The following is a 51,346-nucleotide window of genomic DNA, read 5'->3' as shown; positions in this document are numbered from 1 at the left end:
CGGGGCGCTTTTTTTTGTGGCCCGTGCCCGGCGCCGGAAACTGCGCTGCGCCCCTTCGCGGGCATGCCCGCTCCCACGGGGTTTTGTGCAGTACCTGTGGGAGCGGGCGCGCCCGCGAAGGGCCGCAAAGCGGCCCCAGTAACCGGTTCTGAAAGGTATTCCTCTGATCACTGCCTAGCAGGCCAACATGTCATCGAGCTCGTTCCGTCAGTCACTGCGTCGCCTGTGGGGCCAAGACAAGTTCAGCTATAGCATCCGGGTCACCATCGCCCTCACCGGCAGCCTGGCCCTGTGCTGGTACCAGAACGAGATGGCCCTGCTGATCCCGCTGTTCCTCGGCATCATCGCCAGCGCCCTGGCCGAAACCGACGACAGCTGGCAGGGCCGCCTCAGCGCCCTGGCCGTCACCCTGGTGTGTTTCGCCATTGCTGCGCTGGCGGTCGAACTGCTGTTCCCCTACCCCTGGTTCTTCGCCATCGCCCTGGCCCTGGCAGCGTTCAGCCTGACCATGCTCGGCGCACTGGGCGAGCGCTACGGGGCCATTGCCTCGGCAACCCTGATCACCGCGGTGTATACCATGATCGGCGTAGACCAGCGCGGCGGCCAGGTCACGGATTTCTGGCACGAGCCCATGCTGCTGGTGGCGGGCGCGGCCTGGTACGGGCTGTTATCGGTATTGTGGCAGGCGCTGTTCTCCAACCAGCCGGTCCAGCAGAGCCTGGCCAAGCTGTTCTTCGAGCTGGGCAGCTACCTGAAACTCAAGGCCAGCCTGTTCGAGCCGGTGCGCACCCTCGACGTCGAAGCCACACGCCTGGCCCTGGCCCAGCAGAATGGCAAGGTGGTGGCAGCCCTGAACGCGGCCAAGGAAATCATCCTGCACCGGGTCGGCAACAGCCAGCCAAACTCCAAGGTCAGCCGCTACCTGAAGCTGTATTTCCTGGCCCAGGACATCCACGAGCGGGTCAGTGCCTCGCATTACCCCTACAACGCCCTGACCGAAACGTTCTTCCACAGTGACGTGATGTTCCGCTGCCAGCGCCTGCTGCGCAAACAGGGCTCGTCCTGCCAGGAGCTGGCCCGCTCGATCCGCCTGCGCCAGCCTTTCGTGCTGGCCAGCGGTTATCCCGAGGCCCTCGAAGACCTTAACGCTGCGCTGGAGCACCTGCGCCTGCAAAACAATCCGGCCTGGCGCGGCCTGTTGCGCTCGCTGCGGGCCCTGGCTGCCAACCTGGCCACGCTCGACCGCCTGCTCAGTGCCGCGAGCAACCCCGACAGCCTGGCCGACGCCAGTGACAGCAGCCTGCTCGACCGCTCGCCACGCTCGCTCAAAGACGTGTGGACCCGCCTGCGTACCCAGCTGACACCCACGTCGCTGCTGTTCCGGCATGCCTTGCGCCTGCCCTTGGCGCTGTCGATCGGCTACGGCATGGTGCACCTGATCCACCCCACCCAGGGCTACTGGATCATCCTCACCACCCTGTTCGTCTGCCAGCCCAACTACGGTGCGACCCGGCGCAAGCTGGTGCAGCGCATTTTCGGCACGGCCATTGGCCTGACCGTTGGCTGGGCCTTGTTCGACCTGTTCCCCAACCCGCTTATCCAGTCGCTGTTCGCCGTAGTTGCCGGGGTGGTGTTCTTCGTCAACCGCACGACCCGCTACACCCTGGCCACGGCCGCGATCACGCTGATGGTACTGTTCTGCTTCAACCAGATCGGCGACGGCTACGGCCTGTTCCTGCCGCGCCTGTTCGATACCCTGGTGGGCAGCCTGATTGCCATCCTTGCGGTGTTCCTGTTCCTGCCTGACTGGCAGGGGCGGCGCCTGAACAAGGCGCTGGCCAATACCCTGGCCTGTGCCAGCGTGTACTTGCGCCAGATCATGCAGCAGTATGCCCACGGCAAGCGCGACGACCTGGCCTACCGCCTGGCCCGGCGCAATGCCCACAACGCCGACGCGGCGCTGTCCACCACCCTGGCCAACATGCTGATGGAGCCGGGGCATTTCCGAAAGGAGGCCGATGTCGGCTTCCGGTTCCTGGTGCTGTCGCACACCCTGCTCAGCTACCTCTCGGGGCTGGGCGCGCACCGCGATACGGCATTGCCGGCCCAGGCCCAGGAACAGTTGATCGAAGGTGCCGGGCAAAGCCTGGCCAGCAGCCTGGACGAAATCGCCAACGGCCTGGCAGCGCGGCTGCCCGTGGCCATTCACAGCGATGCCGAAGAAGCGCTGGCCAACGCCCTGGAGCAGATGCCAGATGAGCTGGATGAACATCAACGGCTGGTGCAGACACAACTGGCGCTGATCTGCCGGCAGTTGGGGCCATTGCGGACCTTGGCCGCGCACCTGATCAAGGAAGGCAACCCGGGCTGAGGCCTGACCCGGCCTTTATCCACGAAGAGGCCGGTAATGCCAGCCAAGCTCAAAAGCCATGCTGGCGCAGCAGCCGGGCATAGCTGCCATCGGCCTTCATCGCTGCGATCGCCTGCTCGAACCGCTCGACAATCCGCGCACGCTCCGGGTGCTTCAGGCTGACCAGGATATGCAGGGTGTTCTCCCCCAGCGGCGGCTCAACCAGCACCACCTCGTCACGCACCTGCTGCGGTTCACGCTGCAGGTTGTAGCGGGCAACGTACTCGTCTTCCACCGCCAGGTCTACTCGCCCTGCTGCGACCATGCGCAGTGCCGAGGAAAAGGTGCGCACCGCCACCTTGTGCAGGCGCGGATCGCCGTCGAACCCAGGGGAATAGGCGTAATCACGCACGACAGCGATGGTGTAGGGGTAAAGGTCCGACTGTTGCCGGTAGCGTATCGCCTGGCCTTTTCGCTGCAGCAAGCGGATGCGGTTGGTCAGGTATGGCGTGGAGAACTGCCCGATGCTGGCGCGCGCCTCGTTGTACCAGGCATCGATCAACACGTCGTAGCGCCCTTGCGCAACGCCCTGCAGCGCCCGCGCCCAGGGCGCCTCCTCATAGCTGCTGGCGTAGCCGGCACGGGCCAGCGCCGTGGTGACGATGCTGGTCGCCAGGCCACCGCCCGGCAGGTCTACATCGGTGAACGGGGGCCATTTGTCCGCCACCAGGCGCAGCTTGCCCTGGCCCAGGGCAGGTGTTGCCAGCAAGATTGCCAGTACTCCCAGCGCACAAAGCAGTGGCCGCATGCTTATGTCCTTTTGCCATGGAGGGCACACACTGCGGGTGAGATTACACAACCGCACTGCCGGGGGCAGCGGCCAATAGTGTCATTTTGCCTCTATTTTTGGCCTCAAGGGTAACCCAGCACGTCGCGGATCTGCCGCAGATGCTGGCTGATCCACTGTTTGTCGACCGCGCCCCAGTCACGAATTCGGTAATGCCCGGCGTGGTTGCGCGCGCCTTCCTGTTGCTCGAACTCGCAAACGATGTCCAGGTCGGCCAGCGCGGCGATGGTGTCCTGGGCGGTGCGCCGCGGCATACCGGTGGCTTCCACCAGGGCCGGCACGCTGGTCGCGGTGCGGCTGTCGATCAGCCAGGCTACGTACAGGCGCCGGTAGAAGCTGCTTTTGGTCTTGCTCACGTCCATGCTGCATGTTCCTCAGAGGTTGCCCGGCAGTTCCCGGTAGGTCAGGTAGACGCGCAGGTCGAATTCCAGTTGGTGATAATCGGGCTCCATGTGCTGGCAGAGCTGGTAGAACGCCTTGTTGTGGTCGCGCTCGCGCAAGTGCGCCAGCTCATGCACCACGATCATGCGCAAGAACTGCGGTGCGGCCTCCTTGAACAGCGAGGCGATACGGATTTCCTTCTTGGCCTTGAGCTTGCCGCCCTGCACCCGCGACACCGCGGTGTTCAGGCCGAGCGCGCGGTGGGTCAGGTCGAGCCGGCTATCGAACAACACCTTGTCCAGGCCCGGCGCACTGCGCAGGTACTGCTGGCGCAGCTCCTGGGCATAGCCGTACAGCGCCTTGTCGCTTTGCACATCATGGCGCCCGGGGTAGCGGCGCTGCAGGTACTCGCCCAGGCGGTCGCTGTCGATCATCTTGCGCACCTGCTCTTGCAGGTGCGGCGGGTAGGCTTGCAGGTAACGTAATACGGTCATGGCAGTGCATTCGGCGTAACGAATGCCGATTCTAGCCAATCATGGCGCTGGCCAGGAGAAAATCACCGGGAAGCGGGTAGCGTCCGAGGCGGTCATGGGGTGGGCCACCAGGAAACCCTGCACATACTCGCAACCATTGGCCTTGAGCCAGGCTGCCTGGGCCGGGGTTTCCACGCCCTCGGCAATGACCGTGATGCCGTAGTCGGCGCACAAGCTGATGACACTGCGCACCAAGGCGGTATCCACTGCCGTATCAGGCAAGCGTGCCACCAGGTGGCGATCCAGCTTCAGGGTATCGATCGGCAGGTCCCGCAGCATGCGCAGTGAACAGTCGCCGGCGCCAAAGTCATCCAGCGCCACCCGTACGCCCAGCTCGCGCAGGCGATGGATCTGTTTCACCGCCGCATCGATGTTGTACATCAATGAGGTCTCTGCAACCTCGACCTCCAGTTGCGCCGGGTCCAACTGGTAAAACTGGATCACCCGCTGCAGTTCTTCGACCAGCCCGGGCATGACGAACTGCGCACGGCTCAGGCTGATGCCCAGCACCAGGTCTGCGGGAAAGTGCTGGTACCAGGCATGGCGTTGGGCCGCGCCCTGGCGGTAGATCCAGCTGGCCAGCCGGTTGATCAGCCGGGCTTCCTCGAGCAGAGGAATGAACAGGCCTGGCGGCACATCGCCGACGCTCGGGTGCTGCCAGCGCAACAAGGCCTCGAAGCCGCGCAGGTGGCCATCGATGAAGCTGACCTGCGGCTGGTACACCAGAGTGAAGTCCTGTTGCTCGATGGCGGTGCGCACGCTGTCTTCGAGCATCAGCCGCGAACGCGCCCGCCCGTTGAGTTCCTGGTCGTAAAAGCGGTACTGCTGGCGCCCGGCCTGCTTGGCGGCATACATCGCCGCATCGGCTGCGCGCAGCAGGCCTTCGACATTGGCACCGCATTCCGGATAGGTGGCAATGCCGATGCTCACCCCAAGGCACACATCCAGGCCGTCCACTTCATGGCGGATGGACACCCGCTCCAGCAGCCGCTCGGCATAACGCCCAGCCTGCTCCGGGTAAGGCAGGCTGTCGAACAGCGCGGTGAATTCATCGCCGCCCATGCGCGCCAGCAAGGCCTCGCTGCCCAGGCAGTCCTTGAGTTGCTCGGCGACCCAGCGCAGCACCCGGTCACCGGCGTCATGGCCAAGGGTGTCGTTGATGCGCTTGAAGCCGTCCAGGTCCATGTACATCAGCGCCTGGGCCTTGTCCGAGCGCTCGTTGCGCAACAGAGCGCCCTCGGCCGCCTGGTAGAAACCGCGGCGGTTCAGCAGGCCGGTCAGCGGGTCGGTAACGGCCTGGTACTCCAGTTGCTGGTGCAGGTTGCGCACTGCCGACATGTCCAGCACGGTCACCACCATGGCCTGCTGGTCGGCTGGCAACGGCGCGCACGACAATGCCACCGGAACAAGCTCGCCGGCCAGCGTGCGCAGTTGCGCGTCGTGCACGCGGTAGATTTCTTGCCCCAGGTAAGCGCGGTAGAACTCCGATTCAAGCCACGGGCAGGCAGCGGGAAGCTGCACCAGGTCGAGCAGTTGGGCGCCCTGAATGTGCTGCACGGGAGCCGCCAGCAAGCGGGAAATGGCCGGGTTGGCAAAGCTGATCACGCCCTGTGCGTCCACCACCAGAATGCCTTCGGCGGCGTTCTCCAGAATCGACCCATTGAACGCCCTGGCGGCTTCCAGCTCCCGGGTCAGGCGCTGCAACATGCGCCGGTTGCGCTGCTGGTCGAGCAAGGCCTGGACTTTGGGCTTGAGAACCTTGGGGTCGAACGGTTTGAACATGTAGTCCACGGCGCCGCTGGCGTAGCCTTTGAGCACGGCCGCTTCGGACTGTTCGTTCGCGGTCAGGAAAATGATCGGTGTCAGCCGCGTACGTTGGCTGCCGCGCATCAGCCGGGCAACTTCAAAGCCGTCCATCTCCGGCATTTGCACGTCCAGCAGGACCAGGTCGACATCATGCTCCAGCAAGGTGCTGAGGGCTTCCATCCCCGAACCGGCTGTCAACACCTGCCAATCTTGCCGAGCCAGCAAAGCCCGCATGCTGATGAGGTTTTCGGGGTAATCGTCTACCACCAGAAGAACCGAACTGCCATCCAGTGGCTGAGGGTAAGCGCCATCCATGCTGCTTCTCTTGTATGTCCAACTACGACTTGCTATTGGCTCCGAGCTTAACTCTAGCTGTGGCTACGAAAGACGCAATGCAAGGCATGGCAATAAGCCATGGACGAAGAAATTAGTCGACTAACGGTAGCTGTGCAACATGACTGTGAGCCTGATGCCGGGGGCCGCCAAATCGCTCTCAAGGCCTGAATGCCAAGCAAAAAAAACCCGCATTTCTGCGGGTCTTTCTATAACGCTCAACGGTTCGATCAGTTGACCTTGGCCGCCAGCTCGCCTTTGGCATAGCGCTGGAACATGCCTTCCAGGGAGATCGGCTTGATCTTCGAGGCATTGCCTGCAGTGCCAAACGCTTCGTAACGGGCGATGCACACATCACGCATGGCCTTCACGGTTTCAGCGAAGAACTTGCGAGGGTCGAACTCGCTCGGGTGCATGGCCATGTGGCGGCGCATGGCACCGGTGGAAGCCAGGCGCAGGTCGGTGTCGATGTTGACCTTGCGCACGCCGTACTTGATGCCTTCAACGATTTCTTCAACCGGTACGCCGTAGGTTTCCTTGATCTCGCCACCGTACTGGTTGATGATCGCCAACCACTCCTGCGGTACCGACGAGGAGCCGTGCATCACCAGGTGGGTATTGGGGATGCGCTTGTGGATTTCCTTGATACGCTCGATGGCCAGGATGTCACCGGTTGGCGGCTTGGTGAACTTGTAGGCACCGTGGCTGGTACCAATGGCGATGGCCAATGCATCGACCTGGGTCTTCTTGACGAAGTCAGCGGCTTCTTCCGGGTCGGTCAGCATCTGGCTGTGGTCCAGAACACCTTCGGCACCGATACCGTCTTCTTCACCGGCCATGCCGGTTTCCAGCGAACCCAGGCAGCCCAGCTCGCCTTCTACCGAAACGCCACAGGCGTGCGCCATGGCCACGGTCTGCTGGGTGACACGCACGTTGTATTCGTAGTCGGTCGGGGTCTTGCCGTCTTCGCCCAGCGAGCCGTCCATCATGACCGAGCTGAAGCCCAGCTGGATCGAGCGCTGGCAGACATCAGGGCTGGTGCCATGGTCCTGGTGCATGCACACCGGAATGTGCGGGAATTCTTCGATGGCAGCCAGGATCAGGTGGCGCAGGAACGGGGCGCCGGCGTATTTGCGGGCACCGGCCGAGGCCTGCACGATCACCGGGGAGTCGGTCTTGTCGGCCGCTTCCATGATGGCGCGCATCTGCTCGAGGTTGTTGACGTTGAAAGCTGGTACGCCGTAACCGAACTCGGCGGCGTGGTCCAGCATCTGGCGCATGCTAATGAGTGCCATTGTGTATCTCTCTCCCGACAAGCGTCGTATGTTTCGTGCAAGCCTGCCGCAGGGGCGGTTGCTGTTCAAGTAGTGTGGGCCGCCATTGCGGCCCGGCCAGTCACGGTGCCTTGCAGCCCCGCCCAATCAGATCGTTGGTTGCCACCCAGTACACCAGGCCTTCTTCGCCCTTGGTGTGGAAGGCCAGCATGCCATCGCTGTACAGCGCGCCCGAGGCACCTGGTTCGGCCTTGAGCCGGTAGACCTGGTCACCGCCGCCCAGGCGCACGTCGACCTGGTCACGCTGGGCATCGGCGAAGCGCCACAGCACCTCGGCCTGGGTATCGCAGACCCAGCGGGTCCAGTTGTCTGCCGGGGCGGGTTGCGCCGGCTGCAGCAGTGAGCAGCCTGCCAATGTCGCCAGGACCGTCACGGCCAAAAGCGCTTTCATTCAGTTTCCTCGATTTGGGGCTGCTTTGCAGCCCTTCGTGGGCTTGCCCGCTCCCACAGGTCAAGCGCGGTACCTGTGGGAGCGGGCAAGCCCGCGAAGGGCGCACGGCGGCCCCTTTCCAAGACCACAAATCAGCCTTCAGGTTGCCTGTTACCCGATCAAGGGCAACCCGGCGCCTTGCGCTGGTGGTCTTCGTCGTACTTTTCCAGGCCTTCCGGGCCCACACGCTTGCTGATCACCGGCACGGTCTCGGCCTGCCACTCGGACTGGTAGCAGCCGCCCTTGGGCGGCTGCGCCGGGTCGTCAGGCGAAGCCGGGCTGCCGGAGCACGCGCTCAGCAGACCCGCCAGCACCATCACAGGCAATTGCTTGACCATCAGGCCACTCCCTTTGCCAGGCGCCGAAGTCATCAGGCCTTGGCCCGCTCTTCCAGGATTGCCACGGCTGGCAGGACCTTGCCCTCGACGAACTCGAGGAACGCGCCGCCACCGGTAGAAATGTAGGAGATTTCCTTGCTAACGCCATATTTGTCGATGGCCGCCAGGGTGTCACCGCCACCGGCGATGGAGAACGCGTCGCTGTCGGCGATGGCCTTGGCCAGCACCTGGGTACCCTTGCCGAACTGGTCGAACTCGAACACGCCGACCGGGCCGTTCCACAGGATGGTCTTCGACGACTTCAGCAACTCGGCGAACTGGGCTGCGGTTTGCGGGCCGATGTCCAGGATCATGTCGTCGGCGGCAACATCGGCGATGGCCTTGACGGTGGCTTCGGCATCTTCGGCGAACGCCTTGGCGACCACCACGTCAACCGGCAGCGGCACATTGACCTTGGCAGCGATGGCCTTGGCCGTGTCGACCAGGTCCGGCTCGTACAGCGACTTGCCGACAGGGTGGCCGGCAGCGGCCAGGAAGGTATTGGCAATGCCACCACCGACGATCAGCTGGTCGCAGACCGCGCTCAGGCTGTTCAGCACGTCCAGCTTGGTGGAAACCTTGGAGCCGGCGACGATAGCCGCCATCGGCTTGGCCGGCGCCTTCAGGGCTTTGCCCAGGGCATCCAGCTCGGCAGCCAGCAGCGGGCCTGCAGCTGCAACCTTGGCGAACTTGGCCACACCGTGGGTCGAGCCCTCGGCGCGGTGCGCGGTGCCGAACGCGTCCATGACAAACACGTCGCACAGCGCAGCGTACTGCTGGGCCAGCTCGTCGGCGTTCTTCTTCTCGCCCTTGTTGAAGCGCACGTTCTCGAACAGCACCAGCTCACCGGCCTGCACCGCGACGCCGCCCAGGTAGTCGGCAACCAGCGGCACCTCGCGGCCCAGGGCCTTGCACAGGTACTCGGCAACCGGCTTGAGGCTGTTTTCGGCAGAGAACTCGCCTTCGGTCGGGCGGCCCAGGTGCGAGCAGACCATTACCGCCGCGCCCTTCTCCAGGGCCAGCTTGATGGTCGGCAGCGCTGCCAGGATGCGCGCGTCGCTGGTTACCACACCGTCCTTCACAGGCACGTTGAGGTCTTCGCGGATCAGTACGCGCTTACCTTGCAGGTCGAGGTCGGTCATCTTCAACACGGTCATGAATGCAGTCCTTCAGGGCTGTTTATTGCGGGTTGGGTGAACGACGTGCAGATAGTGTTCGGCAACGTCGAGCATACGGTTGGCGAACCCCCATTCGTTATCGAACCAGGCCAGCAGGTTGACCAGGCGGGGCCCGGCAACACGCGTCTGGCTGGCATCGACGATCGCCGAATGCGGGTCATGGTTGAAATCACAGCTGGCATGCGGCAGCTCGGTGTAGGCCAGCAAGCCTTTCAGCGGGCCGGCCAGCGCGGCCTCGCGCAGCACCCGGTTGACCTCGGCGGCACTGGTGTCGCGGGCGGTCTGCAGGGTGATGTCCAGGCAAGACACGTTGACGGTCGGCACGCGTACCGCTTTGGCCTGGATTCGCCCGGCAAGTTCCGGAAGCAGGCGCTCGATACCGCGCGCCAGACCAGTGGACACCGGTATCACCGACTGGAAGGCCGAACGGGTGCGGCGCAAGTCTTCGTGGTGATAGGCGTCGATCACCGGCTGGTCGTTCATCGCCGAGTGGATGGTAGTGATCTGCACGTACTCGATGCCGAACGCCTGGTCCAGCACACGCAACAGGGGCACGCCGCAGTTGGTGGTGCAGGAGGCATTGGAAACCAGCCGCTCCTGGCCGGTCAGGCAAGCCTGGTTGATGCCATAGACCACGGTGGCATCGACATCGGCCTCGCTGGCCATGGGCTGGGAGAACAGCACGCGCGGGGCACCGGCATCGAGGAAGCGCTGGCCGTCGGCGCGGGTGTTGTAGGCACCGGAGCACTCCAGCACCAGGTCGATACCCAGGGCAGCCCAATCGATGCCTTCGGGGGTGGCGCTGCGCATGACTTTCACGCAGTCGCCATTGATATGCAGGCAGTCGCCGTCGACCTTCACCTGGCCAGGGAAGCGGCCGTGGGTGGAGTCGAAGCGAGTCAGGTACTCCAGGCTGGCCTGGTCGGCCAGGTCATTCAGCGCAACGATCTCGAAACCGGCCTTCGCCCCCCGCTCGAACAGCGCGCGCAGGACACAGCGGCCGATACGGCCATAACCGTTGAGTGCAACTTTGTAGGGACGCAGGTGGGGCATTCGTTGGCTCGCTAACGCATGATGGCGGTTGGGGCCGCGTGGCGGCCCATCGCGACGCAAGGCCGCTCCCACAGGGTGCGGCATGCGCAGTACCCTGTAGGAGCGGCCTTGTGTCGCGATGGAGGGCAGAGCCCTCCCCTTGCACGACCTGGAGGGCGTCACTGCCCTCCCGGGTTACATCAGTCTTCCAGCAGCTCTTCGGCAGTACCGAGGATGTTCTCCAGGGTGAAGCCGAACTCCTCGAACAGGGCCGAAGCCGGCGCCGACTCACCGTAGGTGGTCATGCCGATCACGCGGCCTTCCAGGCCGACGTACTTGTACCAGAAGTCGGCGTGGGCGGCTTCGATGGCGATGCGCGCGCCCACTTCCAGCGGCAGCACGGACTGCTTGTAGGCAGCATCCTGGGCATCGAACACGCTGGTGCACGGCATGGAAACCACGCGCACCTTGCGCCCCTGCTCGGTCAGCTTGTCAAAGGCCTGAACCGCCAGGCCCACTTCCGAACCGGTGGCGATCAGGATCAGCTCAGGCTCGCCTGCACAGTCCTTGAGCACATAGCCACCACGGCTGATGTCGGCGATCTGCTGCGCGCTGCGCGCCTGGTGCTGCAGGTTCTGGCGCGAGAAGATCAGCGCCGAAGGGCCGTCCTTGCGCTCCAGGGCGTTTTTCCAGGACACAGCGGATTCAACGGCGTCAGCCGGGCGCCAGGTGTCCAGGTTCGGCGTGCTGCGCAGGCTGGTCAGCTGCTCGATCGGCTGGTGGGTAGGGCCGTCTTCGCCCAGGCCGATGGAGTCGTGGGTATACACATGGATCACACGCTGCTTCATCAGCGCCGACATGCGCACGGCGTTGCGGGCGTATTCCATGAACATCAGGAAGGTCGCGCCGTAAGGCACCAGGCCGCCGTGCAGGGCAACACCGTTCATGATGGCGGTCATGCCGAACTCGCGTACGCCATAGAACACGTAGTTGCCGCTGGCGTCATTGGCCTCGACGCCCTTGCAGCCCTTCCACAGGGTCAGGTTGGAGCCGGCCAGGTCGGCCGAACCGCCGAGGAACTCGGGCAGCAGCGGGCCGAAGGCGTTCAGGGCGTTCTGGCTGGCCTTGCGGCTGGCAATGGTTTCACCCTTGGCAGCCACTTCTTCGATGTAGGCCTGGGCCTTGGCACTGAAGTCGGCCGGCAGTTCGCCGCGGGTACGGCGCTTGAACTCGGCAGCCAGCTCCGGGTAAGCCTTGGCGTAGGCGTCGAAGCGCTGGTTCCACTCGGCTTCGACCTGGGCACCGGCAGCCTTGGCATCCCACTCGGCATAGATGTCGGCCGGGATTTCGAACGGGCCGTAGTTCCAGTTCAGGGCCTGGCGGGTCAGGGCGATTTCGTCGTTGCCCAGCGGTGCGCCGTGGCAGTCTTCCTTGCCCTGCTTGTTCGGCGAACCGAAACCGATGGTGGTCTTGCAGCAGATCAGGGTCGGGCGTTCGCTCTTGCGGGCGGTCTCGATGGCGGTCTTGATCTCGTCGGCGTCATGGCCGTCGACGTTGCGGATCACCTGCCAGTTGTAGGCTTCGAAGCGCGCAGGGGTGTTGTCGGTGAACCAGCCGTGCACTTCGCCGTCGATGGAGATGCCGTTGTCGTCGTAGAAGGCGACCAGCTTGTTCAGGCCCAGGGTGCCGGCCAGCGAGGCGACTTCGTGGGAGATGCCTTCCATCATGCAGCCGTCGCCCAGGAACACATAAGTGTTGTGGTCGACGATGGTGTGGCCGTCACGGTTGAACTGGGCAGCCAGCACTTTTTCTGCCAGGGCGAAGCCCACGGCGTTGGCGATACCCTGGCCGAGCGGGCCGGTGGTGGTCTCCACGCCCGGGGTGTAGCCGTATTCCGGGTGGCCCGGGGTGCGGCTGTGCAACTGACGGAAGGCCTTGAGGTCGTCGATCGACAGGTCGTAGCCGGTCAGGTGCAGCAGCGAGTAGATCAGCATCGAGCCGTGGCCGTTGGACAGCACGAAGCGGTCGCGGTCGGCGAAGTGCGGGTTGCTCGGGTTGTGTTTCAGGTAGTCACGCCACAGTACTTCGGCGATATCCGCCATGCCCATGGGGGCACCTGGGTGGCCGCTATTAGCCTTTTGCACGGCATCCATGCTGAGGGCGCGAATGGCGTTGGCACGTTCACGACGGCTGGGCATCGCTGGTCTCCTGGGGGGCTTGTAGAGGTGGTGTCACGAAAAAGACGACCATTTTCGCCCACTGGGGGGCTTGGGGCAAACATTTAAGCGCCAAGCGGCCAGCTTTAAGCTTCAAGAAAGAAGCAGGGGCCGAGCCGGACTGCTCTGGAGCCTGTAGCCTGCAGTTTGAAGGCTGCAACTCATCGCCAATATCAAAACTTTTTGATATTGGCCTTGCTAGGGCACCAATGCCTGACTAGACTGCCCGCCCATGAACCTCCGTGTGCAATCGATCCCCGAGCAATGCGAAACATTGGCCGCCCTGTGCAAGGCCAGTGGCGACGCCTTGCGCCTGAACGTGCTGCGAGCCCTGGCCAACGACTCGTTCGGTGTACTGGAGCTGGCCCAGATCTTCGGCATCGGGCAGTCGGGCATGAGCCACCACCTCAAGGTGCTGGCCCAGGCAGAGCTGGTCGCCACCCGCCGTGAAGGCAATGCCATCTTCTACCGCCGCGCCCTGCCCGACAGCCTGCGCCTGGGTGGCCGGCTGCACGCGGCGCTGCTGGAAGAGGTGGATGCCCTGGCCCTGCCGGCCGATGTGCAGACGCGCATCGCGCAGGTCCAGCAACGCCGCGCGGTCACCAGCCAGGACTTCTTCCTGCGCGTGGAAGAAAAGTTCCGCGCCCAGCAAGACCTGATCGCCGGCCTGCCGCAGTACCGCGAGAGCCTGCTGGCGCTGCTCGACAAGCTGCATTTCGACCCGGCGGCCAGTGCCCTGGAAGTCGGCCCCGGCGACGGTGGTTTTCTACCCGACCTGGCCAGGCGCTTTGCCCACGTCACTGCACTGGACAACAGCGCGACCATGCTCGAACTGGCGCGCCAGGTGTGCCAGCGCGAGGGGCTCGACAATGTGACCCTGCAGTTGGCCGATGCACTGGGTGCCACGGATGTGGCCGCCGACTGCGTTGTGCTGAACATGGTACTGCACCATTTCAGCGACCCGGCCCTGGCCTTGCGCCAGCTGGCCAAACGGGTGAAGGCAGGCGGCAGCCTGCTGGTCACCGAGTTGTGCAGCCATGACCAGGGGTGGGCCCGCGAAGCCTGCGGCGACCTGTGGCTTGGCTTTGAACAGGACGACCTGGCCCGCTGGGCCAACGCGGCCGGGCTGGCCCATGCGGACAGCCTGTACGTGGGCTTGCGCAACGGCTTCCAGATCCAGGTCCGGCACTTCCAGCGCACGGCTGGCGACATACACCATCGGTAAATTTCAGGAACCTTCGAGATGAGCGAATACTCCCTTTTCACCTCCGAGTCCGTGTCCGAAGGGCATCCGGACAAGATCGCCGACCAGATTTCGGACGCAGTCCTCGATGCCATCATCGCCCAGGATAAATACGCCCGCGTAGCGTGTGAAACACTGGTCAAGACCGGTGTCGCCATCATCGCCGGCGAGGTCACCACCTCGGCCTGGGTCGACCTGGAAGACCTGGTGCGCAAAGTCATCATCGATATCGGCTACAACAGCTCCGACGTCGGCTTCGACGGCGCCACCTGCGCCGTGATGAACATCATCGGCAAGCAGTCGGTAGACATCGCCCAGGGCGTCGACCGCTCCAAGCCGGAAGACCAGGGCGCCGGCGACCAGGGCCTGATGTTCGGTTATGCCAGCAACGAAACCGAAGTGCTGATGCCGGCGCCTATCTGCTTCTCGCACCGCCTGGTCGAGCGCCAGGCCGAAGCACGCAAGTCCGGCCTGCTGCCATGGCTGCGCCCGGATGCCAAGTCGCAGGTCACCTGCCGCTATGAAAACGGCAAGGTCGTAGGCATCGACGCAGTGGTACTGTCGACCCAGCACAACCCTGAGGTTTCGCAGAAAGACCTGCAAGAAGCGGTGATGGAGCTGATCGTCAAGCACACCCTGCCTGCCGAACTGCTGCACAAAGGTACCCAGTACCACATCAACCCGACCGGCAACTTCATCATCGGTGGCCCGGTGGGCGACTGCGGCCTGACCGGCCGCAAGATCATCGTCGACTCCTACGGCGGCATGGCGCGTCACGGTGGTGGTGCGTTCTCCGGCAAGGACCCGTCCAAGGTCGACCGCTCCGCCGCCTACGCCGGCCGCTACGTGGCCAAGAACATCGTCGCCGCCGGCCTGGCCGAGCGTTGCGAGATCCAGGTGTCGTACGCCATTGGCGTGGCCCAGCCGACCTCCATCTCGATCAACACCTTCGGTACCGGCAAGGTCTCCGACGAGAAGATCATCCAGCTGGTGCGCGAGTGCTTCGACCTGCGCCCGTACGCGATCACCACCATGCTCGACCTGCTGCACCCGATGTACCAGGAAACCGCTGCCTACGGCCACTTCGGCCGTACCCCGCAGCAGAAGACTGTCGGCGACGACACCTTCACCACCTTCACCTGGGAGCGTACCGACCGCGCCCAGTCGCTGCGTGACGCTGCTGGCCTGTAAGTTTTCCTGCAGCGCTGGACGAAAGCCCCTGCCGAGCGATCGGCAGGGGCTTTTTCATGACATATCGACTCACAATCGCTTACCGGCAATGCCTGCCAGCTTGCCTACGCTGAGGGGCCAACCCGCCATGCAAGGATGCAGGCCATGCCGCTCATGCTGTTCATCACCCTGCTCGGGGTGCTCGCCGCGCCACTGGCGCACGCCAGCTCATGCCCCGGCTGGAACCCCCAGCAAGTCGCCAGCGAGGTTGCCCAACTGCGAAAAACCCTTGGCAGTTGGGACGACCACTACCATCGCCAAGGCATTGCCTTGGTACCTGATGAGCTTTATGACCAGAGCCGCCAACGCCTCGCGCAGTTGCAGCAGTGCTTCGGCCTGGCCGGTGGCCCTGCGCCCCTGGCCAACGCGGGCGGCCCGGTACCCCACCCCATTCCCCACACTGGCATCGACAAGCTGCACGACCGCCACGCTGTGCAGCGCTGGCTGGCCGGCAAGGCCGATGTCTGGGTCCAGCCCAAGGTCGATGGCGTGGCGGTGTCGCTCATTTACCGAGAGGGCCGCCTGGTGCAGCTGATCAGCCGGGGCAACGGCGCCCAAGGGCACGACTGGAGCCGCCACATCCCCCAGCTGGGTAGCATCACCCGCCAGCTGCCGCAGGCCATGGACCTGCAGTTGCAGGGTGAGCTGTACCTGCGCTTGAACGCTCATGTTCAGGCCCAGGCGGGCGGCGCCAAGGCGCGCGATACCGTGGCCGGGTTACTCGCCCGCAAGCGCCTGAGCAGCGAACAAGGCGAGGCGGTGGGCCTGTTCGTCTGGGACTGGCCGCAAGGCCCCGAGCAACAGGCCGAACGCCTCGCGCAGCTGGCACAGCTGGGCTTTGCCGACAGCCAGCGCTACAGCGTTGCCATCAATACGCTGGATGAGGCGGCCCAATGGCGTGAACACTGGTACCACGCTGCCCTGCCCTTCGCCAGCGATGGTGTGGTGCTGCGCCAGGGTAGCCGGCCACCCGCTGAACGGTGGCAGGCCAAGGCACCGTACTGGCTCGCCGCCTGGAAGTACCCGTACATGCAAGCATTGGCCGAAGTTCGCGACGTGCGCTTTCGGGTCGGTCGTACCGGGCGGGTCACGCCCGTGCTGCACCTGCTGCCGGTAACCCTCGACAACCGACGGGTCACGCAAGTGAGCATGGGTTCGCTGGCGCGCTGGCACAGCCTGGACATTCGCCCTGGGGACCAGGTGGCGGTGAGCCTGGCCGGGCTGACCATTCCGCGCCTGGAGCAGGTGGTACACCGCGCTGTCGAGCGCGTGCCGGTAGCGGTACCGGCAGCTGGCCAGTATCACGCCCACAGTTGCTGGCAGGCCAGCGTGGGCTGTGAAGAACAGTTCATTGCCCGCCTGGCGTGGCTGAGCGGCAAGCACGGCCTGGCCCTGCCGCGCACCGGGCCGGGCACCTGGCGCCGGCTGGTCGCAGCCGGGCTGGCAACCTCGCTCACTGACTGGCTGCAACTGGATGCCACACGCCTGAGCGAGGTTGCAGGAATCAGTGCGCGAACGGCAGCCCAGTTGCGCAGCAGTTTCGACGACGCCCGCACCCGGTCGTTTGACCAGTGGCTGCGGGGGCTGGGCGCTCCCCTACCCAATGGCATGCAGATTACTGGCGACTGGCAAGCACTGGCGGCCCGCACGGCTGACACTTGGCAGGTATTACCCGGCATTGGCGAAAAGCGCGCACGACAACTGATGGATTTTTTTGCAGCCGCCGAGGTTCGAGCCATAGCAACGCAGCTGGGCGAGCACGGTATCGAAGGCTTTGAGCGCCCTAAGCAATGATTTTTTACCAATTAGCCTGTAGGAAATTCCTGAGATTCAAGCGGAAATACCCGGCAAGGGTTTCTAAAAGGACAAAACCAAGGCAGGATTTCACCCTAATTTTTTGCTGCCCCGCCCCGTCCAGGAGGCTTTTCATGAAACGTATTTCCACCCTTTTCCTGCTCGCGACCATTGCGGCGGCCGCAGGCACCGCCCAGGCTGCCCAGCCGGATGCCGGCCTGACTGGCTGCGCCGCCAAGCGCAGCGCCATCGAGAACCAGCTGAAGATTGCCCGTGACCACGGCAACAGCGACCAGGTCGCAGACCTGGAAGCAGCGCTGCGCGGGGTCGACAACTGCACCGACGCCAGCCTGCGCAAGGAACGCGAGCAAAAGGTGCTCGACGCCCGTCATGAAGTGGCGCAGCGCGAAAAAGACCTGAAGAAGGCCGAGAAAAAGGGCGACGCCGAGAAGATCAACAAGCGCAAGGACAAACTCGCCGAGTCGCGCAAAGAGCTGCAGGAAGCAGTAGACGATCTCGACCGCTGAGGTATCTGACTTGCAAGTGCGGTCTTTGTGGGAGCGGCCTTGTGTCGCGCCCACAGAAGCATGTGCAAGCCTCAGGTTTGTGCAAACAGCACAGCCATCAATGATTGCGAAACTCGCTATGGCAGGCCTTGCAGGCCGCCTCGACCTTGTCCATCGGCGCTTTCAGTTGCGCAGGGTCCAGCGGCTGCGTGCGGGTCACATCGACCAGTTCGCCGGTCACGCCTTCCAGCTGCCGGGCCAGCTCATGGAAGCGCGCCTGGCGCTCCCACACTGCGGCACGGGCACTGCTGTCACCGCCATCGCGTACCTGCGGGAAGTGCTGCCACGGCTGGTGCGAGAGGTTGTCCAGTTGCAGCGCACCGCCGGCAAACTTCACCCCGTCGAACGGCAACCGGCCACGCAACATGCCGCCCAGGTCTTCGCTGGTCTTGAGCATGTCCTTGAAGATGACCTTGCGCTTGCCCAGCGGCGAGTTGGGGTCAACCCGCTCGCAACCACTCAAGGCTGCACCCAGGGCCACTGCTGCCAGCACTACAACGGTCAATCGCTTCAACATGACGCTCACTTCGGCCTGCGAAAAGGGGCGGCCAGTATCGCTGCCCCGCAGCCAAACACCAATAGCCACATAAAAAACAGGGGCGAATCTTCATGTTCACCCACCACAGGAATGCACACATGAAATCTGCCCTGCGCCACCTGGCCTGGACATTCCCGGTACTGGCCCTGCTGGCTGGCTGCAATGGCGGCGAGAGCGCCAAGCCCGAGCCGCATGCGGTAGCCACCTACGCCCCCGCCACCTGGAAAGACCTGCCCGCAGTCAGTGACGAAGACTTGCTGGCCGGGTTCTACGCCTGGCGCAGCGGTTGCGAAAAACTCAAGCGCGACCCGGTCTGGGCCGCGACCTGCGAAGCGGCGGGTAGCGCCCAGGCCAGTGCCGCGCAGGTGCGCACCTTCCTGGAGCAGAACCTGGAGGTCTACGGCCTGCGCTCGGCCGAGAACAACGCCAACGGCCTGATCACCGGCTACTACGAACCGGTCTACCCCGGCAGCCTGAGCCCATCGAAAACCAACCATGTGGCGGTTTACGGCGTGCCCGAGGACATGATTGTCGTCGACCTGGCCAGCGTGTACCCCGAACTCAAGGGCAAGCGCTTGCGTGGCCGCCTCGAGGGTCGGGTGCTCAAGCCTTACGACACCGCCGAGGTGATCAACCGTGACGGCGTGAAAGCCCCCGTGCTGGCCTGGCTGAGCGACCCGATGGACCTGCAGTTCCTGCAGATCCAGGGCTCAGGCCGAATCCAGCTGGAAGATGGCCGCCAGCTGCGCCTGGGCTATGCCGATCAGAACGGCCACCCCTACCGGCCGATCGGTCGCTGGCTGGTCGAGCAGGGCCAGTTGAAAAAGGACGAGGTGAGCATGGGCGCCATCCATGCCTGGGCCCAGGCGAACCCCCAGCGCGTCGCGGAGTTGCTTGCCAGCAACCCAAGCTACGTGTTCTTCAGCACCCGCCCGGACAGTAACGAGGGCCCGCGCGGTTCGCTGAACGTACCGCTGACCCCAGGCTACAGCGTGGCCATCGACCGCAAGGTGATCCCTCTGGGTAGCCTGTTGTGGTTGTCCACCACGCGCCCCGACGGCTCGCCGGTGGTGCGCCCGGTTGGCGCCCAGGACACGGGCGGCGCCATTGCTGGCGAAGTGCGTGCCGACCTGTTCTGGGGTACCGGGCCCGAGGCCGGCGAGTTGGCGGGGAACATGAAGCAGCAAGGGCAGATCTGGATGCTCTGGCCCAAGGGCCAGCCGCTGCCAGAGGTGCCCAAGGTTCCTTGACGTTGCGCGGGCCCTGCGAGGGCGGCTTCAGCCGCGCCACAGGGCCCACGCAGGCCTTCAGATGGAAACCACGAAGAACGCCACGATGATCGCCAGCCCGGCCAGCCATACCAGCGAGCGCAAGGCAGCCCAGTCGGCCAGGTAGCAAATGATGTAGAGCAGCCGGCTGGTGATGTACATCACCCCCAGAACATCCTGGGTCACCTGCTCGGCATTGCCGACAATGTCTGCCACCAGCACGGCTGCGGCGAACGCCGGAAATGCCTCGTAGCTGTTCTGCTGCGCAGCATGCGCGCGGCGTGGCAGCCCGGACAGCGTATCGAGGAAGGCACGCGGGTCATGGTTGTCCCGCATGCCAAAGCGGCCACTGCTGACCTTGGCGATCAAGGCACACAGCGGCGGCAGGAACAGCGCGATCAGGATGCACCACAAAGCGACGGTCATAGGCAGGACTCCTTGTTCAGTCTTCAGGTCAGAGCTTCATTACCAGCATGCCGGCCAGCACCAGCCCGCAAGCTAGGAGTCTTGGGCCGCCAAAAGGTTCTTTGAGGTAGCGCATACCCAGTAACACCACCAGCACCACGCTCAATTCCCGCAATGCCGCAGCCTCGGCCACAGAGCCCAGGTGCATGGCCCACAGCACCAGCGCGTAGCTGAACAGCACACAGAACCCTACCGCCAGCCCCAGGCGCCACTGGCTGCGCCAGAACGCTACGAAGGGCGCACGCCGCGCCACACTGGCCAGTAGCGGGAATGGCCAGGCACTGAGCAGGGTCAGCCACACCAGGTAATCCCACGGCTTGCCCCACAGGCGCACGGCCTGCCCGTCGAACCAGGTGTAGCAACCGATGCACAGGCCGATCAGGGCCACCACCGGTAGCATCGCCCAGGGCAGCCGGTCACCGCCGCCGCCCTGCCACAGCAGGCAGGCCATGCCGCACGGAATCAGCAGGATCCCGATGATCTGCTGCTGGCTCAGCGACTCCCCGGCAAACGCCAGGGTCAAGCCCAGCACCACCAGCGGCGACAACCCGCGCATCAGAGGGTAGACCAGGCCCAGGTCACCCACCCGGTAGGCCTGGATCAGCAGGTAGCGGTACAGCTGCTCGGCCAGCGCCGAAGCCAGCAGCCACGGCCAGATACTGGCCGGTGGCAGTTGCACGAACGGCAGCGCCAGCACGGCGAAGGCCAAGGCCACGGTGTCCATGCTGGCAATGACCAGCAGCCGCTCGCCGCTGAATTTGATCAGGGTGTTCCAGGTCGCGTGCAGCAGCGCGGCGACCAGCACCAAGGATGTTGCCAGCACGTCTTGTTTTCCTTATGGCTTTCGTGGCTGTGAATATAGAGCGTTAGCGGGCCATTGTGCGGCCAATCGCCGGCCCCAGAATGGGAACGTTCGCAACGAATTCGGTCAAAGGCTGTGTCCCGAACCCCTCGCCAGGTCATCAAAGAACTGCCCGAGCCATTCGGGTTACGACTTGGAAGCCACTGTTACAGGATTCGGGATGCTTGAATTAGTTGCCGCGTTTATCTGCCTGACCACCCTCCTCACCTATGTGAACTACCGTTTCATCGGCCTGCCGCCCGCCATCGGCGTGATGGTCACGGCGCTGTTGTTTTCCCTGATGCTGCAAGGCCTGAGCCTGATCGGCTTCCCTGGCCTGGAAGAGCGCGTCGAAGGCCTGATGAACCAGATCGACTTCAATGACCTGCTGATGCACTGGATGCTGGCATTTCTGCTGTTTGCCGGCGCCCTGCACGTCAACCTCACCGACCTGCGCAGCTACCGCTGGCCGATTGGGCTACTGGCGACCGTGGGCGTGCTGATTGCCACCGTGGTCATCGGCTACCTGTCGCATTGGGTCTTTGCCATGTTCGGCTGGCAGGTTCCGCTGATCTACTGCCTGCTGTTCGGTGCACTGATTTCACCGACCGACCCGATTGCCGTGCTCGGTGCGCTGCGTACCGCCAATGCGCCGAAACCCTTGAAGACCACCATCGTCGGCGAGTCGTTGTTCAACGACGGTACCGCCGTGGTGGTGTTCACCGTGTTGCTGGGCATCATCCAGCTGGGCGAAACCCCAAGCATCAGCGACACGGCGGTGCTGTTCGTCCGCGAGGCCATTGGCGGTGTGCTCTTCGGCGGCCTGATCGGCTACGCCACCTACCGCATGATCAAGAGCGTGGAGCAGTACCAGGTCGAGGTCATGCTGACCCTGGCACTGGTGATCGGCGGCTCGGCGATGTGCTACGAGCTGCACGTGTCGGCGCCGATCGCCATGGTGGTGGCGGGCCTGATCATCGGCAACCTGGGGCGCAACCTGGCCATGAACGACATGACCCGCCGCTACATGGACGGTTTCTGGGAGCTGATCGATGACATGCTCAATGCGCTGCTGTTCGCCCTGATCGGCCTGGAGCTGTTGCTGCTGCCGTTCAACTGGATGCACCTGGCCGCTGGCGGCGTGCTGGCGCTGGCGGTGCTGCTTTCGCGGTTGCTGACCGTGGCCCCGGCCATCGTGCTGTTGCGGCGCTGGCGGCCGGTGCCCAAAGGCACGGTGCGGGTACTGACCTGGGGGGGCTTGCGTGGCGGGGTCTCGGTGGCCCTGGCGCTGTCGCTGCCCTTGGGCGATGAGCGCGACCTGCTGCTGTCGATTACCTACATCGTGGTGCTGTCGTCGATCCTGGTGCAGGGCTTGAGCATCGGCCGGGTGGTGCGCAAGGTCAGCGCCCAGCCTTGAGAATGCCGGGGCCGCTCTGCGGCCCATCGCCGGCAAGCCGTCTTCACCCAGGTTGACGAAGACCATCTTGTCGACGGTCAGGATGCTCTTGCGGGTGATCTTGTTGCGTACCTCGCATTTGAGGGTGATCGAGGTGCGGCCGAACTCCGTCGCGGTGATGCCCAGCTCGATGATGTCGCCCTGGCGCGAGGCACTGACGAAATTGATTTCCGACATGTACTTGGTCACCACGCGCTGGTTGCCCAGCTGTACGATGGCGTAGATCGCCGCCTCTTCGTCGATCCAGCGCAACAGGCTGCCACCGAACAGGGTGCCATTGGGGTTGAGGTCTTCGGGTTTAACCCACTTGCGGGTGTGAAAGTTCATCAGTACTCCTGACCTGCTTGGCTAACGTGCGCCCATGATGGCAGAGCAGCTGCGATCGCTCCATTGCACATCGACTATCGTCGCGATTAATCGACAGAAAACCTTGGGCAACCCGGCAGGCACAGCTATAATCTGCGCCGCTTCACATGGTTGCCCACAGCGGTGCCATGCCCGCCACCTGTCCGAGGGGCGCTGCAGCAGGCTAGGCCTGTCAGGCTCGGATGGGGCGTTGCTCGCTCTCGCGGGCGCTTAACGCACAACGGCGCCCATTCGCACACTACGAATGGAGGCTCTCATGAGCGCTGCAAACATGCCTGCTGGTTTTACCGATTTCAAAGTCGCCGACATCTCCCTGGCCGCCTGGGGCCGTCGCGAAACCATCATCGCCGAATCGGAAATGCCTGCGCTGATGGGCCTGCGTCGCAAGTACCTGGCCGAGCAACCGCTCAAGGGTGCGAAGATTTTGGGCTGCATCCACATGACCATCCAGACCGCCGTGCTGATCGAAACCCTGGTAGCCCTGGGTGCCGAAGTGCGCTGGTCGTCCTGCAACATCTTCTCCACCCAGGACCAGGCCGCCGCCTCCATCGCCGCTGCCGGTATCCCGGTGTTCGCCTGGAAAGGTGAAACCGAAGAAGAGTACGAGTGGTGCCTGGAGCAGACCATCCTCAAGGATGGCCAGCCATGGGACGCCAACATGATCCTCGACGACGGTGGCGACCTGACCGAACTGCTGCACAAGAAGTACCCGCAGGTACTGGACCGCGTGCACGGCGTGACCGAAGAAACCACCACTGGCGTGCACCGCCTGCTGGACATGCTGGCCAAGGGCGAGCTGAAAGTCCCGGCAATCAACGTCAACGACTCGGTCACCAAGAGCAAGAACGACAACAAGTATGGCTGCCGTCACAGCCTGAACGACGCCATCAAGCGTGGTACCGACCACCTGCTGTCGGGCAAGCAGGCGCTGGTGATCGGCTACGGCGACGTGGGCAAGGGTTCGGCGCAGTCGCTGCGCCAGGAAGGCATGATCGTCAAGGTCACCGAAGTCGACCCGATCTGCGCCATGCAGGCCTGCATGGACGGCTTCGAGGTGGTATCGCCGTTCATCGACGGTATCAACGACGGCAGCGAAGCCAGCATCGATAAAGCCCTGCTGGGCAAGATCGACCTGATCGTGACCACCACCGGCAACGTCAATGTCTGCGATGCCAACATGCTCAAGGCCCTGAAGAAGCGTGCCGTGGTGTGCAACATCGGCCACTTCGACAACGAGATCGACACGGCCTTCATGCGCAAGAACTGGGCCTGGGAAGAGGTCAAGCCGCAGGTGCACAAGATCCACCGCACCGGTGCCGGCAGCTTCGACCCGCAAAACGACGACTACCTGATCCTGCTGGCCGAAGGCCGCCTGGTAAACCTGGGCAACGCCACCGGCCACCCAAGCCGCATCATGGACGGTTCGTTCGCCAACCAGGTCCTGGCGCAGATCTTCCTGTTCGAGCAGAAGTTCGCCGACCTGTCGGCCGAGAAGAAGGCCGAGCGCCTGACCGTGGAAGTGCTGCCGAAAAAGCTCGACGAAGAAGTGGCCCTGGAAATGGTCCGCGGCTTCGGCGGCGTGGTCACCCAACTGACCAAACAGCAAGCCGACTACATCGGCGTGACCGTCGAAGGCCCGTTCAAGCCGCACGCTTACCGCTACTAAGCGGCAGGGTTGGAGCTGCTAGCAGCGAGTTGCAAGTTGCAAGTTGCAAGTTGCAAGTTGCAAGCAGAAGCAGACCGTGTTGCTGCTGCTTGTAGCTCCAGCCTTTTAAAACCTTGAACGATGACCAGCCAGACCGGCCATCACCGATCTGGCTTTTACTTGCAGCTTGAAGCTTGCAGCTTGAAGCTTGCAGCTTGCCGCTTGCCGCTTGCCGCTTGCCGCTTGCCGCTTGCCGCTTGCTGCCAGAGGAACGCCTGATGTCAAAAGAACGCCGCTACAGTTTCGAGTTCTTCCCGACCAAGACCGATGCCGGTCATGAAAAGCTGATGGGTGTAGCCCGCCAGCTGGCTGCCTGCAACCCGGACTTCTTCTCCTGCACCTACGGTGCCGGTGGTTCGACCCGCGACCGTACGCTGAACACCGTGCTGCAGCTGGAAAGCGAAGTACAGGTACCGGCCGCCCCGCACCTGTCGTGCGTGGGCGACACCAAGGCTGAACTGCGCGCCCTGCTGGCCGAGTACAAGGCCGCCGGCATCAAGCGCATCGTGGCCTTGCGCGGCGACCTGCCGTCGGGCATGGGCATGGCCTCCGGCGAACTGCGCTACGCCAGCGACCTGGTCGAGTTCATCCGCGCGGAAACCGCCGATCACTTCCACCTGGAAGTGGCTGCCTACCCCGAAATGCACCCACAGGCGCGCAACTTCGAGGCCGACCTGGGCAACTTCGTGCACAAGGTCAAGGCCGGTGCTGACAGCGCCATCACCCAGTACTTCTTCAACGCCGACAGCTACTTCTACTTTGTCGAGCGCGCGCAGAAGCTGGGCGTGGATATCCCGGTGGTGCCGGGCATCATGCCAATCACCAACTACAGCAAACTGGCACGCTTCTCCGATGCCTGTGGCGCCGAGATTCCGCGCTGGATCCGCAAGCAGCTGGAAGCCTACGGTGATGACACCACAAGCATCCAGGCCTTCGGCGAAGAAGTCATCACCCGCATGTGCGAACAACTGCTGCAAGGCGGCGCACCGGGCCTGCACTTCTACACCCTGAACCAGGCCGAGGCGAGCCTGGCGCTGTGGAACAACCTCAAGCTCCCGCGCTGAAACTTTTTGGCAATGTCTGCTTAAGAAATGATTAAGGCTTTGGTCATAGACTAAGGCCTTGTTCTTTTTTGGGTTACACAGGTCTTGCCTGCCATGCAGCATCCCCAGCCATCTCGCCCACAGCTCGTCTACCTGGCTTTTGGCCCCGCGACCTATCATCAGGAAGCCTGTTTCAGCATCATCAGCGCCCTTGCCCAGCTCGGCGGCACCGCCAGCAGCGTCATGGACATCCAGGTCTACACCGACAACCCGCAACCCTATGCCGGGCTACCGGTCACCACTCATGTACTGGACGAGGCCACGCGCCAAGCCTGGAACGCCCCGCACGGCTACCACTTTCGCAGCAAGCATGTGCTGTTGCGCCAAGTACTGCGCCAGCACCCGCTGGCCGTGCTGATCGACACCGATACCTTTTTCCGCAAGTCACCACTGCAACTGTTCGACCGGGTCGCGCCCGGCAAGCTGCTGTGCAACACCATCGGCCCGCACTATGGGGCGAACCCGAAGTGCCTGCTGTATAAAAACCTGCTGGGCCCTCTGCAGTCCCGCGGCCTGGCCGACTGCCAGATGCCGCTGGTCAACTCCGGGGTGATCGGCCTCACTGCCGCCGACGCGGGCACCCTGGACCGCTCCATCGACCTGATGGACACGCTCTACCCGCTGGCCCGCGAGGCCTACACCCTGGAAGAATTCTGCCTGGCAGTCGTGGCCCACGGTCACCTGCAGCTGGCGGCATGCTCCGACGTCATTCACCATTACTGGAGCCGCAAGGCGCAGTTCCGCGCCAAGATCCAGGCCTGGCTGGCCAAACATGGGCAACATCCACTCAGCCCGGCAGCGCTGGCCGACGTCGCCCTGGTCAACGACCAGCTGCCCCGGCCACCGGCCTTGCACCGCCTGGGCTACAAGGCATTGAGCCTGACCCTTCCGCCCCAGGAACGTCAGTTTGCCCGTGAGTTGCTGTACGGCTGCTACCCCTACGCCAACGAGTTCGACCGCGCCTGCGCGTCGGCCTGGTGGGACAAGGCCCTGGAAAACCTCAATGCCCGCCACGGCCCCACCGACCCCGAGCGCCTGCGCCAGTGCTTGCGCCACCCCGGGCTGCGCTTGTCGCTGGGGGAACGACGCAAGGACATCGAGCATCACCTGCTCAGGTCTTCCCACGCTTGAATGGCCCGGTGCCCTGCCCTCTGGCCTTGCACCGGCCGAGCGCGTAATCTCCCGGCATGCCCCACATCGCCCGGCTGTTCTGGATCCTGCTGCTCGTTTGCCTGAGCCCGATGGCCCTGGGCGAACGCTTGCGCCTGGTCTCCGACGACTGGGCGCCCTACGTGTACCAGCAGGACGGCCATCCACGCGGCATCGACTACGAAGTGACCAACCTGGTGTTCGCCCGCCTCGGGGTCGAGGTGGAATGGCAGTTCCTGCCGTGGAAGCGTTGCCTGGCAATGGTCGAACAAGGCCTGGCCGACGGTATTGTCGATATCTTCCAGACCGAGTCGCGTCAGCCCTACCTGGTCTACGCGCCAGAGCCCATGTCGGAGGTCGAGTTCATCCTGTTCCAGGCCAGTGTGCGCCGCCATGTGGTCAACCAGCTGGAAGACCTGGCCGGGCTTACCGTCGGCACCTCGCCCGGCTACACCTATGGCGCAGCTTTCAGCGGGGCCACCTACTTCAAGCGCGAAGCCGCGCCCACCCACGAAGCCAATTTCGGCAAGCTGATGCTGGGCCGTGTCGACCTGGCGATCACCGACCGCAAGGCTGGCCATTACCTGGCGCAGCAGCTGGGCCTGCAACGGCAGGTCGAGGCGCTGCCACTGGTGGTCAGGCGCCAGCACCAGTACCTGGCCCTGGTGCGCAAGCCGGGCCGCGAGGCACTGGCCGAGGCGTTTGCCGAAGAACTGCGGCGTTTCAAGCAGGAAGCGGCCTATACGGCGATCAGCAACCGCTACACAGGCGACACCAAAAACATTCTCAACGCCGTTGAGCAGCAGGAAAGCAGCACAGCGCGATAGCTCTGTTATACTCGGGCCTTCCCGCCCGGCTCACGCCCGGACGCTCGGCCTCGCAACAGGCATCCCGATCGGCACTGGCGCACCTTCGCGTCCACCCTCCGTTTCCCGGATGTGCAGTGAAAGCCCAGCTGGACCGGACGCGATCGCATCCCGACGATGCCCGTCGCGCCAGGCAGAACATCCCATACGGGCCCAGCCCAAACGAGAACAGGATCGCCCATGTCCTTTGCTTCCCTCGGTCTCTCCGAGGCTCTTGTCCGCGCTATCGAAGCTGCGGGCTATACCCAGCCGACCCCCGTGCAACAGCGGGCCATTCCCGCCGTGTTGCAAGGCCGCGACCTGATGGTTGCCGCCCAGACTGGTACTGGTAAGACCGGCGGCTTTGCCCTGCCGATTCTCGAGCGCCTGTTCCCGGCCGGCCACCCCGACAAGTCGCAGCGCCATGGCCCGCGCCAACCCCGCGTGCTGGTACTGACCCCGACCCGCGAACTGGCCGCCCAGGTGCATGACAGCTTCAAGGTGTATGCCCGCGACTTGCCCCTGGTCAGCGCCTGCATCTTCGGCGGCGTAGGCATGAACCCTCAGATCCAGGCCATCGCCAAGGGTGTCGACGTACTGGTCGCCTGCCCTGGCCGCCTGCTCGACCTGGCCGGCCAAGGCAAGGTCGATCTGGCCCACGTTGAAATCCTCGTCCTGGACGAAGCCGACCGCATGCTCGACATGGGCTTTATCCACGACGTGAAGAAGGTACTTGCCCGCTTGCCGGCCAAGCGCCAGAACCTGCTGTTCTCGGCCACCTTCTCCAAAGACATCACCGACCTCGCCGACAAGCTCCTGCACAACCCGGAGCGCATCGAAGTCACCCCGCCGAACACCACCGTGGAGCGTATCGAGCAACGCGTGTATCGCCTGCCGGCCAGCCACAAGCGTGCCCTGCTGGCGCACCTGATCACCCTCGGTGCCTGGGAACAGGTGCTGGTGTTCACCCGGACCAAGCACGGTGCCAACCGCCTGGCCGAGTACCTGGAAAAGCACGGCCTGACCGCCGCCGCCATCCATGGCAACAAGAGCCAGAACGCTCGTACCAAGGCGCTGGCCGACTTCAAGGCCAACAGCGTCCGGGTACTCGTCGCTACCGACATCGCCGCCCGCGGCCTGGACATCGACCAACTGCCACACGTGGTCAACTTCGAGCTGCCGAACGTCGAGGAAGACTACGTGCACCGTATCGGCCGTACTGGCCGCGCCGGCCGTTCGGGCGAGGCCATTTCCTTGGTCGCCCCGGATGAAGAAAAACTGCTCAAGAGCATCGAGCGCGTCACTCGCCAGCGCATTCCCGATGGCGACCTGATGGGCTTCGACGCCAGCCAGGTAGAAGCCGAAAAGCCCGAAGTACGCGAGCGCCCGCAGAATAACGGCCGCGGTGGCCGTAACCAGCAGGCCCGCGGCGAAGGTGGCAAAGACGCCAATGGCGGCCGCAAGGACAAGGGCAAGGACAAAGGCAAGGCCAAGCAGCAAACAGCTGAAAAGCCCGCCGACAAGGAAAAGAGCGGCGACAGGCAACAGCAGCCGCGCAAGCCGCGTGACAAGAAGCCGCGCCAGCAGCAACAAGCCAGCAGCAGCCCCAGCGTGCCGAAGGTTCCTGCCGATCGTGACCCGGAAGAGTTCCTGGACGACGAGATCGACAACTTCGGTAACCGCGCTGACTACGTCAGCCCCTACCAGGGCAAGAACCAGGGCCGCAATCGTCGCCCGGGTGGCGGTCAGGGCCAGGGCCAAGGCAATGGTCAGCGCAGCAACACTGGTGGTCAGGGCCAGGCCCGTAGCGGCGGCCAGCAGCGCAGCGGCGGTGGCAGCGGCGAAAAACGCCCGCCGCGCGCCAACAACGGAGGCGGTGCCCGTCGTGATGGCGGCGCTGGCCGTGGTCGCCCGGCCCGTGACGATGCTGCCCGGCAGGAGCCAGCCGTGCGCAACCCGCGCCAGGCGGAAAAACAGCCGGTGATCATCCGCAAGGAATCCAAGCTCGACCGTTTCCCTACGCCTGAGCAGCTGGATGACTTGCCAAGCCGCCCCCGCGGTGAGCGCCCAGCGCTGCTGACCCGCAAGGGCTAAGCCCAGGTAGCAAAAAAAGACGCCGCCCGATGGGCTAATGCCAGTCAGTTAAGTAATGTGGGGCCGCTTTGCGACCCTTCGCGGGCACGCCCGCTCCCACAGGGATAGCGCATTTCTTGAATTTAGCGCAAAACGTGTGGGAGCGGGCGTGCCCGCGAAGGGCTGCAAAGCAGCCCCAGTAACACTTAACTGACAGCCATTACCCGATGGGCGGCGTTTTTCAGGGGCAACGCAATACTTACTTCTGCTTCACGCCTTCGACACTGATATCCAGGTCCAGAGTTTGCGAAGCCGGGCCCGGGCCCTTGATGCCGAAGTCGTTCAGGTTCAGCGTGGTGGTCGCGTTGAAGCCTGCACGCTCCCCGCCCCATGGGTCTTTGCCTTCACCGTTGAAGGTTGCCTTGAAGGTGACCGGCTTGGTCACGCCGTGCATGGTCAGGTCGCCAGTCACGTCAGCGGTCTTGTCGCCAGTCGACTTCACGCTGGTGGAGACGAACTTGGCGTCCGGGTATTTTTTCACGTCCAGGAAGTCAGCGCTGGCAATGTGCTTGTCACGCTCGGCGTGGTTCGACCACAGGCTGGCGGTTTTCAGGTCGACGCTGATCTTGCTGGCTTCAGGCTTGGCGCTGTCCCAAGTGAAGTTGCCGTCGAAGTCCTTGAAAGTACCGTGGATGAAGCTGTAGCCCAGGTGGCTGATTTTCCAGTCAACGAACGCGTGCTGGCCTTCCTTGTCGATCTTGTACTCGGCAGCCATTGCCTGGCCAGCAGAGAGCAGAGCGGTACCCAGCGCCAGAGCGGCAAAAGTCTTTTTCAACATCCTGTTCCTTCCTATGCAATTGAGGTTGAGGGTCAAGCTTTGCGGCCCAGCATGCGGGTCAGGGTCGCGTCACGGTCGATGAAATGGTGCTTGAGTGCAGCCAGGCCATGCAGCACGGCAAAAATCACCAAGCCCCAGGCCAGCCACAGGTGGATTACCCCTGCCACGTCTGCCTGGTCCGGCAGGTCACTGATCAACGCCGGCACTTCGAACAGGCCGAATACCGGAATGCCAACGCCGTCGGCAGTGGAAATCAGGTAGCCGGCGCCCATCACGGCAAACAACCCGAGATACAGCGCCAGATGGCCCAGTTTGGCCGCCAGGCGGGTGAAGCTGCCATGGTTGGCCGGTGCCGGCGGTGGCGGGCTGATGAAACGCCAGAGTACACGCAGCAGCATTACCGCCAGCAGCACCAGGCCGATGCTCTTGTGCAGGTCCGGGCCGGCTTTGCGCCACGGGCTGTAGTAGTCGAGGCCGACCATCCACAGGCCCAGGCCGAACAGGCCGAAGACTGCCAGTGCCACGCCCCAGTGCAGGACGATGCTGACCACGCCGTAGCGGGAAGGTGAATTGCGCAGTTGCATGTTGACGTGTTTCCCCGTGAAAGCTGTGCACAGACTAACGCGTAACGTATCGAATAAAAGCGGAAAAAATTGCTTCGGATTATCGATAAATCCGATAGAAATTCTGAACGCTTCCCATTAAGGAAACATTAACGCCAACGGCTGTGAATGGGGTAGCCAGGGCCGGCCTCTACCAGGGCGCCCGCTCCCGCCAAGGACCACTGTGTCCGTTGCAGGAGCGGGGCTACCCCCCTAGAGACCGGCACTGCGACCGATCAACCCGCCTTGGCCTGCGGGTTGGCGACAGGTTTCTTGGCCGGCTCCGACTTGGCGTTGGCCTTTTTGCTCTCGGCAGGCTTGGTCGCTGGCTTGTGCGCTGGCGCATGCTTGGCAGGGGCGGCCTTGGCCGCAGCAGGCTTGGCTGGCGCCGCCTTCACTGCCGGTGCCGGTGCCGGTGCTGGTGCTGCCTGGGGCGCTGGCGCAGGGGCAACGACCGGCGCCGCTTCGTCAGCCTTGGCTACCGGCTGGGCCTTGGCCTCTGGCGCGTCAGCGCCACCGAACAGGCGCTTGAAGAAGCCTGGCTTGTCTTGCTTGGCCTCATCGCCTGCCTTGGACTCAGCCTTGGCAGGTGCCTGCTCAGCCTTGCCCGCTTTGTCGGACGAGCCACCGAACAGGTTGGAGAAGAACCCGCCCTTGCTCGCGGCAGCTGCCCCGGCACCGGCGGCGGCTGCCGCGACCGGCGCGGCCTTGACCGGGTCGAACGACTTGCCGGCCAGCAGGTCCTGGGCCTGGCTGGCGGCACGTTGGCCGCTGCGCAGGGCGCCTTCCAGGGTGCCCGGGTACAAGGCATCGGTGTGCTCACCGGCAAAGGTGATGCGCTGCACCGGGCGCTCCCACAGGCGCCAGAACTTGCTGATCTGACCCGGCCCGTAGGCCAGGTAGGCACCGCCGGTACCGGCATCGACGCTATACCGCTTCACCTCGTAACCGGTGAACGCACCGCGTGCCTGCGGGTAGAAGGCATGCAGACGGATCAACACCTGGTCGACCATCTGCTTGTCGCCGAAAGCCTGCAGCAGGCGGGCGTTGTCGCCGGACAGGTTGATCACCACGTTCGCCCCGCCCTTCAGCGCCGGCTCGATCCACAGCATGCCCAGACCGGCGTTGCTGAACACCTCGCCCGACATGCGCGCGCGGCTTTCCCAGACCGGCTTCTTGAACTTGAGCATCAGCTGGTCACGCCAGCCATAGTTGGTGCCCTTGAGCGCCGCCAGGTGCTGGCTGTCCAGCCCCGGGGTGATCTGGATCTTGGCCAGGGCGCGCAATGGCACGGCCATGACCAGGTAATCGGCCTGGTAACCGACACTGCCGACCTTGACGGTGACGCTGTCCTTGTCCTGAACGATGGCGGTGACCGGCGAGCTGGTCTTGATGGTCTTCAGCTGCTTGACGAAGGCCTGGGCCAGCACCGGGCTGCCGCCAGGCAGGCGCGCGGCCCGCAGGTCACGGTCACTGACGTTGCGGTAAACACGGTTCTGCTGGGCGAAGTACAGCAGCGACAGGCGCGACGGTTCGTCGTAACGGGTGCGGATTTGCTGGTTGATCAGTTGCCGGGCGGTGGCCGGCAGTTGCAGCTTGTCCAGCCAGCTGGCGACGTTGATCTGGTCAAGGGCAAACAGCGTGCTGGTGGCCTGCGGATTGAGCGGGTCGTCGATAGAGCGGGCCAGGTCATCGAGGGTTTTCTCGTAACGCTTGAGTGCCTCGGCGGTGGCCGGCTGCTTGGTGGCCAGGTCGGTTGCGCTGAAGTACTCACCGTCGATCAGGTAACCCGGGGTGCGCACGAACTCTGGCGCCGGCAGGGTCGTGAGCTTGAAGCGCTCGAGGTACTCATTGAGCACAGGTTGCGCCTTGGCGTTGCCGATCCACTCGCTGGTGGCCAGGCCAGAGCGCCCGCCCATGCTGGCCTTGGCCTCCAGCAGGGTGACCTGCCAGCCTTTGTTCTGCAGCTCATAGGCTGCCGTAAGGCCCGCCAGGCCACCGCCGACGACGATCGCCGTGGGTGTCTTGTCCTTCGCCAGCGCAGCGCCGCTGGACACACCAATCAATACCAACGCGCACAGGCGCACCCAAGCAGCAGCCATGTCGGCGAACTCCGAGTCAGAGGTTACAGGAACGAGGAGGGGCAGAAATGCCCCGAGCGAGATGCGTTAAGAATACGTCAGCCGTGCCGGCCCTGCCAGCGCAGTGATATCAAGTGCCCTTGGCAACTGACAATTTTACCTGCTGCCGCCCGGCGGTTGTCCAACCCTGCGGCATTGCTTAGGCTTACGCGGTCGAACCACGCCGCAAAGCCAGGAGAAGTGCCGATGGGCCTCAATGATCAGTGGATGCAACGTGACCTCAAGGTCCTGTGGCACCCCTGCACCCAGATGAAAGACCATGAGCAGCTGCCGCTGATCCCGATCAGGCGCGGTGAAGGCGTATGGCTCGAAGACTTCGAAGGCAAGCGCTACCTGGACGCGGTGAGCAGCTGGTGGGTCAATGTGTTCGGCCACGCCAACCCGCGCATCAACCAGCGCATCAAGGACCAGGTCGACCAGCTGGAACACGTGATCCTGGCCGGCTTCAGCCATCAGCCGGTGATCGAGCTGTCCGAGCGCCTGGTGGCCATGACCCCGGCCGGGCTTGACCGGGTGTTCTACGCCGACAACGGCTCATCGTGCATCGAAGTCGCGTTGAAGATGAGCTTCCACTACTGGCAGAACGTCGGCAAGCCAGGCAAGAAACGCTTCGTCACCCTGACCAACAGCTACCACGGCGAAACCATCGCCGCGATGTCGGTCGGCGATGTGCCGCTGTTCACCGAGACGTACCAGGCGCTGCTGCTCGATACCCTCAAGGTGCCGAGCCCGGACTGCTACCTGCGCCCCGAGGGCATGGGCTGGGAAGAGCATTCGCGCAACATGTTCGCCAGTATGGAACAGACCCTGGCCGAGCACCACGAAACCATTTCGGCAGTGATCGTCGAGCCGCTGATCCAGGGCGCCGGCGGCATGCGCATGTACCACCCGGTGTACCTCAAGCTGTTGCGCGAGGCCTGCGACCGCTACGACGTGCACCTGATTCACGACGAAATCGCGGTGGGCTTTGGCCGTACCGGCACGATGTTCGCCTGCGAGCAGGCCGGCATCCGCCCAGACTTCCTGTGCCTGTCCAAGGCCCTTACCGGGGGCTACCTGCCACTGGCGGCCTGCCTGACCACCGACAAGGTGTACCAGGCCTTCTATGACGATTACCCGACCCTGCGGGCGTTCCTGCACTCGCACAGCTACACCGGCAACCCGCTGGCCTGCGCAGCGGCGCTGGCGACCCTGGACATCTTTGCCGAGGACAACGTGATCGAGGCCAACAAGGCCCTGGCCGCACGCATGGCCAGCGCCACCGCCCACCTGGCCGACCACGCCCACGTGGCCGAGATCCGCCAGACCGGCATGGCGCTGGCCATCGAGATGGTCCAGGACAAAGCGGGCAAGGTCGCCTACCCCTGGCAACAGCGCCGGGGCCTGAAGGTGTTCGAACACGCCTTGAGCCGCGGCGCTCTGTTGCGCCCGTTGGGCAGCGTGGTGTACTTCCTGCCGCCGTACGTGATCACCCCCGAGCAGATCGACTTCCTTGCCGAGGTCGCCAGCGAAGGCATCGACCTTGCCACCCGCGAGCGCATCAGCGTGGCGGTGCCGGCCAACTTCCACCCCGACTTCCGCGACCCGGGCTGATCGTGCAGCCCTTTCGCGACACAAGGCCGCTCCGACCCAGGGCGCGTTTCCCTTTGCCAACGAGCACTACATGAGACTGTCCCGCTTTTTCATCGATGCCCCCCTGAGCCTTGGCGAGCATGACCTGCCCGAGGCCCAGGCCCACTATATTGGCCGCGTCTTGCGCATGGCCCCCGGCGACGCCGTGCAGCTGTTTGATGGCAGCGGCCAGGAATACCGTGGCCATTTGCTTGAAGTGGGCAAGAAAACCGTACGCGTCAGCCTCGACCAGGCGTTTGCCGGCCAGGCCGATTCGCCTTTGCACATCCACCTTGGCCAAGGCCTGTCCCGCGGCGAGCGGATGGACTGGGCGATCCAGAAAGCCACCGAACTGGGCGCCAACGCCATCACGCCTATCGTCAGCGAGCGCTGCGAAGTGCGCCTCAAAGACGAACGCGCCGACAAGCGCCTGGCGCACTGGCGCCAAGTGGCAATCAGCGCCTGCGAGCAATGCGGCCGCTCCACCTTGCCGGCCATCAACCCACCCACCACCCTGGCCGAATGGCTGAGCAGCACCCAGGCTGAGCTGAAGCTGGTGCTGCACCCGGTGGCCGAGCCGCTCACGAGCCATGCCAGGCCCGCCACCCTGGCCTTCTTGATCGGCCCTGAAGGCGGCCTTGGCGACGCTGAAGTCGAACAGGCGCAAAGCGCAGGCTTCCAGGCCGCACGCCTCGGCCCGCGCGTGCTGCGCACCGAAACCGCACCGGTAGTGGCGCTGTCGGTAGCGCAGCAGTTGTGGGGCGACTTTTAACTAGCGCACGTAGAACGACACCGCCACGAAGTGCAAAAGGCTGCCGGCGATCACGAACAGGTGCCAGATACCGTGCGCGTGGCGCAGGCGGCTGTCGAGGGCGAAGAAGATGATGCCCACGGTATAGAACACTCCGCCGGCGGCGAGCCAGGCAAAGCCGGCGGTACCCAATGCCTGCAGCAAGGGATTGACCGCCACCAGTACGATCCAGCCCATCACCGCGTAGATGATGATCGACAGGATCCGCGCTTCGGAGCGGGGCTTGATTTCCTGCAACATGCCGATCACTGCCAGCCCCCAGACCACGCCGAACAGGCTCCAGCCCCACGGGCCATGCAGGCTGACCAGGCAAAAAGGTGTATAGCTGCCGGCAATCAGCAGGTAGATCGACAAGTGATCGAGCTTGCGCATGATCACCTTCGCCCGGCCGCGCGTGCTGTGGTAGAGGGTGGAGATGCTGTACAGCAACAGCAAGGTGCTGCCGTAGATGGAGAAACTGACGATCTTCCACGGGTCACCTTGCATACCCGCAACCACGATCAGCCAGATGGCACCGATGCTAGCCAGGATGGCACCGACCAGGTGCGTCCAGGCATTGAAGCGTTCACCGTAATACATGCAAACACAGACCTCTCTAGGAGCGGCTAGTTTCAAGCGGCAAGCTGCAAGCCGATCGCGGTGAAATGAACACCGCCCTCAAGCTCGCAACTTCAAGTTTGAAACTTCGAGCGCTGCTATTGCAATTGCGCGTCACGCACCAGCCTTTCCAGCGCAACCAGGTCCGGCACCCGCGCCACTTGCTCGCCCACCTGCACGGCGGCCAACTCCAGCCGCCCCAGCGCCACGTCCACATAGTTGAGCTGGCTGTCGAGCTTGCAGGAACGCGGAATGTCCTGCAGCAGCAATGCCAGGTAGCGCAGGCCGGTGTCGCCCAAGGCATTGAGCACCACCACCCGCGCCCGCTCCCCGCACGGTGTTTCGCCACCGCAGGCAGCCTCGAAACCGATCAGCGGCAGGCGCTGCTGGCGCCAGTCGATCCAGCCCAGGTGCCAGGGCGGGTCGCCGCGCTGGCACAACAGGTTGCGTTGGCCGCTCAACTCGGCCACCGCCACGTTCGGTAGCACCAGGGTCCGGTCACCCAAGGGCAGCAACAACCCGGTCAGGCTGCTGCGCTGGCCGGCAATCAGTTCAAGCATGGGTCTGGCTCCACTGGGCGATACTTTGCAACAGCAACGACTCTTGGTACGGCTTGCCCAAGTATTCGTTCACGCCAATCGCCATGGCCCGGTCGCGGTGCTTCTGCCCGGTACGCGAGGTAATCATGATGATCGGCAGGTCTTTGAGCCGCTCATCACGGCGGATACGCGTAGCGACTTCGAAGCCGTCCATGCGCGGCATCTCGATGTCCAGCAGCAGCACATCGGGGCGGTGCTCCTGCAGCAAAGCCATGGCATCGACGCCGTCCTTGGCCGTGAGCACGCTCATGCCGTGGCGTTCCAGCAGGCGGCTGGTGACCTTGCGCACCGTGACCGAGTCGTCCACCACCATCACCAGCAAGGCGCGGCGCGGTACCGGGCCGGGCAACTGGCGCGGGTTGGCGCCCCCGGGCAGGCGCGCCAACCTGCGCTGCTGGCCACGCAGTTGGCCCAGCAGGTCGAGAATCAGCACGACCCGCCCATCGCCCAGCAACGTCGCCCCGGAAAGCCCGGCAACGGCGGCAAATTGCGGCCCCAGGCTTTTCACCACGATCTCCCGGCTGGGTGACAAGGCATCAGCCTGGATCGCGAACGACTGCTCCTTGGAATGCACCAGCAGCACCGGCAGCGGCACACTTTGCCCCAGCAAGCTCGGGCGCGGCATGCCTTGCAGCAACTCGCCCAGGTAGCGCAACTCGTATTCGTGGCCGGCATACACATAGCGTGGCGTGTCCAGTTGGTAGCACGCCGCCAGCTCGGCCGGCGGCACGCGGACGATGCCTTCGATGGTATTGAGCGGGATGGCGTACTGTTCCTCGCCCAGGTGCACCATCAAGGCGCGGTTGATCGACACCGTGAACGGCAGGCGAATCAGGAACCGCGCGCCTTTGCCCTGGGCCGACTCGATGCTCATCGAACCGCCCAGCTGCTTGACCTCCTCGTGCACCACGTCCATGCCCAGGCCACGCCCGGATATCTGGGTAATCTTCTCGGCGGTGGAAAAGCCGGGGCGCAGGATGAACTGCAGGATCTCGTGGTCGCTCAAGTGCGCCTGCGGGTCCAGCAAGCCGCGTTTGATCGCCTTGCGCCGTACAGCCTCCAGTGGCACGCCGGCACCGTCGTCGGTCATTTCGATGACGATATCGGCGCCTTCGTGCAGCAAGTTCAGGTGGATGGTACCCAGCTCCGGCTTGCCCGCAGCCAGGCGCATTTCGCGGCTTTCCAGGCCATGGTCCACGGCGTTGCGCAGCATGTGCTCCAGCGGCGCCACCATGCGTTCGAGCACGCTGCGGTCCAGTTCGCCCTCGGCGTTGCCGACCACCAGCTCCACTTGCTTGCCCAGCTCGCTGGCCACCTGGCGCACCACCCGCTGCAAGCGCGGTACAAGGCGTTCGAAAGGCACCATCAGGGTGGCAGTCAGGCCCTCCTGCAACTGGCTGTTCACCCGCGCCTGTTGCTGCAGCAGGCTGTACGCCTCCTGGGCGCGCTGGGCCAGGGTTTCCTTCAGGTCGAGCAGGTCCGAGGCAGACTCGAACAGTGCCCGCGACAGCTGCTGCAACTGCGAATGGCGGTCCAGCTCCAGGGGGTCGAAATCGTCGTAGGCATCGCCCTCGAACGGCTGGCGGCTGGAGATCCGCCCCTGGGTCTCGCTATCCAGGCGCAACAACTGGTCGCGCATGCGCTCTAGGGTGGTTTCCATTTCGTTGAGGGCAAACTGCGCATCGTTGACCTGCTGCTCGATGCGCCCACGGATGATCGAATGCTCACCTGCCAGGTTGCCCAGGTCGTCGAGCAGTTCGGCATCGACCTTGACCATGTCGCCGGCGGCGCGCTCAGGTGCCGCTGCCGGCACTTCGGCAGCGCTGGCATCTTGCGGCCCCTGGCCTGCGGCACTGTCGGTCAGTGCCGCGCTGCTGAAATTGCGTATGTAGTCGATCAGCGCCGTGGCCGCGTGCAGCGGCTGCCCCAGGCGCACGGCATCGAGCATTTGGGCCAGGCGATCGTGGCAGTTCTGCAACAAGGCGAACAACGGTGCACTGGGTGGCAGGCGGCCGGCGGCCAGAAGCTCGTAGAGAAACTCAAGCTCATGGGCAAGGTCGCCGATTGGGGTGATTTCGACCATGCGCGCCACGCCCTTGAGGGTGTGCAGGTCGCGCATCAGGTTGTCCACCTCGACGCTGCTGCGCGGGTCGGCTTGCCAGCGGGCCAGGGCTGCAGCGGCGCTTTCGACGATGTCCGAGCTTTCTTCGAGGAATACCTCCAACAACTCCTCGCCAGGGCTTTCGGCCTCCTCGACCTGGGGCTCGGCCACTTCCGGCGGCAGTGACGGGCGTGGCAAGCCCAGGCCCAAGGCGTCGGTCAGGTCCATGTCCGGGTGCAGCGGGGTGACCGCGTCGATACCCACCAGGCCGGTGGCATCCGGGGCCAGCGCCTGGTCCAGCAGCGCACGCAGGCGCTCGACCAGTTCCGGGCGCGGCGCGACATCCTGGCCGGCCGCCACTTCATCGAGCATGTCCATCAGGGCTTCATGGGCGCCCTGGGCCAGGGCGAAGAAACCTGCTTCGGCAGCCAGGCTGCCCTCCTCCACGGCACCATAGAGGTCGAGCAGGGCCTCGCACAGGTCATCCATTGGGCGAAGGTCGGCCAGGTGCGCGGCATGGCCCAGCGTGGTCATTTCATCCAGCAGGGTGTCCAGCGCATCGCGTTGGCCGGGCTGCTGCTGCCAACGCGACAGCAACGATTCGGCGTTGAGCAGGGTATCCATCGCTTGCGCGAGGAAACTGGCCACCCACTGCGGGTCATGCCTGCCGCGCCGCTGCTGCTGAGGGTCGGCGTGCAGGCTGGCCAGCCGCTCGTCCACTGCCTGGCCAACCCGCTCGATCAGGTCCGAGGCCCCGGCAATGGCGGCCAGCGGGTTGCTGTCCAGTTGCGCCAGGCCCAGCTGGAACAACGCCCGGGCAGCCTCAAGCCACTCGACTTCAGCCATCTGCAGCGGTAACTGGTGGCCCTTGTATTCGCGTACCAGGCGGTCGAAGGCCGTGGCCAGTTCGGCAAGCGGCATCACCCCGGCCATGGCGGCGCTGCCCTTGAGCGTGTGCAAGGCACGTTGCAGGTCATCGCTGACCGGCGTGTCATGGCCGCCGGCACCCTGCAGGAACGCGTCGAGACTGGCCAGGTGGCCTTGCGCTTCGCTGCGGAAGATGTCCAGCAACTGCGGGTCGAGGCCATCGAGGTCGGCGACCGCGGGTGGGTCGTTTTCAGCCAGGCCATGCAGATGCCCAGCCAGTCGTTCGATGTCGCTCAGCTGCGGTAACTGGCCTGCGGCAAAGTCGGCCAGCAGGTCTGGCAACTGCACGAAGGCCTGCTGCAGCGCCACCACGCCCTGGGCGCTGAGCGCCCTGCGGCCTTCGATTACACGGTTCAACAGGTGTTCGGCGCCCCACGCCAGTTCGGCCACGGCTTCGGCATGGACCATACGCCCACTGCCCTTGAGCGTGTGCAAGGCGCGCCGAACATCGCCCAGTGCTGCCATCTGCTGGTTATCGGCACGCCAGCGCAGCCAGTGCCGCTCGATTTCCGGTAACAGCTCACCGGCCTCTTCGAGGAACACCTCGCGCAGCTCATCATCGATGCCATCACTGCTGTCATCGGCGCCTTCAGTGGCGGTGGGTTGCGTACACTGCACCCCAAGCGCAGCCAGGCTGGCCCGTGCGGTGTCGATAAAGGGCTGGCCATCGGCCAGCGGATCTGCGACACGCCATTGCAGATAACACTCGGCCGCGCTCAGGGCCTGCGCCAGGTGGGCCAGCTCATCGGCCGGCGGCTCCGCTTCCAGGTGTTGCAGCCAACCCTGCACATAGCCGGCACACCCCCCAAACAGCTCGGCCACCGCAGGCAGCATCAACATGGCCAGTGCCCCGCGAACCTGCTGCAACAACCCCGGCAGGGGTTGCAGGCGCTGCCGCGGCCAGCCGGACTCCAGGCAATCGCCAATCAGGTCCTTGGCCTGCTGCAGCACATTCAGCGACTCGTTCAGCACCAACTGGCGAATCTCGGCCAGGTCCGAGCCAGCCAGGCCGCCCTGGCCGTTTTCCTCCAGCGGGCCGACCATGCCGTTGAGGGTAGCCTCCACGTACAGCAGCGCACCTGCCACATCCATCAGCACCGCATCGTCAACGGCACGCGCCCCCTCGGCCAGCGCCTGCAAGGCCAGCACCTGGTCGATGATCACCCGCCGTGGCTGCTGAAAGCCCAGCACGGCGAGGGTATCGGCGACATGCCGCAGGGGCGCCAGCAAAGCGTCAAGCTGTTCACGGTGCTGACGGTCGCCCCGCACGAACTGGTCAAGCCGCTCCTTGATGCGCATCAGGTCGTCGCACAGCGCGGTCACTACCGAGCGCAAGGCGTCCCGGCCCGGCCCGGCCTGCAGCTGTTCACGCCAATTGCCCAGCGACAGATCGAGGTTGGCCAGGTCATCGGCACCGGCGAAGCGGTGCGCCGTGCCGCTGATCAGGCTGGCCTGGGCCAGCGGCTCGACACCCCGGCAGGCGCGCAACTGGTTGAGCAACGGCAGCATCACCAATGGCAGGTCATGGCGCGCGCCACGCAAGCGTTCAAGGTACGCCGGCAATTGCTCGAGGCCGCGGAACAATGCGCCCAGGCAATCCCCGCGCGGGCTGACCTGGCCATCGGCCAAGGCCTTGGCGAACAGCTCCAGCTCTTCGGCCAAGCGTGTTGCGCCGCGCAATTCGAGCATCCGCAGGCAACCATGCACCTGGTGCAGGTTGTCGACCACGAAGGCCAGCATCGACAGCTCGCCCGGCTCGCCGGCAAAGCGCTCCAGCGCCTGGCGGGCCTGGCCCAGGCAATCGAGGATGGCGGCCTTGGTCCAGGTCAGCGCCACGGTATCGTGGCGCTCGGGGCTTAGTGCTGCTACAGCCATGGGCACTCCTCAGCGCGGCATATCAGTACGGCTCATCGCAAGGCCGGTTCACTTGGGCTCGGCAGGTGGTGGCAAGGTGAAGCCAGATACCGAACGGCGCATCTCGCTGGCCATGCGCGCCAGGTGGCGAATACTGTCGGCGGTCGCACCAGAACCGGCGGAAGTCTGCGCAGTGATCTGCTGGATCACCGCCATGGTGTGGGAAATCTGCCCGGCCGAAGAGGTCTGCAACTGCGCAGCATCGGAAATGCTGTGGATAAGGTCGGCAAGGTTCTGCGACACCCCTTCGATCTCGGCCAGCGCCACCCCGGCATCCTGGGCCAGGCGGGCACCGCGCACCACCTCGGCGGTAGTTTGCTCCATGGATATGACGGCTTCGTTGGTGTCGGCCTGGATGGTGCGCACCAACGCCTCGATCTGGCGGGTGGCCGACGACGAGCGCTCGGCCAGGCGCTGCACTTCGTCGGCGACCACGGCAAAGCCGCGCCCGGCTTCGCCCGCCAGCGAGGCCTGGATCGCCGCATTCAGGGCAAGGATATTGGTCTGGTCGGCGATATCGTCGATCAGGCTGACGATATCGCCGATTTCCTGGGACGACTCGCCCAGCCGCTTGATGCGCTTGGCGGTGTCCTGGATCTGCTCGCGAATGTTGTCCATGCCGTTGATGGTGTTGTGCACCACCTCGTTGCCCTTGTTGGCGATGGCCACCGAGCGCTCGGCAACCTTGGCAGATTCATAGGCATGTGCGGAAACCCGGTCGATCGACTCGACCATGTCGCCCACCGCCTCGGACGCCTCGCTGATCTGCTCAGCCTGCTGCTCGGAGGCCTTGGCCAGCTGCCGCGCGGTGTTCTGCGTATCCTGCACGGCGGCGGCAACCTGCACCGCACTGTGGTTGATGGTAGCGACCAGGTCACGCAGCTGGTCGACCGAATAGTTGATCGAGTCGGCAATGGCGCCGGTAAAGTCTTCGGTGACCGAAACCGTCACCGTCAGGTCGCCATCGGCCAGCTCTTCGATTTCATCGAGCAGGCGCATGATTGCCTGTTGGTTGCGTTCGTTCTTTTCTGCCGTCTCGCGCAGCTGGCGGTTGGTGGTACGCACCATCACCAGGCCGATGAGGATGATCGAAGCCAGGGCCAGCAGGCCCAGGGCGTAGCCACCCACGGTATCGAGGGTGCGCCCGCCGGCCAGGTTTTCAAAACCGTTGGCCAGGTGCGAGGCCTCGTCGAGCAGGGTTTGCGACAAGCTGAAGATATTGCCCGCCGCCTCGCGCACCCGGAACAGCTCTGGGGAGGTTTCGAGAATTTCGTCCACCGAACCGGCAACGAACTGGAACAGCTCGGCAATTTCGGCCAACCGGGCACGGGCGTCGGCATCTGCAACTCGGGTTACCTGGATGCCCGCATCGCCGTTGAGCATCCCTTGCAGCACCTGGCCGAAACGCCCGGCATCACGCCCGAACGCATCGGCCGCCTGGGCTGCCGCGTCATCACCGGCCAGCACGGTGTTGACCGAGCCGAGGATCCGCTCGGCCAGCAACAATTGGCGCTGGGCCACCGCCACCTGGTTGGCCGGGGCGCCGCTCTGCAGCAGGATCTCGACGACCTTTTCGTACTCCACCTGCAGTTGCGGCACGGTTTCGGCCAGTGTCGCCGCCACCTGGTGCAGCGACAGCACCGTCTGTTCAGTGGCCAGGATGGTATCGGTGTTCTTGCGCAGGTTTTCCCAGTCACGCCGCACCGCTTCCATTTCATCACGCACGGCGGGCGGCGCCGGCGGCAGGCCGGTGGCCTTGTCACCTTGGCGCAGGTAGCCCCAGCGCCGCTCGAAATCGTTGCGCGCATCCGACAGCAACTTGAACGCCAACGCCTTGCCTGCAGCGGCTTCGGTGGCGTTCTTGGCGATGCGCTGCGACAGCACGCGCAACTCGCCGGCATGGCCGATGTACTGCTTGTCGTAGTTGGACTGGGTATTCAGGTAAGCGAAATTGGCGAACAGCAGGATGATCGACAGGATCAGGATCAGGAACAGCACGGTGATCTGCGCGATGCTGCGGGTACGCGGGGTCACGGTGGTGGCCGTGACGGGGGCGGCGGGTGTGTTCACGTTCGCAGGTCCTATAGCGCCACATCGAGAAAGCCCGGCGCCTGGGCCAGGGCGAAGGGGCTGAAGATCGCCCAATTGCGTTCACGCGGGAAGTGCCCTTGCACAAAGCGCGCAGCGGCCCGAATCAGCGGCTGTGGCGGGGACAGTTGCAGGCTGTCGAGGGTAAAGTGCTGCAAACCGAGCACTTCGTCCACCAGCAGGCCGACGAACAGGTCGTCGTGGTCCACCACCAGCACCCGGCGCTGCTTGCCCGGGGCGGCGTGGCCCAGGCCAAAGAAGCTGCTCAGGTCCATTACCGGCAACAACCGGCCACGCAGGTTGGCCACGCCGCAGACCCATGGCTGCACCCCCGGTACCCGGCTGCTACGGGGCTCGCGCAGCACCTCGGCCACCTCGCCCATGGGCGCGACGAACCATTGCCCGGCGGTGCGAAAACCAATGCCACTCCACTCTTGCAGGCGGTTGTCTTGCGGCGGCTGGTCAGCGACCAGCAAACGGCAGCGCCGGTCGATGTCCAGCAACAACTCGAAGGCGGTCAGTGACGCGCCCTGCGGGCGGGTGGTCAAGCCCCCAGCACTTCTTTGAGCTTGGCGATCAGCGCCTCTTCGCCCACCGGTTTGGTGAGGAAGTCGCGGGCGCCCTGGCGGGTGGCCCAGATGCGGTCGGTCTCCTGGTCCTTGGTGGTGACCACGATCACCGGAATGGCACTGGTTTCCGGGTCTTTGCTGAGCTGGCGGGTGGCCTGGAAGCCGTTCATGCCCGGCATGACGATGTCCATCAGCACGGCGTCCGGCTTTTCCTGCCGGGCCAGGGCCACGCCGTCGGCACCGTTGTTGGCCTTGAGCACCTCGTGGCCATTCTTTTCAAGAAACTGGGTCAAACTCGTCATCTCTGTCGGCGAGTCGTCGACAATCAGAACTCGGGCCATGCTGTTACCCCATCAGGAAAGTAGAACCGTGCCATGGCGGGGCGCGGTCAGGGTGCTTGTGGTTCAGGTGCCGCAAACCCGGGCACATGGGCACGGATTGCGTCGAGCAGTTCTTCCTTGCTGAACGGCTTGGTCAGAAACTGATCAGAGCCGACTACCCGGCCGCGGGCCTTGTCGAACAGCCCGTCGCGCGACGACAGCAGGATCACCGGGGTGTCCTTGAAGGCGCTGTTGTGCTTGATGATGGCGCAGGTCTGGTAGCCGTCCAGGCGCGGCATCAACACGTCGACGAAGATGATGCCGGGGCGGTGATCGACGATCTTGGCCAGGGCATCGAAGCCATCGCTGGCGGTGATCACCTCGCAGCCGGCTTCACCGAGCAACATCTGCGCAGTGCGGCGGATCGTGCGCGAGTCGTCGATCACCATCACCTTCAGGGGTTGTTCCATAGACGCCTACCCGTGGGAATTGAGCTGCAAGTTGCAAGCGGCAAGTTACAACAAAAGCCCAGCCGGCACGCGGCTGCTTTGCTCTTGAGGCTTGGAGCCAAGGGCTTGCAGCTGCATTTTTAACACACTCCGGGTGGCCGTTCCATCTGCGCCGCCCCTTGACCAGCGGCGTTCACAGCGCCACCCTGAGCCACTTTTCTTTCGACCCATCGCGGCAACGCGCCGCCAAGAGGAACCACCCCATGAGCGTTCGCCTCGGCATTGTCATGGACCCGATCGCGTCCATCTCCTACAAAAAGGACAGCTCGCTGGCCATGCTGCTGGCCGCCCAGGCACGCGGCTGGAGCCTGTTCTACATGGAGCAGCGCGACCTGTACCAGGGCGAAGGCAAAGCCCGTGCGCGCATGCGCCCGCTGAACGTTTTCGCCGACCCGGCCCGCTGGTTCGAGCTGGGCGAAGAACAGGACAGCACCCTGGCCGAGCTGGACGTGATCCTGATGCGCAAGGACCCGCCGTTCGACATGGAGTTCGTCTACAGCACCTACCTGCTGGAGCAAGCCGAGAACGATGGCGTGCTGGTGGTCAACCGCCCGCAAAGCCTGCGTGACTGCAACGAAAAACTGTTCGCCACGCTGTTCCCGCAGTGCACGCCACCGACGCTGGTCAGCCGCCGCCCGGACATCATCCGCGAGTTTGCCGCCAAGCATGGTGACGTGATCCTCAAACCGCTGGATGGCATGGGCGGCACGTCGATCTTCCGCCACCGGGTGGGCGACCCGAACCTGTCGGTGATCCTCGAAACCCTGACCGCGCTGGGTGCCCAGCAGATCATGGCACAGGCCTACCTGCCGGCGATCAAGGACGGCGACAAGCGCATCCTGATGATCGACGGCGAGCCGGTCGACTACTGCCTGGCGCGCATTCCGGCCAGCGGCGAAACCCGTGGCAACCTGGCTGCCGGTGGCCGCGGCGAGGCGCGCCCGCTGAGCGACCGGGACCGCTGGATTGCCGCCCAGGTGGGGCCAACCCTGCGCGAGAAAGGCCTGCTGTTCGTGGGCCTCGACGTGATCGGCGATTACCTCACCGAGATCAACGTCACCAGCCCGACCTGCATTCGCGAAATCGACAACGCCTACAACACCGATATCGGCGGCAAGCTGATGGATGCCATTGATCGCCAGTTGCAGGCGCGCTGACCGCCGACGCACGGCATTCACCCGGAGTGGGGTATGATGCGGGTCCCATTTGCCTGGCCTGCTGCCCCGCCCTGCGGTTGCTGGATACCCGATGACGCTGCCCGCTGACATCCCTTCCGACCTGCTGCCCCCACGCGTTCGCCCAGTGGACCGGCTCGGTTTCACGCTGTTCCTGGCTGCGCTGGTGCACCTGGCGCTGATCCTCGGCGTCGGTTTCACCGTGGTCAAGCCTGCCGAAATCCGCCATACCATGGACATTACCCTGGCCACCTTCAAAAGCGAAAAACCGCCGGAGAAAGCTGATTTTCAGGCCCAGGACAACCAGCAAGGCAGCGGCACCCTGGACAAGAAGGCGGTGCCCAAGACCACCGAAGTGGCGCCGTTCCAGGACAGCAAGATCAACAAGATCACCCCCCCGCCGGCAGCCAAGCCGGAAGTAGTGCCGCCACCAACCCCGCAGAAGTCAGCGGTGGTGACCACCGCGCCCAAGGCGCACAAGGTCGAGCCCAAGCCCAAGCCCAGCAAGGCGCAACCCAAGCCAGCCGCGCCCGCCCCGGACTTCGACAGCTCGCAGCTGTCCAGCCAGATCGCCAGCCTGGAGGCAGAGCTGTCCAACGAACAGCAACTGTACGCCAAGCGCCCGCGCATCCACCGCCTGAACGCTGCCTCGACCATGCGCGACAAGGGCGCCTGGTACAAGGAAGAGTGGCGTAAGAAAGTCGAGCGGGTGGGCAACCTCAACTACCCCGACGAGGCGCGCCGGCAGCAGATCTACGGCAACCTGCGCATGATGGTCTCGATCAACCGCGACGGCTCGCTGTACGAAGTGCTGGTACTGGAGTCGTCCGGGCAGCCGGTGCTGGACCAGGCAGCGCAGCGTATCGTGCGGCTGGCGGCGCCGTTCGCACCGTTTACCGGGGACCTGGCCGAATTCGATCGCCTGGAGATCATCCGCACCTGGCGCTTTGCCCGTGGGGACCGTTTGTCCAGTAACTGAGTTATGCCTTGGGTTTAGGGCTTGCGATATGCGGCGGCGCTCGATCTCACAACCAACAAAACCCTCAAGACACTGACCAACCAAACGACACAAAGCGGACCTTGTCAGCCCCGCCACCTGGCGCCACACTACTACCCCATGAAAACCCTCACGCCGAGCTACCTCAAGCATCAGTTCCTGATCGCCATGCCGCACATGGCCGATCCGAACTTCGCCCAGACCCTCACGTACATTGTCGAGCACAACGCCCATGGCGCCATGGGCCTGGTGGTGAATCGGCCGCAGGAACTGAGCCTGGCCGATATTCTCGAGCAATTGCGCCCGGACGAAACGCCGCCGGACAGCACCTTGCAGGTGCCGATCTACCAGGGCGGCCCGGTGCAGACCGACCGTGGTTTCGTGCTGCACAGCAGCGAGTGCAGCTTCCAGGCGAGCGTGGCGCTGGAAGGGCTGACGCTGAGCACGTCGCAAGACATCCTGCTGGCCATTGCCGCCGGGGTCGGCCCCAAGCAAAGCCTGATCACGCTCGGCTATGCCGGCTGGGAAGCCGGCCAGCTGGAAGCGGAGCTGGCCGACAATGCCTGGCTCAACTGCCCGTTCGACCCGCAAATCATCTTTGAAATGGCCAGTGACCTGCGCCTGGAGGCCGCCGCCGCCAGCCTGGGCATCAACCTGCACCTGCTGACCAGCCAGGCGGGCCACGCCTGATGGCCGAACTACGCCTGCTGCTGGGTTTCGACTATGGCAGCAAACAGATCGGTGTGGCCGTCGGCCAGGTCATCACCGGCCAGGCACGTGAGCTGTGCACGCTGAAGGCGCAGAACGGCGTGCCGGACTGGGCCCAGGTGGAAAAGCTGATCGGTGAATGGAAGCCGGACGCCATCGTCGTTGGCCTGCCGCTGAACATGGACGGTACGCCCAGCGAAATGAGCGCCCGCGCCGAAAAATTTGCCCGCCGCCTCAATGGCCGCTTCAACCTGCCCGTGCACACCCACGACGAGCGCCTGACCACTTTCGAGGCCAAAGGCGAGCGCATGGCCCGTGGCGGCCAGCGCGGCAGCTACCGCGACAACCCGGTCGATGCCATCGCCGCGGCCCTGTTGCTGCAAGGCTGGCTGGAGGCCAATACCTGATCATCTTTGCCGCCGGCCATGCCCGGCGCACCCTTCCGAGGAGCCCGCAATGAGCCTACCCAACCCCGCCGAGCTGGTCCGGCAGATGGCTGTCGACCTTCGCGCCCACCTGGCCCGCCGCAGCATCAGCGAGCCGCGTTACATCGGTATTCGTACAGGTGGTGTCTGGGTTGCCCAGGCCCTGCAGGAGGCCATGGGCGACGAGAGTGCCATGGGTACCCTGGACGTCTCGTTCTACCGCGATGACTTCAGCCAGAATGGCCTGCACCCGCAGGTACGCCCGTCCGAGCTGCCGTTCGAAGTCGAAGGTCAGCACCTGGTGTTGGTGGATGACGTGCTGATGAGCGGCCGCACCATCCGCGCGGCGCTCAACGAACTGTTCGATTATGGCCGCCCGGCCAGCGTCACCCTGGTCTGCCTGGTGGACCTGGATGCCGGCGAACTGCCAATCCGCCCGAATGTGGTCGGCACCACCCTGTCGCTGGCCCCCGATGAACGGGTAAAATTGACCGGACCCGCACCGCTCGCCCTCGAGCGCCAGGACCTCGCCTCCGCTTCCGCCCTTTAAGAGTCCCCCGCGATGACGCCAATCGACGCCAAGCGCCCGCTGCAGCTCAATGACCAGGGCCAGCTGCGCCACTTCCTCTCGCTTGACGGTTTGCCCCGCGAACTGCTCACCGAGATCCTCGACACCGCCGACTCCTTCCTGGAAGTCGGTGCCCGGGCCGTGAAAAAAGTCCCTTTGCTGCGCGGCAAGACCGTGTGCAACGTGTTCTTCGAGAACTCGACCCGTACCCGCACCACCTTCGAGCTGGCAGCCCAGCGCCTGTCTGCCGACGTGATCAGCCTGAATGTGTCGACGTCCTCGACCAGCAAGGGCGAGACCTTGTTCGACACCCTGCGCAACCTCGAAGCCATGGCCGCCGACATGTTCGTCGTGCGCCACTCCGACTCGGGGGCTGCGCACTTCATCGCCGAGCACGTGTGCCCGCACGTTGCCGTGATCAACGGTGGCGACGGCCGCCATGCGCACCCGACCCAGGGCATGCTCGACATGCTGACCATCCGTCGCCACAAAGGCAGCTTCGAGAACCTGTCGGTAGCGATCGTCGGCGATATCTTGCACTCGCGGGTAGCCCGCTCCGACATGCTGGCGCTCAAGGCCCTGGGTTGCCCGGACATTCGCGTGATCGGGCCGAAAACCCTGATCCCGGTCGGTATCGAGCAGTACGGCGTGAAGGTCTACACCGACCTCGCCGAGGGCCTGAAGGATGTCGACGTGGTGATCATGCTGCGCCTGCAGCGTGAGCGCATGGCCGGTGGCCTGCTGCCCAGCGAAGGCGAGTTCTACCGCCTGTTCGGCCTGACCACCGCCCGCCTGGCCGGGGCCAAGCCGGATGCCATCGTCATGCACCCAGGCCCGATCAACCGGGGCGTGGAGATTGAGTCCGCGGTGGCCGACGGCAAGCATTCGGTGATCCTCAACCAGGTTACCTACGGCATCGCCGTACGCATGGCAGTGCTGTCCATGGCCATGAGCGGGCAAAACGCGCAACGTCAATTCGACCAGGAGAACGCCCAGTGACCATCAGCATTCTTGGCGCCCGGGTCATCGACCCCAACAGCGGCCTGGACCAGGTCACCGACCTGCACCTGGACGGTGGCCGCATTGCTGCCATCGGCGCCGCCCCGGCCGGTTTCAGCGCCAGCCGCACGATCCAGGCGCAAGGCCTGATTGCAGCGCCTGGCCTGGTCGACCTTGGCGTGTCCCTGCGCGAACCGGGCTTTAGCCGCAAAGGCAACATCGCCAGCGAAACCCGCGCAGCCGTGGCCGGCGGCGTGACCAGCCTGTGCTGCCCACCGCAAACCAAGCCGGTGCTGGACACCTCGGCCGTGGCCGAGCTGATTCTCGACCGTGCCCGCGAAGCGGCCAACAGCAAGGTCTACCCGATCGGCGCCCTGACCAAGGGCCTGGAGGGCGAGCAACTGGCGGAACTGGTGGCCCTGCGTGACACCGGTTGCGTGGCATTCGGCAACGGCCTGAAGGAAATCCCCAACAACCGTACCCTGGCCCGCGCCCTGGAGTATGCCGCCACCTTCGACCTGACCGTGGTGTTCCATTCCCAGGACCGCGACCTGGCCCAGGGCGGCCTGGCCCACGAAGGCGCCATGGCCAGCTTCCTTGGCTTGCCGGGCATTCCGGAAAGTGCCGAAACCGTGGCCTTGGCGCGCAACCTGCTGCTGGTCGAGCAGAGTGGCGTGCGCGCGCACTTCAGCCAGATCACCAGCGCCCGTGGCGCGCGGCTGATCGCCCAGGCCCAGGCACTTGGCCTGCCGGTAACCGCTGACGTGGCGCTGTACCAGCTGATTCTCACCGACGAGTCGCTGCGCGAGTTTTCCAGCCTGTACCACGTGCAGCCACCGCTGCGTACTGCTGCTGACCGTGACGGCCTGCGTGAAGCGGTCAAGTCTGGCGTGATCCAGGCGATTTCCAGCCACCACCAGCCGCACGAACGCGATGCCAAGCTGGCCCCTTTCGGTGCTACCGAACCGGGTATCAGCAGCGTCGAGTTGCTGCTGCCGCTGGCCATGACCCTGGTGCAGGACGGCCTGCTCGACCTGCCCACCCTGCTCGCCCGCCTGAGTAGCGGCCCGGCTGCCGCCCTGCGCCTGCCTGCGGGTGAGCTGAAGGCAGGCGGCGCGGCCGACCTGGTGCTGTTCGACCCGCAAGCCTCGACCGTTGCCGGCGAGCAATGGCTGTCGCGGGGTGAGAACTGCCCGTTCATCGGCCACTGCCTGCCGGGTGCAGTACGTTATACCTTGGTCGATGGGCACGTTTGCCACGAGGCCTGAGGGCTAGCTGCAAGCTGCAAGTCGAAAGTCGAAAGTCGAAAGTCGAAAGTCGAAAGTCGAAAGTCGAAAGTCGCAAGAAGAAGCAAGCCTCCCACGGATCTGCTTTTTCTTGCCGCTTGT

At 64.4% G+C, this 51,346-nt stretch carries 44 protein-coding genes, 1 pseudogene and 1 riboswitch; of the genes and pseudogenes, 21 read left to right on the top strand and 24 right to left on the bottom strand.

Annotated elements, in window-relative coordinates:
- Positions 1 to 187: 187 nt before the first annotated feature.
- Positions 188 to 2,371 carry a YccS family putative transporter gene (yccS, locus tag GYA94_RS14250; protein ID WP_029886249.1) on the top strand — a complete coding sequence of 728 codons (2,184 nt, stop codon included), beginning with the start codon at positions 188 to 190 and terminating at the stop codon, positions 2,369 to 2,371.
- 49 nt (positions 2,372 to 2,420) lie between these two features.
- Here yccS and GYA94_RS14245 read toward each other — a convergent pair whose 3' ends face one another.
- From GYA94_RS14245 to tkt, 10 genes are all read right to left on the bottom strand, one after another.
- Entirely contained in the window at positions 2,421 to 3,158 is a 738-nt protein-coding gene (locus GYA94_RS14245) for a substrate-binding periplasmic protein (protein WP_029886250.1), read from the bottom strand.
- Between the two features lie 104 nt (positions 3,159 to 3,262).
- Complete coding sequence (locus GYA94_RS14240; protein ID WP_110677484.1) at positions 3,263 to 3,559, bottom strand: winged helix-turn-helix domain-containing protein; 297 nt, start codon at positions 3,557 to 3,559, stop codon at positions 3,263 to 3,265.
- 12 nt (positions 3,560 to 3,571) lie between these two features.
- Positions 3,572 to 4,072 (bottom strand): M48 metallopeptidase family protein, encoded by a 501-nt coding sequence (locus GYA94_RS14235; RefSeq protein ID WP_009681371.1) that lies wholly within the window; start codon positions 4,070 to 4,072, stop codon positions 3,572 to 3,574.
- 39 nt (positions 4,073 to 4,111) lie between these two features.
- The gene (locus GYA94_RS14230) at positions 4,112 to 6,232 is read right to left on the bottom strand and encodes a putative bifunctional diguanylate cyclase/phosphodiesterase (RefSeq protein WP_029886251.1); all 2,121 of its coding nucleotides are present in this window, start codon (positions 6,230 to 6,232) and stop codon (positions 4,112 to 4,114) included.
- A 248-nt stretch (positions 6,233 to 6,480) separates the two neighbouring features.
- The gene (gene fba, locus GYA94_RS14225; protein ID WP_009681373.1) at positions 6,481 to 7,545 is read right to left on the bottom strand and encodes a class II fructose-bisphosphate aldolase; all 1,065 of its coding nucleotides are present in this window, start codon (positions 7,543 to 7,545) and stop codon (positions 6,481 to 6,483) included.
- 100 nt (positions 7,546 to 7,645) lie between these two features.
- Positions 7,646 to 7,975, bottom strand: coding sequence for an MliC family protein (locus GYA94_RS14220; RefSeq protein ID WP_009681374.1), 330 nt, complete (start codon positions 7,973 to 7,975; stop codon positions 7,646 to 7,648).
- 158 nt (positions 7,976 to 8,133) lie between these two features.
- Positions 8,134 to 8,385, bottom strand: coding sequence for a hypothetical protein (locus GYA94_RS14215; protein WP_029886252.1), 252 nt, complete (start codon positions 8,383 to 8,385; stop codon positions 8,134 to 8,136).
- Positions 8,385 to 9,548 carry a phosphoglycerate kinase gene (locus GYA94_RS14210; protein WP_110677480.1) on the bottom strand — a complete coding sequence of 388 codons (1,164 nt, stop codon included), beginning with the start codon at positions 9,546 to 9,548 and terminating at the stop codon, positions 8,385 to 8,387. Before GYA94_RS14210 ends, GYA94_RS14215 begins: the two co-directional genes overlap by 1 nt.
- Before the next feature lie 12 nt (positions 9,549 to 9,560).
- The gene (epd, locus tag GYA94_RS14205) at positions 9,561 to 10,622 is read right to left on the bottom strand and encodes an erythrose-4-phosphate dehydrogenase (protein WP_009681378.1); all 1,062 of its coding nucleotides are present in this window, start codon (positions 10,620 to 10,622) and stop codon (positions 9,561 to 9,563) included.
- A 179-nt stretch (positions 10,623 to 10,801) separates the two neighbouring features.
- Entirely contained in the window at positions 10,802 to 12,799 is a 1,998-nt protein-coding gene (tkt, locus tag GYA94_RS14200) for a transketolase (RefSeq protein WP_161892531.1), read from the bottom strand.
- A 250-nt stretch (positions 12,800 to 13,049) separates the two neighbouring features.
- On the opposite strand from tkt, the gene GYA94_RS14195 reads away from it, so the two are divergent.
- The 4 genes from GYA94_RS14195 to GYA94_RS14180 all read left to right on the top strand — a co-directional run bounded on the left by GYA94_RS14195 (position 13,050) and on the right by GYA94_RS14180 (position 17,611).
- Complete coding sequence (locus GYA94_RS14195) at positions 13,050 to 14,042, top strand: ArsR/SmtB family transcription factor (RefSeq protein ID WP_110677478.1); 993 nt, start codon at positions 13,050 to 13,052, stop codon at positions 14,040 to 14,042.
- Positions 14,043 to 14,060: 18 nt separating this feature from the next.
- Positions 14,061 to 15,251, top strand: coding sequence for a methionine adenosyltransferase (gene metK / locus GYA94_RS14190; protein WP_009681381.1), 1,191 nt, complete (start codon positions 14,061 to 14,063; stop codon positions 15,249 to 15,251).
- A gap of 144 nt (positions 15,252 to 15,395) precedes the next feature.
- Positions 15,396 to 17,084 carry an NAD-dependent DNA ligase LigB gene (gene ligB, locus GYA94_RS14185; RefSeq protein ID WP_161892530.1) on the top strand — a complete coding sequence of 563 codons (1,689 nt, stop codon included), beginning with the start codon at positions 15,396 to 15,398 and terminating at the stop codon, positions 17,082 to 17,084.
- Positions 17,085 to 17,218: 134 nt separating this feature from the next.
- Positions 17,219 to 17,611: a DUF1090 domain-containing protein gene (locus GYA94_RS14180; protein WP_161892529.1), complete on the top strand. Its 393-nt coding sequence runs from the start codon at positions 17,219 to 17,221 to the stop codon at positions 17,609 to 17,611.
- 97 nt (positions 17,612 to 17,708) lie between these two features.
- On the opposite strand, the gene GYA94_RS14175 is transcribed toward GYA94_RS14180, so the two are convergent.
- Positions 17,709 to 18,167, bottom strand: a complete 459-nt coding sequence (locus GYA94_RS14175) for a c-type cytochrome (RefSeq protein WP_054912856.1) — start codon at positions 18,165 to 18,167, stop codon at positions 17,709 to 17,711.
- A 119-nt stretch (positions 18,168 to 18,286) separates the two neighbouring features.
- Here GYA94_RS14175 and mltA point away from each other — a divergent pair, with 119 nt between their 5' ends.
- The gene (gene mltA, locus GYA94_RS14170; RefSeq protein WP_110677474.1) at positions 18,287 to 19,438 is read left to right on the top strand and encodes a murein transglycosylase A; all 1,152 of its coding nucleotides are present in this window, start codon (positions 18,287 to 18,289) and stop codon (positions 19,436 to 19,438) included.
- Positions 19,439 to 19,495: 57 nt separating this feature from the next.
- Here mltA and GYA94_RS14165 read toward each other — a convergent pair whose 3' ends face one another.
- Together GYA94_RS14165 and GYA94_RS14160 are read right to left on the bottom strand one after the other, a co-directional pair.
- The gene (locus GYA94_RS14165) at positions 19,496 to 19,882 is read right to left on the bottom strand and encodes an MAPEG family protein (protein WP_009681388.1); all 387 of its coding nucleotides are present in this window, start codon (positions 19,880 to 19,882) and stop codon (positions 19,496 to 19,498) included.
- Between the two features lie 28 nt (positions 19,883 to 19,910).
- Positions 19,911 to 20,744, bottom strand: a complete 834-nt coding sequence (locus tag GYA94_RS14160; RefSeq protein ID WP_009681389.1) for an EamA family transporter — start codon at positions 20,742 to 20,744, stop codon at positions 19,911 to 19,913.
- Between the two features lie 199 nt (positions 20,745 to 20,943).
- On the opposite strand from GYA94_RS14160, the gene GYA94_RS14155 reads away from it, so the two are divergent.
- A complete protein-coding gene (locus GYA94_RS14155; RefSeq protein ID WP_161892528.1) occupies positions 20,944 to 22,179 on the top strand; it encodes a cation:proton antiporter in 1,236 nt (411 codons plus the stop codon).
- A 27-nt stretch (positions 22,180 to 22,206) separates the two neighbouring features.
- Here GYA94_RS14155 and GYA94_RS14150 read toward each other — a convergent pair.
- A pseudogene (locus GYA94_RS14150) lies at positions 22,207 to 22,545 on the bottom strand (acyl-CoA thioesterase); the annotation flags it as partial.
- 178 nt (positions 22,546 to 22,723) lie between these two features.
- A riboswitch (S-adenosyl-L-homocysteine riboswitch) is annotated at positions 22,724 to 22,820 on the top strand.
- Positions 22,821 to 22,840: 20 nt separating this feature from the next.
- On the opposite strand from GYA94_RS14150, the gene ahcY reads away from it, so the two are divergent.
- From ahcY to rhlE2, 5 genes are all read left to right on the top strand, one after another.
- On the top strand, positions 22,841 to 24,250 hold the full coding sequence (gene ahcY, locus GYA94_RS14145) for an adenosylhomocysteinase (protein ID WP_161892527.1): 1,410 nt from the start codon (positions 22,841 to 22,843) through the stop codon (positions 24,248 to 24,250).
- A gap of 257 nt (positions 24,251 to 24,507) precedes the next feature.
- Positions 24,508 to 25,353, top strand: coding sequence for a methylenetetrahydrofolate reductase [NAD(P)H] (gene metF / locus GYA94_RS14140; RefSeq protein ID WP_161892526.1), 846 nt, complete (start codon positions 24,508 to 24,510; stop codon positions 25,351 to 25,353).
- A 93-nt stretch (positions 25,354 to 25,446) separates the two neighbouring features.
- Complete coding sequence (locus GYA94_RS14135) at positions 25,447 to 26,523, top strand: hypothetical protein (RefSeq protein ID WP_110677471.1); 1,077 nt, start codon at positions 25,447 to 25,449, stop codon at positions 26,521 to 26,523.
- 56 nt (positions 26,524 to 26,579) lie between these two features.
- A complete protein-coding gene (locus GYA94_RS14130; RefSeq protein WP_110677469.1) occupies positions 26,580 to 27,368 on the top strand; it encodes a substrate-binding periplasmic protein in 789 nt (262 codons plus the stop codon).
- 219 nt (positions 27,369 to 27,587) lie between these two features.
- Positions 27,588 to 29,480 carry an RNA helicase RhlE2 gene (gene rhlE2, locus GYA94_RS14125; protein WP_110677467.1) on the top strand — a complete coding sequence of 631 codons (1,893 nt, stop codon included), beginning with the start codon at positions 27,588 to 27,590 and terminating at the stop codon, positions 29,478 to 29,480.
- Positions 29,481 to 29,718: 238 nt separating this feature from the next.
- Here rhlE2 and GYA94_RS14120 read toward each other — a convergent pair whose 3' ends face one another.
- From GYA94_RS14120 to GYA94_RS14110, 3 genes are all read right to left on the bottom strand, one after another.
- Complete coding sequence (locus GYA94_RS14120; protein WP_009682831.1) at positions 29,719 to 30,297, bottom strand: YceI family protein; 579 nt, start codon at positions 30,295 to 30,297, stop codon at positions 29,719 to 29,721.
- Positions 30,298 to 30,329: 32 nt separating this feature from the next.
- Complete coding sequence (locus tag GYA94_RS14115; RefSeq protein WP_009682830.1) at positions 30,330 to 30,881, bottom strand: cytochrome b; 552 nt, start codon at positions 30,879 to 30,881, stop codon at positions 30,330 to 30,332.
- Positions 30,882 to 31,135: 254 nt separating this feature from the next.
- Positions 31,136 to 33,001, bottom strand: a complete 1,866-nt coding sequence (locus GYA94_RS14110) for a flavin monoamine oxidase family protein (RefSeq protein ID WP_125855366.1) — start codon at positions 32,999 to 33,001, stop codon at positions 31,136 to 31,138.
- A 225-nt stretch (positions 33,002 to 33,226) separates the two neighbouring features.
- On the opposite strand from GYA94_RS14110, the gene GYA94_RS14105 reads away from it, so the two are divergent.
- Together GYA94_RS14105 and GYA94_RS14100 are read left to right on the top strand one after the other, a co-directional pair.
- Positions 33,227 to 34,633 carry an adenosylmethionine--8-amino-7-oxononanoate transaminase gene (locus GYA94_RS14105; protein ID WP_029887358.1) on the top strand — a complete coding sequence of 469 codons (1,407 nt, stop codon included), beginning with the start codon at positions 33,227 to 33,229 and terminating at the stop codon, positions 34,631 to 34,633.
- A gap of 70 nt (positions 34,634 to 34,703) precedes the next feature.
- Positions 34,704 to 35,423, top strand: a complete 720-nt coding sequence (locus GYA94_RS14100; RefSeq protein ID WP_110677463.1) for a 16S rRNA (uracil(1498)-N(3))-methyltransferase — start codon at positions 34,704 to 34,706, stop codon at positions 35,421 to 35,423.
- On the opposite strand, the gene trhA is transcribed toward GYA94_RS14100, so the two are convergent.
- The 7 genes from trhA to GYA94_RS14065 all read right to left on the bottom strand — a co-directional run bounded on the left by trhA (position 35,424) and on the right by GYA94_RS14065 (position 45,047).
- Positions 35,424 to 36,041, bottom strand: coding sequence for a PAQR family membrane homeostasis protein TrhA (gene trhA, locus GYA94_RS14095; protein ID WP_054913905.1), 618 nt, complete (start codon positions 36,039 to 36,041; stop codon positions 35,424 to 35,426).
- Between the two features lie 116 nt (positions 36,042 to 36,157).
- Entirely contained in the window at positions 36,158 to 36,619 is a 462-nt protein-coding gene (locus GYA94_RS14090; RefSeq protein WP_054904974.1) for a chemotaxis protein CheW, read from the bottom strand.
- Positions 36,612 to 41,561 (bottom strand): hybrid sensor histidine kinase/response regulator, encoded by a 4,950-nt coding sequence (locus GYA94_RS14085; protein WP_110677458.1) that lies wholly within the window; start codon positions 41,559 to 41,561, stop codon positions 36,612 to 36,614. Before GYA94_RS14085 ends, GYA94_RS14090 begins: the two co-directional genes overlap by 8 nt.
- Positions 41,562 to 41,609: 48 nt before the next feature.
- Positions 41,610 to 43,634 (bottom strand): methyl-accepting chemotaxis protein, encoded by a 2,025-nt coding sequence (locus GYA94_RS14080; RefSeq protein ID WP_223809682.1) that lies wholly within the window; start codon positions 43,632 to 43,634, stop codon positions 41,610 to 41,612.
- Between the two features lie 47 nt (positions 43,635 to 43,681).
- Complete coding sequence (locus tag GYA94_RS14075) at positions 43,682 to 44,236, bottom strand: chemotaxis protein CheW (RefSeq protein ID WP_009682820.1); 555 nt, start codon at positions 44,234 to 44,236, stop codon at positions 43,682 to 43,684.
- Positions 44,233 to 44,598: a twitching motility response regulator PilH gene (gene pilH, locus GYA94_RS14070; RefSeq protein WP_009682819.1), complete on the bottom strand. Its 366-nt coding sequence runs from the start codon at positions 44,596 to 44,598 to the stop codon at positions 44,233 to 44,235. Before pilH ends, GYA94_RS14075 begins: the two co-directional genes overlap by 4 nt.
- Before the next feature lie 47 nt (positions 44,599 to 44,645).
- Positions 44,646 to 45,047, bottom strand: a complete 402-nt coding sequence (locus tag GYA94_RS14065; protein WP_009682818.1) for a response regulator — start codon at positions 45,045 to 45,047, stop codon at positions 44,646 to 44,648.
- A 242-nt stretch (positions 45,048 to 45,289) separates the two neighbouring features.
- On the opposite strand from GYA94_RS14065, the gene gshB reads away from it, so the two are divergent.
- From gshB to GYA94_RS14030, 7 genes are all read left to right on the top strand, one after another.
- Positions 45,290 to 46,243, top strand: coding sequence for a glutathione synthase (gene gshB, locus GYA94_RS14060; RefSeq protein WP_054904978.1), 954 nt, complete (start codon positions 45,290 to 45,292; stop codon positions 46,241 to 46,243).
- A 91-nt stretch (positions 46,244 to 46,334) separates the two neighbouring features.
- Positions 46,335 to 47,240, top strand: coding sequence for an energy transducer TonB (locus tag GYA94_RS14055; protein ID WP_054904979.1), 906 nt, complete (start codon positions 46,335 to 46,337; stop codon positions 47,238 to 47,240).
- Between the two features lie 138 nt (positions 47,241 to 47,378).
- The gene (locus GYA94_RS14050) at positions 47,379 to 47,948 is read left to right on the top strand and encodes a YqgE/AlgH family protein (protein WP_029887678.1); all 570 of its coding nucleotides are present in this window, start codon (positions 47,379 to 47,381) and stop codon (positions 47,946 to 47,948) included.
- Positions 47,948 to 48,373 carry a Holliday junction resolvase RuvX gene (ruvX, locus tag GYA94_RS14045; protein ID WP_110677457.1) on the top strand — a complete coding sequence of 142 codons (426 nt, stop codon included), beginning with the start codon at positions 47,948 to 47,950 and terminating at the stop codon, positions 48,371 to 48,373. Before GYA94_RS14050 ends, ruvX begins: the two co-directional genes overlap by 1 nt.
- Before the next feature lie 49 nt (positions 48,374 to 48,422).
- Entirely contained in the window at positions 48,423 to 48,941 is a 519-nt protein-coding gene (gene pyrR / locus GYA94_RS14040; RefSeq protein WP_161892525.1) for a bifunctional pyr operon transcriptional regulator/uracil phosphoribosyltransferase PyrR, read from the top strand.
- 12 nt (positions 48,942 to 48,953) lie between these two features.
- Positions 48,954 to 49,958, top strand: a complete 1,005-nt coding sequence (locus GYA94_RS14035) for an aspartate carbamoyltransferase catalytic subunit (protein ID WP_009684474.1) — start codon at positions 48,954 to 48,956, stop codon at positions 49,956 to 49,958.
- Positions 49,955 to 51,226, top strand: a complete 1,272-nt coding sequence (locus GYA94_RS14030) for a dihydroorotase (RefSeq protein WP_110677455.1) — start codon at positions 49,955 to 49,957, stop codon at positions 51,224 to 51,226. Before GYA94_RS14035 ends, GYA94_RS14030 begins: the two co-directional genes overlap by 4 nt.
- The last annotated feature ends 120 nt before the right edge of the window (positions 51,227 to 51,346 follow it).

Origin of the sequence: Pseudomonas juntendi, assembly GCF_009932375.1 — a bacterium.
In the GTDB taxonomy this organism is placed as follows: Bacteria; Pseudomonadota; Gammaproteobacteria; order Pseudomonadales; family Pseudomonadaceae; genus Aquipseudomonas; species Aquipseudomonas juntendi.
The sequence above is the reverse complement of the archived record's forward strand: the minus strand, read 5'-3'. Positions and strand labels throughout refer to the sequence as shown.

What these genes read in the sequence shown, in the direction of transcription:
- yccS (WP_029886249.1), top strand. Translation starts at nt 188, where the DNA reads ATGTCATCGAGCTCGTTCCGTCAGTCACTGCGTCGCCTGTGGGGCCAA.
- GYA94_RS14245 (WP_029886250.1), bottom strand. Translation starts at nt 3,158, where the DNA reads ATGCGGCCACTGCTTTGTGCGCTGGGAGTACTGGCAATCTTGCTGGCA.
- GYA94_RS14240 (WP_110677484.1), bottom strand. Translation starts at nt 3,559, where the DNA reads ATGGACGTGAGCAAGACCAAAAGCAGCTTCTACCGGCGCCTGTACGTA.
- GYA94_RS14235 (WP_009681371.1), bottom strand. Translation starts at nt 4,072, where the DNA reads ATGACCGTATTACGTTACCTGCAAGCCTACCCGCCGCACCTGCAAGAG.
- GYA94_RS14230 (WP_029886251.1), bottom strand. Translation starts at nt 6,232, where the DNA reads ATGGATGGCGCTTACCCTCAGCCACTGGATGGCAGTTCGGTTCTTCTG.
- fba (WP_009681373.1), bottom strand. Translation starts at nt 7,545, where the DNA reads ATGGCACTCATTAGCATGCGCCAGATGCTGGACCACGCCGCCGAGTTC.
- GYA94_RS14220 (WP_009681374.1), bottom strand. Translation starts at nt 7,975, where the DNA reads ATGAAAGCGCTTTTGGCCGTGACGGTCCTGGCGACATTGGCAGGCTGC.
- GYA94_RS14215 (WP_029886252.1), bottom strand. Translation starts at nt 8,385, where the DNA reads ATGACTTCGGCGCCTGGCAAAGGGAGTGGCCTGATGGTCAAGCAATTG.
- GYA94_RS14210 (WP_110677480.1), bottom strand. Translation starts at nt 9,548, where the DNA reads ATGACCGTGTTGAAGATGACCGACCTCGACCTGCAAGGTAAGCGCGTA.
- epd (WP_009681378.1), bottom strand. Translation starts at nt 10,622, where the DNA reads ATGCCCCACCTGCGTCCCTACAAAGTTGCACTCAACGGTTATGGCCGT.
- tkt (WP_161892531.1), bottom strand. Translation starts at nt 12,799, where the DNA reads ATGCCCAGCCGTCGTGAACGTGCCAACGCCATTCGCGCCCTCAGCATG.
- GYA94_RS14195 (WP_110677478.1), top strand. Translation starts at nt 13,050, where the DNA reads ATGAACCTCCGTGTGCAATCGATCCCCGAGCAATGCGAAACATTGGCC.
- metK (WP_009681381.1), top strand. Translation starts at nt 14,061, where the DNA reads ATGAGCGAATACTCCCTTTTCACCTCCGAGTCCGTGTCCGAAGGGCAT.
- ligB (WP_161892530.1), top strand. Translation starts at nt 15,396, where the DNA reads ATGCCGCTCATGCTGTTCATCACCCTGCTCGGGGTGCTCGCCGCGCCA.
- GYA94_RS14180 (WP_161892529.1), top strand. Translation starts at nt 17,219, where the DNA reads ATGAAACGTATTTCCACCCTTTTCCTGCTCGCGACCATTGCGGCGGCC.
- GYA94_RS14175 (WP_054912856.1), bottom strand. Translation starts at nt 18,167, where the DNA reads ATGTTGAAGCGATTGACCGTTGTAGTGCTGGCAGCAGTGGCCCTGGGT.
- mltA (WP_110677474.1), top strand. Translation starts at nt 18,287, where the DNA reads ATGAAATCTGCCCTGCGCCACCTGGCCTGGACATTCCCGGTACTGGCC.
- GYA94_RS14165 (WP_009681388.1), bottom strand. Translation starts at nt 19,882, where the DNA reads ATGACCGTCGCTTTGTGGTGCATCCTGATCGCGCTGTTCCTGCCGCCG.
- GYA94_RS14155 (WP_161892528.1), top strand. Translation starts at nt 20,944, where the DNA reads ATGCTTGAATTAGTTGCCGCGTTTATCTGCCTGACCACCCTCCTCACC.
- ahcY (WP_161892527.1), top strand. Translation starts at nt 22,841, where the DNA reads ATGAGCGCTGCAAACATGCCTGCTGGTTTTACCGATTTCAAAGTCGCC.
- metF (WP_161892526.1), top strand. Translation starts at nt 24,508, where the DNA reads ATGTCAAAAGAACGCCGCTACAGTTTCGAGTTCTTCCCGACCAAGACC.
- GYA94_RS14135 (WP_110677471.1), top strand. Translation starts at nt 25,447, where the DNA reads ATGCAGCATCCCCAGCCATCTCGCCCACAGCTCGTCTACCTGGCTTTT.
- GYA94_RS14130 (WP_110677469.1), top strand. Translation starts at nt 26,580, where the DNA reads ATGCCCCACATCGCCCGGCTGTTCTGGATCCTGCTGCTCGTTTGCCTG.
- rhlE2 (WP_110677467.1), top strand. Translation starts at nt 27,588, where the DNA reads ATGTCCTTTGCTTCCCTCGGTCTCTCCGAGGCTCTTGTCCGCGCTATC.
- GYA94_RS14120 (WP_009682831.1), bottom strand. Translation starts at nt 30,297, where the DNA reads ATGTTGAAAAAGACTTTTGCCGCTCTGGCGCTGGGTACCGCTCTGCTC.
- GYA94_RS14115 (WP_009682830.1), bottom strand. Translation starts at nt 30,881, where the DNA reads ATGCAACTGCGCAATTCACCTTCCCGCTACGGCGTGGTCAGCATCGTC.
- GYA94_RS14110 (WP_125855366.1), bottom strand. Translation starts at nt 33,001, where the DNA reads ATGGCTGCTGCTTGGGTGCGCCTGTGCGCGTTGGTATTGATTGGTGTG.
- GYA94_RS14105 (WP_029887358.1), top strand. Translation starts at nt 33,227, where the DNA reads ATGGGCCTCAATGATCAGTGGATGCAACGTGACCTCAAGGTCCTGTGG.
- GYA94_RS14100 (WP_110677463.1), top strand. Translation starts at nt 34,704, where the DNA reads ATGAGACTGTCCCGCTTTTTCATCGATGCCCCCCTGAGCCTTGGCGAG.
- trhA (WP_054913905.1), bottom strand. Translation starts at nt 36,041, where the DNA reads ATGTATTACGGTGAACGCTTCAATGCCTGGACGCACCTGGTCGGTGCC.
- GYA94_RS14090 (WP_054904974.1), bottom strand. Translation starts at nt 36,619, where the DNA reads ATGCTTGAACTGATTGCCGGCCAGCGCAGCAGCCTGACCGGGTTGTTG.
- GYA94_RS14085 (WP_110677458.1), bottom strand. Translation starts at nt 41,561, where the DNA reads ATGGCTGTAGCAGCACTAAGCCCCGAGCGCCACGATACCGTGGCGCTG.
- pilH (WP_009682819.1), bottom strand. Translation starts at nt 44,598, where the DNA reads ATGGCCCGAGTTCTGATTGTCGACGACTCGCCGACAGAGATGACGAGT.
- GYA94_RS14065 (WP_009682818.1), bottom strand. Translation starts at nt 45,047, where the DNA reads ATGGAACAACCCCTGAAGGTGATGGTGATCGACGACTCGCGCACGATC.
- gshB (WP_054904978.1), top strand. Translation starts at nt 45,290, where the DNA reads ATGAGCGTTCGCCTCGGCATTGTCATGGACCCGATCGCGTCCATCTCC.
- GYA94_RS14055 (WP_054904979.1), top strand. Translation starts at nt 46,335, where the DNA reads ATGACGCTGCCCGCTGACATCCCTTCCGACCTGCTGCCCCCACGCGTT.
- GYA94_RS14050 (WP_029887678.1), top strand. Translation starts at nt 47,379, where the DNA reads ATGAAAACCCTCACGCCGAGCTACCTCAAGCATCAGTTCCTGATCGCC.
- ruvX (WP_110677457.1), top strand. Translation starts at nt 47,948, where the DNA reads ATGGCCGAACTACGCCTGCTGCTGGGTTTCGACTATGGCAGCAAACAG.
- pyrR (WP_161892525.1), top strand. Translation starts at nt 48,423, where the DNA reads ATGAGCCTACCCAACCCCGCCGAGCTGGTCCGGCAGATGGCTGTCGAC.
- GYA94_RS14035 (WP_009684474.1), top strand. Translation starts at nt 48,954, where the DNA reads ATGACGCCAATCGACGCCAAGCGCCCGCTGCAGCTCAATGACCAGGGC.